Here is a 57,000-nt window from a genome sequence, read left to right on the forward strand (position 1 = left end):
CATACAACAGCGGTATGCGGCCCATTCGGCCGCACCGCCGGGAACCACCTCAGGCGCGACTCTCATCGAACGAGACTTGTGAAACAGGCGCTAGGTGGTGGTGGCGAGAAGGGTAGCGAAGCGCTCGGCTGGGGTGTCCCAGCCGAGCGTTTTGCGTGGGCGGCCGTTGAGCTCCGCCGCGACGGCGGTCAGGTGCTCGCGGTCGTGCGGTGAGAGTTCGGTCCCCTTGGGGAAGTACTGGCGCAGCAGACCGTTCGTGTTCTCGTTGCTGCCTCGCTGCCAGGGGGAACGCGGGTCGCGGAAGAACACCGGGACGTCGGTGGCCAGGGTGAACTCGTGGTGCAGGTGCATCTCCGAGCCCTGGTCCCAGGTCAGCGACCCACGCAGGTGGACGGGCAGGCCGCGCATGGTCTCGACCAGGGCGTCGCGGACCTTGTCCGGCGTGCGGCCGTGGGGCAGGTGGACCAGCAGTGTGTAGCGGGTGGCGCGTTCGACCAGGGTGCCGATCGCGGACTTGCTCTCCCCGCCGATGATCAGGTCGCCCTCCCAGTGGCCGGGGACGGCCCGGTCGGCGACCTCGGCGGGCCGCTCGCTGATCATCACCATGTTGGACGACATGCGGGGTTGTCGTGCGGCGGACTGTCGGTGGGGACGGCGCATCGCGCGCCCGGTGCGCAGCGCCCTGGTCAGCTCGCGGCGCAGTTCGCCGCGGCCCTGGACGTAGAGGGCCTGGTAGATCGTCTCGTGGGTCACGTGCATCTCCGGCCGGTCGGGGAAGTCCCGCCGCAACCGTCGCACGATCTGCTCCGGGCTCCATCTCCGATCCAGTCCGGCCTGGACGACCCGGCGCAGCTCGGGGGCTGTCGCGAGCTTGCCGGGTTTCGGGCGTCCGCGGCGTTTGTCGGCGCGGTCCTGCGCCACGTGCGGGCCGTGGTGACCGCCGGCGGAGTGGCTGTTGCGGCGCAGCTCGCGGCTGACCGTGGACGGCGCCCTGTCCAACTCGCGCGCGATGGTCCGGACGCCCGCCCCGCCGCGCACCAGGTCCGCGATCCGCAGGCGTTCGTCCTGGGACAGGAACCGACCGCGACCCCCGTCCGCCCGGTGCTGGACAACCAGCGCGGGCGGACGGGGACGGCGGTTCTTCCCGCCGAGTTCCGGCCGCCCGTTGCGCCACTCACGGCCGGTTCTCGGATGCACTCCGACACGGCGACATGCCTCGCCGTTGCCCAGCCCTTGATCCATGAGCGCAAAGTAAGCCTCACGTTCACGGGTGAGCTCCCTGCGCCCCTGCGCCGTCCTGTCGGCCCGGATCTGGAAGTCCATCGCGTCCCCGAACACTCGGGGTGTTGCGACGATCCCTAGAACTCAAGCCCCGGAGGGCGGGGCTTTCGCATCCGGCACAAGGCTTTCCGGCGAACTCGCGAGTTGTCGACCGCACTACTGCGGGCAACTTGTCGCGCGCTCGTGGTGGTGTAGCGGTCGAACGTGCGTTGTTCACCCCGGAAAAGGGAGTGGTGGCACTGCCCGGAACACAGCGGACCGGATTCGACCCCGAACCCCACTGGCCGGCGCTGGCGGGCGAGGAGCGGCACGCCGCCTGCTTGGCCGCCGCGCGCGAAGGCGACCGCCGGGCGCTGGACGCGTTGATCGCGGACCTGACGCCGTTGGTGTGGCACGTGGCCCGGGGCAACGGGCTGGACCGCGCGACGGCGGAGGACGTCGTGCAGACGGTCTGGCTCACGCTGCTGCGCGACCTCGGCCGGCCGGCCGACCCGCGTGCGCTGGCCGGGTGGCTCGTCGTCACGACGCGCCGTGAGGCCCAACGGACGTGGACACCGGCACGCCGCGAAGCGGCGGCGAGCGAAGACTCCGCGGAGCTGGTCAGCGAGCACGGCCTGCCCGAGGACGCCGCGCTGCTCGACGACCGGGACCGCCGGCTGTGGCGGGCGTTCGGCCGCCTGTCCCGGAGGTGCCAGGAACTCCTGCGGCTCACCGCGCTCGCCGGCCGGGCGGAGTACGGGGCGGTCGCCGGGGCGCTGTCCCCTCGGCGCGGGAGCGCCGGCCCGACCGGGAGCCGGTGCCTGGACGTGCTGCGCGCGCACCTCGACGCCGAGCCCGGGTGGCCGGGTCTGCCCTCGCCCGCACAGCCGCCGCACCCGCCCGGTGACCCGCGGGTGCGGTTGCGCTCGGACGCGCCGGTGGTCGCCGGAGCGCCGGCCGAGGTGGAGTTCGGCTACCCGGTGGTCCGGGACGCCATGACGACCTCCGGGCCCGACGCACCGCCCGTTCCCGGGGAGGTGCGCGTGCTGCTGCACGCCGAGGGCGCCACCGTCGAACCGCTGACCAGGGTGTTCCGGGTGCCCGACGACTTCGACGGCAGAACGGTGCGGTTCCGCGTGGTGCCCGTCGAGCAGGGCACGGTCGAGCTCGTGTTCCGGGTCTACCTCGGCGACGGCCACCTGCTCCAAGAGGTCCGCGCCGACCTGCCCGTCGGTGAGGCCTGACGCGCGAGCTGCAAAACGTCGGCGCAGTGATCGAACTACGGCCGCGGTGCGCTACCTGAATGGGTGACAGTTGCGGCCGTTTACGCACGATAACGGTGGGTTGCCTACCCAATGTGCGAAATTCCCTCTCGGTCGTTAGGCCGTTGTGCCACCATTACCCTGTTCGTGCGGTACGAGGGGTCCGCCGAACTTGACTCAGAGCAATCATGAGTCGCCAGGCACGACCAAGACAGATCCTCAGGGGAGGGAGATCGTTTTGTCGACGCCCATCGAGACCAAGACCGAGTTCGTGGACGAGAACGTCGAGACCGTGGAGGACGTCCAGCAGGGCGGGACCACGACTCCGGTCGAGCCGGGAACCACGCCGGACCAGCCAGAACAGCAGCCCGACCACACGCACCACCACCACACTCACGAGACCGACGAGTGCTCGGGTGGCGGGTGCGCGGACGCGCCGCCGGCGTAGTGACCCGTCAAGCGTGATGACGCCCGCCGATCGGGCATCCCGGTCGGCGGGCTTTATCACGCCGTGTTGTGTGATGTCATAGAAGTGTGCCTGTGACCGCTTCTCCCGATGAAGCCGCCGTCATCCGCGAAGCGCGCGAACTGCACCTCAGCGGCGTGGACGCGAACTGCGCCGGACGGCACCACGAGGCGGCGCGGTTGCTGCGACGCGGGCAGAGCCTGGCGGACACGATCGACCCGGTCGACCCGGTGGTCCGCTCCGACTGGCTCGCGACGCGGATCCGGTTGGCCTCGACCTTCGCGACCGTGATGGCCGAGACCTCGGGCCCGGCCGCGGGGCTGACCGGGCTCGCCGAGGCACGGCGGCTGATCGAGGACGTGGCCGATCCGGTCGTGAAGGCGGAACTGCGCGGCCGGGTGGAGCACAACCACGGCCTGCTGCTGCTGAACGCGGGGTTGATCGAGGACGCGATCACCGCCTTCGACTCCGCGCTCGAGCACAAGGAACGCCGCCTCGCCGCGGGCGGACCGGTGTCGTCGCTGGTCGACCTGGTCGTCAAGACGCTGCGCAGCCGGGGCACCGCGCACACCCGGCTCGGATCCGTGCGCCAGGCGCGGCTCGACCTCACCCGGGCCGTCGCGCTGGCCACCCGCCACGGGCTGCTGGACCGCGCCGCCGACGCGAACCACGCGCTCGGGCTGCTCGACCTGCGGGTCGGCGACGTGCCCGCGGCGCTGCGGCGCTACGAGATCATCGAGCGGTCCTACCGGCAGCAGGAGCTGGACGTGCCGGTGCTGCTCGGCCTGAACCGGGCGCAGGCGCTGATGTCCGCGGGCCTGGCCGACGAGGCGGGCGACCAGCTCGACGCCCTGCTGCCGGTGATGCGCGCCGAGCAGAGCGTCACGCGCGACCTGGCCGACGTCGAGCTGTACCGGGCCGTGGCCGCGTACATGACCGACGACCTCGACCTGGCGCGCGCCATGGCCTCGTCCGCGCGGCAGCGGATGCGGCGCTGGGGCTGCGAGACCTGCGTCGCGAACGCGACGCTGATCGGGCTGCGCGTGGACACCCGGCTGGCGTTGCGGTCCGGCCGCGTGTCCCGGTCACTGCCCGGGCGGGCGGTGGCGTTCGCCGACTCCTTGCCCGTGCCGCGGCTGGCCGAGCAGGCCGCTCTCGCCCGGATGCTGGCCGTGCGGCTGGAGATCCGCCGCGGTGACGTGGGCGCGGCGGAGCGCATCCTCGACCGGGTGCCCCGGCCCGGGAAGCTCGCCCCGATCGACTACCGCATGCTGCGCCGGCTGTGCCGGGCCGAGCTGGCCCTCGCCCGCGGTCGGCGGGCCGCCGCGCTCGCCGAGATCCGGGCCGGCCTGACGGACCTCGACCACGTGCGCGACCGGATGGGCGGCCTCGACCTGCTGTCCGGGACCGCGCTGCACGGCCGGGAGCTGGCCGAGCTGGCCGTCCAGCTCGTGCTCGACGGCGGCAACGCCCGCCGGCTGTTCTCCTGGTTGGAGCGCACGCGCGCCCAGACCTACCGCTACGAGGCGCTGACCCGCGTCGACAACCCCGAGCTGGCCGAGCGGATCGCCGAGGTGCGCAGCCTCACCCAGTCGATCCACCAGGCCGAGCACGACGGCCACGCGACCGCCGCGCTGCGCGCCCGCCGGGCCGAACGCCTCCGCGAGGCCAACCGGCTCGGCTGGCACACCGGCGGGTGGGGCAAGCCGCGTCCCGTCGCCGGGGTGGCCGACGTGGTGGCGCGGCTCGGCGACCGGGCGCTGGTCAGCTTCGCGGCGTCCGAGGACGACCTGGTCGCGGTGGTCGTGGTCGGCTCCGACGTGCGGCTGGCCCGGCTCGGGTCGGCCGAGCGGGCGGCCGAGAGCGCCCGGATGCTCAACGCGGACCTCAACGCGCTGGCACCCGACCACCTGCCGGAACCGTTGCTGCGGGTGATGTCGGTGTCGGCGCGCAAGCAGGCCGACCGGCTCGACGCGCAGCTGATCCAGCCGCTGGCGGAGCTGATCGGCGAGCGCGAGCTGGTGGTCGTGCCGACCGGCGCGCTGTACGCGGTGCCGTGGGGCGTGCTGCCGACGCTGCACGGGCGGCCGACCGTCGTGGCGCCGTCGGCCACCGCCTGGCTGGCCGCGGAGCGCGCCGAGAGCGGGCCCGTCGGGCGGACGGTGCTGGTGCGCGGCCCCGAGCTGCCCGCCGCCGTCGGTGAGATCGACAAGCTGGGCGCGCACTACGCCACCGCCGCGTTGATGTCGGGCCGGCAGGCGTCGGTCGCCACGGTGCTGGAGGCGTTGGACGGCGCGGGGATCGCGCACCTGGCCGCGCACGGCGTCCACGAGCCGGAGAACGCCCTGTTCTCCCGGCTGGAGCTGAGCGACGGCCCGCTCTACGCGCACGAGATGGCCGGACTCGCCCACCCGCCCCGGCAGGTCGTGCTGGCCGCGTGCGAGCTCGCGCTCAACCGGATCCGCCCTGGTGACGAGCCCCTGGGCTTCGCAAGCGCCCTGCTCGCCAGCGGCTCGCAGATGGTGGTCGCCCCGCTGAGCCGGGTCGGCGACCAGGCGTGCGCCGCCGCGATGGACGACTACCACCGCAGCCTGGCCGCCGGCGCCCGACCGGCCGTGGCGCTGGCGGACGCGATCGCGGTCGACCCGTTGCGGCGGCCGTTCGTCTGCCTCGGCAGCGGCTGAACCCGCTGCTGGGCTAACGCGCTTGCGCGGTGGCTTCCAGAGGGCACCCGCTGGTGGCCTGGCCGCGCCGGACGCGGTGTTCTTCTCCGGTCCCGTGATGTTCGCCGACGCCCTGGGCGCGGCGCTGCGCCCCGACCTCACGCGCCGACCGGCGGGTACAGTCCTCTGTGGACGGACGGCACAGCTCGACAGCCGACACGTATCGGGGACGCCGCTACCGAGCGTCCGCGAAGGCGCTCGATGAAGTCCTTTCGGGTGCCGTACTCCCAGCGCTGTGGCTCTATCGTGGGATTGTGGTCGGCCTTGGCATTCGCGTCCCGGCCCCGGGTATTCGCCTCGTGGGAATCGGCACCTCACGAGCAGGAGTGGGTTGATGACACGCTTGGGACACAGGGCACTCGTCACGCTGTGCGCGTTCGGCCTGGTGATCGGGGGCGGGGCGGCCGTGGCCGACACGCACGCACCCGCGCCCAGGCTCGACGCGGCCGAATGCGGCGGATTCGCCAGTGCGTACAACCCCGATGTCAAGGCCGCGTTGATCGCCGCCGGTCTCAACCCGGCTGAGGCGAAGGGTCCGGTCGGCGCCTATTGCACCGTGACGGGTCGCGCGGCACAGGTCGAGTACTCGTTGAAGCTCGAAGGCATCGAGGGAATTCTCTTCACGTGCGCGAAGGCGGAGAAGAAGACCGACGTGATCACGTTCTTCAACGACTGCAAGAGCTGATCCCGCGCATCACGTCCATTGTGGAGGGTCACCCACCTCCCGACCGCACCCCTTGTGGACCACCGATGCACGAGGCGACTCACGCCGACCGGGCCGGCGCGGGGCGCACCGGGATCTCCAGCACCGTGGCGGTCTCGCCGTCCGCGTCGACCAGGTGCTCCTCCACCGTCGGGCCGCCCACGGCCAGGTCGTGGCGGCGCAGCCAGTCGAACAGCTCCCGCCCGGCGCGGACGACGCCCGACGCCGGTGGGGCCACCGCGCGCACCACGGTCCGCTCGGGCAGCACCAGGGGCTCGCCGCCGCGTTCCGTCGCCACGGCCGCCGGGAAGCCGCTCGTCGGCTCGCGGTCGAGCCAGGTCAGCACCGTGGTCGAGCACCAGGCGGCGCCCAGCTCGGACGGGTGGCCGACCTCGATGCGCTCGACCCGCAGGCGACGTGCGGCCACCGTGGTCAGCTGCGGCAGGACGGCGGTCGGCACGGCGAGGCGGTCCTCGGCCGCGGCGACGGCCGCGGACAGGGCGGCGATGTCGCGGCGCAGTGCGTCCACCCGCTCGGTCAGCGCTCGGCGCAGGTCGGTGTCGGGCGCGTCGACCAGGTCGGCGATCTGCCGCAGCGGCAGCCCGAGGCGGCGCAGGCCGCGGACGCGTTCCAGCCGGGTCAGCTCCGCCACGCCGTACCAGCGGTAGCCGGTGGCGCGGTCCACGGCGGCCGGGCGCAGCAGCCCGATCCTGTCGTAGTGGCGCAGCGTGCGGTCGGAGACGCCGACCATCCGCGCCAACTGCCCGATGCGCCACATGCTTGACCTTGCCCCTGCGTCAGGTTCCTACGGTCGCCGGCCATGACCACAACTCACCGGCTCACCGGTGTCCTGCTGCTGACCGCCCTCACGGCCATGGTCGCCGGTGCGGCCGTCGTCGTGCCATCGGGGTTGACCCTGAACCCGGCCGAACCCGCCGCCGCGCTGGCCGCGATCCGCGACCGGACCGCGTTGCACCTGCTCGAACTGGGGCTCGACGTGATCGGCTGGACGGCCCTCGTCGCCGCCGCGCTCACGATGGCCGCCCGCCGGGTCGCGCCGCTGCCGGCCGGGCTGCTCGCGTGCGCGGGGCTGGCGGGCCTGCTGCACGACGCGGGCAACCTGGCGGTGACCCAGCTGGCCGCCGAGCCCGCGGCCGTCGAGGTGGCCAGGGCGGTGCTGCTCGTGGCCAAGTGGACCGTCAACCTGGCCGGTCTGCTGTGGGCGGCGGCCACCGCGGCCGCCGCGCTGTGCCTGCCCGTGACGGCTGGTCTGCGCCGTGCCGGGCTGGTCGCCGCGCTGTCCAGTCTCGGGTCCGTGCTGCTGCCCTGGACGACCGGGCTGGCCGGCCCGTCCGCGGCGTTGGAGCAGGTCGGTTACGCGCTCCACCTGCCCGTCGTGGTCTGGTACGGGGTGCTGGGGTGGCGGGAGCTCGGGACGCCGTGAGTCCCAGTGGCGGTGTCGGTCGGGCGTCGAGCGGGTAATGGTGGGTGACGGCGTCGCAGCCGGATCGGGGTGGAGGAGCGGTAGTGCACGGGGATGTCGATCAGCCGGTGACGGTCGAGGACGTGGGTGAGGACGGCGTGGTGGTCGCCGCCGTGCACGGCGACTTCGACGTCGACAGCTTCCGCGACGTGCGCGAGGCGTTGTTCACCTGCCTGAACGGCCGGGCGTCCGCGTTGGTGGTCGACCTGGGCGACGTGGGGTTCTTCGGGTCGATGGGCATCGCGGTGCTGGTGGAGGCACGGCAGCGCGCCGACGTGGTGGGCGCCGGGTTCGCCGTGGTGGCGGGCAGGCGCACGGTGGCGCGGCCGATCCGCATGACCGACACCGAGGACCTGCTGCGGCTGCACCGCACCCAGGACGAGGCGCTGGCCTCGGTGCGCGCCCGGACCGGGCACGAGGCGGACACCGGGTTCTCGTGGTGGTCGTCGTGACCCCTCGGCTCGCGCCGTCCCGGTTCACGCCTCGTCGAAGCCGATGACCAGCAGACGGTCGTCCCGCTCGACGACGGTCAGGAGGTAGTCCTCGGTGACCGGGTCGGCGTCGTCCCGGGGCGTGAGCTCGAGGGTGACGAGGACGGTGGAGGTGGACCCGTTGGCCGTGACCTCCGGCTCGCCGCTCACGGCGACCGCGCGGTAGGCGCTCCAGAACTGGTCGTCCTCCCACTCCGACGGCCGGTTCTCCGGGGCCCAGTTCTCCCGGGCCGTGGCGGCGTCGTGCGGGAGGTTGGCGAAGTGGGCGTGCACGAACCGGACGACCGTCGCGGCGTCCGGCGCGGTCTCGGTCGGCTCGGCGGCCTCCTCCGACGTGGTGTAGGGCTCCGAGGTGACGGGCGCGTCGGCGGTGGGCACGTCGGCCGGTGCGTCGGTGCCCGGTGCGTCGGTGTCGGAGGGCTCCGCCCGGGTGGTGGCCGGGTCGGACGTGGCCGGCGTGGCCGACTGCCCCGTGCTGTCGAGCAGCGACGTGATCAGCACGGTGGCCGCGACGGCGACCACCACGGCGGCCGCGAGCGCCGGCACGACCCACCTGCGGCGGCCGGGGTCCGACGCGGGCGGCGCGGTCATCGGACGTGCCGTCACGGGCGGCCCGGTCATGGGTTGCGCGGTCATGGGCGGCGCGGTCAAGGGCAGCGCGGTCATCGGCTGCGCGGTCGTCGAAGGTGCGCCGATCGCGGTCGGTGCGTACGCCGGTGGCATCGCCCTGGTGGGTGGCGCGGACACCGCCGGCACGGCACCGGGCGGTGTCGGAGCAGGCGGGGTCGGAGCAGGCCGTGTCGGAGTCGGCGGGGTCGGAGTCGGCGACGCGGCGCCGGTCAGGGCGGCCAGCTCGCGGCTCGCCCGCTCGGCGGTCGGCCGGGCGGCCGGGTCGTTGGCCAGCAACCTCGTCAGCACCGCGGTCAGCGGACCCGACCGCCTCGGCGGCACGACCCGCCCGCCGGCGATCCGGTGCAGCATCCCGAGGTCGTTGTCACCGCCGTCGAACGGCGGCCGGCCCTCCACCACGGCGTAGAGGGTCGCCCCGAGGGAGAACACGTCGGCCGCCGGCGTCGGGTCCGCGCCGCGGGCCAGTTCCGGCGCGAGGTAGGCCAACGTGCCCGCGAGCATCCCGGTCCGGGTGACGGTGACGTCGCCGACCGCGCGGGAGATGCCGAAGTCGGTGATCTTGACCGTGCCGTCGGCGCCGATCAGGACGTTGCCCGGCTTGATGTCGCGGTGCACCACGCCGGCCCGGTGCGCGGCGGCCAGCGCGGAGGCGACGTGACCGCCGATCCGCGCCGCCTCGGTGGGCGGCAGCGCGCCGCGTTCGGCGAGGACCGCCGACAGGCTGCGCGAGGGCAGGTACTCCATCACCAGGCACGGCTTGCCGTCCTCGACGACCACGTCGAACACGCCGATCGCGTTCGGGTGCTGGAGCCGGGCGGCGATGCGGGCCTCGCGCATGGCGCGGCGGCACGCCTCGTCCACCTCGGCCGCGTCCAGGCCGGGCAGCAGGAGCTGCTTGATCGCGACGTCCCGGTGCAGCAGCTCGTCGTGCGCCCGCCAGACCACGCCCATCGCGCCGCTGCCGAGACGTTCCACCGGGGTGTAGCGGTTGCCGACCTTGTCCACGCCGGCAGAGGCTAATCGAGACGCCGCGCCGGCAACGCCACTTGCCGAACTTGCCGCCCACCGGACCGAAGGTCGACCGAAGTCCTCAGTGGTCTCCGGCACCGCCGGCAGGAAGAAGCCCGCCGGGCCCCTGCTCAACTACGCTCGAGGGGTCGGAGGGAGCCGGTCATGACGGACGAGGAGCTCGTGGTCGAGTTCGCCCTGACCCGACTGGACAACCCCGGGCTCGACCTGGAGGAGATCGCCGCGCTCGTGGTCCGCCGGGTCGGCCACGACCGCATGCTGGAGTTCGCCTCGCGGAACCTGGCCACGCGCGGCGAGCTGCGGGGCGCGGCGTTCCCGTCCGCGGTCGAGCACGTGCTCCGGGTCGTGCTGACGCTGCGCGGTCCCGCCGACTGAACGCCGAGGTCAGAGCGTCTTGGCGGGCGCGCGGTCGGCGTACTCGACCAGCAGGTCGGCCAGGTGGTCCTCGATCGGCATGGCGGGCGGCACGGGGCGGTCGGGGCGGCGGCCGGCGACCAGGTCCGAGACGAACACCGTGACCGCCTCCGGCGGCGGCAGCACCGGCGGGCCGAGGTAGGTCAACGGGAGCAGGTCCGCTCCCCGGCCGACCTCGATCCCGGCGCACCACCCGGTGTGCTCGTCCCACACCAGCGCCAGGTCCTTGTCCGGGTGCCGCGGCACCCGCTGGTCGAGGGCGATGTACGCCGTGGCGTCCGGCGCGCACTCGTACCAGCACGACTCCAGGTCCACGCCCAGCCTCCGGGCGATCAGCCGCAGGTACTGCCGCAGGCCCCGGTCCTCCGGGCCGTCCGCCTCGATCCCGACCATCGACGACCTCCACCCGCGACGGGCACCGCCAGGGCAGGTGCGCCATCTCAATTGGGCCCAGTCTGCATCCACTCGACGACCGAGGGCATTAGGCCATTCGGATGAGAAGCGGTGACGTGGAGTGTCCGCCGATCGCCGTAGCGCGGGGTTTCAGACGCTGCGCAGCACCGAGACTACGACGCCGAGGACCACCGCCCGGTCGCCGTCGATGACGTCGTGGGCCGGGTTGCGCGGCTCCAGGAACACGTGGCCGTTGCGACGCCGGTAGACCTTCACGGTCGCCTCGTCGTCGATCATCGCGGCGACGATCTGGCCGGAGTGCGCCTCGTGCTGCTGCTTGACCACGACGATGTCGCCGTCGCAGATCGCCGCGTCGACCATCGAGTCGCCGCGCACCCGCAGGCCGAACACGGTGCCGCGACCGGTCAGCTCGCGCGGCAGGGTCAGCACGTCGTCCACGTGCTCCTCGGCCGCGATGGGCGTGCCGGCCGCGATGTGACCGACCAGCGGCACGGGCACCGAGTCGGCGGCCTCCCGCGTCGACGGCTCGCGCAGGAACAGGCGCACGTCCATCGGCCGGGACACGGCGGCGCCGCGCTTGAGGAAACCCTTCTCCTCCAAGGCCGACAGGTGCTTGGAGACCGAGGACGACGAGCGCAGGCCGACCGCGTCGCCGATCTCCCGCGTGCTCGGCGAGTACCCGTGCTCGACCACCCAGTCGCGGATCGCGGCGAGGATCCGCTGCTGGCGTGGCGGGAGGGTCGAGGTGTCCAGGTGCCCGAAGGCGTCAAGATCGTCGTAGGCGGTCACCTGCGGGATGATAGAGCGGGGCGCCGACGGCCGCGCCCGGGCATGTGGTTACCGACTGGTCGCCCCCTCCCCGGATGAACACCGTGCCGTCGTCGTTCCTGGCGCACGACTTCCGCGAGCTGCGCACAGACCACTGTGGACGGCCTGCTGGGTCGAACACGCCGAAGGAGTGACCTCCGACCCGGAGGCCGACCTCGGAGATCACTCCGGCCGGCGTCGCGTCACCGTGATTCGTGGGCGTCCACGGCGAGTTGCCGCAGTTCGGCCGTGCACATCATGAACCGGTCGGTCGGCAGGTGCTTGAAGTAGTAGCCCACGTCCGCCCCCAGCGCGAACACGTGGACCGGGACCCCGGCCCGCCTGCCCGCCTCCACGGACTGGCGCAGCCCGGACATGACGGCCGGGTGCCGCGTCTGGTACGAGGAGGCGACCCGGTGGTTGCCGCGGTCCGCGGCGAGGTAGAACTGGGTGAGGTCCTTGGTGCCCATGAAGATCTCGCTCGCGCCCGCCTCGCAGAACCCGGTCACCGAGTGCACCGCGGCGGGGGTCTCCACGAACACCGACAGCGGCACGTCGTCGGACAGGTCGAGCCGCTCCCGCAGGCGCAGGAACTCGTCCTCGTCGTTGATGAACGGCACGGCGAAGCTCAACCGGTCCACCTCCGGCCCGAGCCGTTCCCGCACGTACGCGCGCAAGGCCCGGAACGCGTGCGGGTAGTGCGGCTCGTGCAGCAGCCACCGCGCGCCGTGCAGGCCGAGTTCCGGGTTGGACTCGTGGTCGACGTCGACCACGTTGGTGATCTGCGCGGCGTCGTCGGACCGGAGGTCCAGCAGCCTCATCACCAGGCGTTGGCCCGGCAGGAGCTCCTTGACGATGGCGCACAGCTCCGCCCCGATCGCCGCGCCGTAGCGCTCGGCCTCGGGAATGCCCGCGCGGAGCGCGTCGAGCGGGCTCAGCCCCGAGGAGAGGCAGACGAACTCCTCGCGGATGAAGAACGAGGTCACCTGGTCGACCCGGGGTTGGATCGCATTCGTGGACTGGATGTCGGTCGCGTCGGCGATGACGACGCAGACCGAACGCAGGTCTTCCGGGGTGACGGTGGGGTATTCCACGGATTGTGCCGTGACGTCGGTCTCGCCGAGGGTGACCGACTCGCGGTCGGTCCGCACGGTCACTTCGCCGACCAACCCGGCGAGTTCGGCGTGCGGAATCCGGAGCACCGGAATTCCCCGTGATCGGCACAGGGATTCCATGTGACCGGTCCGACCGCCACCGGAACACACCACGGCGGCGGACCTGACGATCGTGTCGTACAACTCGGGGCCGAGCACGTCGACCACGAGCACGGAACCGGGCTGGGGTCTTCCCGTGTGATTGGCGATGCCGCGAACACTCGTCGACGGCGAACCGACGAGCAGAACCCCTGGGATCTCGCGCGGGCTCACAGCACCCTCCTACCGATTCCGGTCGGTTTGCGGACCTGGCGGGCGAGTCGGCTTGGCTGCCGACCTCCGGGGCCGACGTCGTGGCGCACGACGTCGGCCCCGGGTTTGCGTCGAACACGACGAACCATGACCCGAGCCTCGCAGTCGGCGGGCCGGCCCGGCATCTTCTCTCGTGCGAGGTAGTGGTCCATTCGTGCCGTGTCGGCCCCGGGTTCACGGGCAACCACGGAGTAGTCGGCGGGTGCGGAGTCGCGCAGAATTGGTGGCGCGGGTCCGAGCGGAGCCCGGTTCAGGCGACCGGCTCCACCGCCTCTTCGAGCCCGAGCAGGAAACGGAGTTCGCGCGGCGTCACGGAGAGGTCCGTCAGCTTCGTGGTGGCGGCCGAGTTCACCGCGAACCGCAAGGCCCGGTCCGTCGGCGGGCCGTCGCCGTCGCGCGGGGCGAGGTCCCGGACCCGGTGAATGGCCTCCTCCAGCAGGGCTGCCAGCGCTTGGCGGTCGTCACGGCGACGGGTCGCCATACGGCGGACGTCGAGCATGACCGAATGCGAGACGGCCTCGCGCAATTCGGGATCGGCCGTTTCGGTCAACGCGCCGACGAGCCCCTCCGCCTGCTCGTCGTAACACGATTCGATGCGGTGCAGCGTGGTGGCCGCGACTTCCACCGAGTGGTTCTTGATCGCGGCGAGGTTGAACGTGAACGCGCCGGTCCGACCGTTCCGGATGATCTCGTCGCCCTCACGCGGGCTGCCCACGACGGAAACGGGACCGGACGGCGTGCCGTCGGGACCGAGGAGTCGGCCGCACGGGTCGACTTCGACACCGCGCCCGGTGCGCCGGTGCGCGACGGCGATTTCCTTCCGCAGCAGGTTCGTCCACAGCGCGGAGTCCGCGCGCTCGTAGTTCGTCTCGCGCCCGAAATTCGAGACGACGAGATCCGCCTCGATCGTCCGCGTCGCGCCCTGCCCCGTGACGGACAGGACGAGCGTGCCCGCTCCGGTGGCCCGGATCTCGTGCACGCGGCCGGTGGTGAGCACGATCTGACCGCCTTCGCCCATGGCCGCGTCGACGATATTCGTGGTATAAGCCATTGCGCTCACCCGAAGCACGGCCAACAGGCTCCCGTAGCTGTCGAGCAACGCGCGGAGCTCGTCCGTGGGAATGCGCTCCAGGATCGCGGGCAGATAAGGCTCCCACGATTTGGCGACCCGTTCCGTCACCACGACCGGAGATACTTCGGGATGTTCACGGGTGAGGATCGCGCACGCGCGCTCCCATTCTTCCCGGAAGCGGCGGACGAATTCCTCCCGCCCTTCCCAGCGGTCGCCGAGCAGTTGCGGCGCCGGTAACTCGAGAACCTGGTGCCGATGGTTCGACGGATAGGTGCGAGGCGTCAGCCCGGAACCGGAGATCATGTGGATCCGACCTTCGTGCCCCTGGCGTAACAACAGCGTCGCGGAGTCGTAGGCGCTGAGCAACGTGCCGACGATCGCGACGACGCCGTCCTTGCGCACGTGGAGCAACCGCTCGATACCGCTCTTGGAATACGGGCTGCGCACGAACGCCGGGTGCTCCAGCACCTCGGCCGCGAACGCCGGGTACTTCGTCTCCAGCCCGGTGGCGAGCACGACGTGGTCGGCCTCGAGGACCACCGGCTCGCTCCCGGCGCCGTCGGGCAGGTCGATGAAGCCCTCCACCACGACGTGCGCGTGGTCCTCGAAGACCTCCACGTCGACCGCTTCCCCGTCGACCTCGACCAGCCTCACGCCCGCCGCCGCCTCGCGGACGGCCTCGGCGAGGCGGCTCTCCAAGTAGTCCTGGTAGATCCGGCGCGGCGCGGGACCGGACTCGGTGAACTCGAAGTCGCGCCAGTCCCCCGGCCAGTCCGACCGGTCGGCCTCGTGGTTGGCCCAGCGGATGAAGTCGTCGACGTCCTCGCGGAATGCCGACATGCGGCCCGCCTGGATGTTGAACACGTGGTGCCAGTGGTTGCTCTCGCGCTGGTAGGCCACGCCGGAGTTCCGGTAGTCCGGACGGCGTTCCACCAGCACCACCTCCAATGGCTCGCGGGCGAACCTGAGAAAGCGGATGGTGGTCGCGGTGCCGGCCAGACCCGCTCCGACGACGACAACCCGGCGGAACCGGTCCACGCTTTTCACCATGCCACCTCTGTTTCCCTCTGGAGCTACCCGCCGAAGTCGCGGACGGCGAGCCGAAGCCACGCCGTTCCGGACCGCGCATTGGTTGATCGGCCAGTAGAATACCGTCGATCATGCGAGGTGGACATGCCGCGAAGGCCGCGTGACCCAATCGTTCCTCGGAATTTCGCCCGAAGCCGGCCGGACGTTCGACGGGTTCGACGTGATGATCACCGCGGCACCCTGGGCCAGGCCGGATCCGGGGCCGATCACGAGGGATATCGATGCATTCCCGAAGCCATTACCGCACAGGTGCTTGACAATTCGCCGCACGACTGGAGGTCACCGAGTCCGCAAAAATGCGGACAAAACAGCGGAGGCCGCCGACGGCGACGCGTCGACGACCTCTCACGAGCGGGCGGGGCGGGAGTCAGGAACCGTTCGGCCGCGGCGCGGCGGACGCCAGGAGGGCTTCGGCCAGCCCTCGTCCCCGCTTGGCGGGACCGTCCGGGCCGAACGACTGGCCCGACGCGTGCAGGCCCTCGAAGACCAGCATCAGCTGGTCGGCCAGCGCGTCCGGGTCCTCGACCCCGAGCTCGTCGGTCAGCTCGCGCATCCGCGCCCTGGTCCACGACTTCGCCACGAGGGCGTTGTGGTGCGCGGGCAGGTCGGGCTCCGGGAACTCGGCCATCGAGATGAGGAACTTGCAGCCGCGGAACGCCTCGGAGGAGAGCTCGCGGAGCACGATGTCGAACACCGCCAGGATCTGGTCGCGCGGGTCCGGGCCCGCGCCCTCGACGGCGGCGGTGAACTGGGCGCGGAACTCGAGGTCGGCGCGCTCGACGTAGGCGCCGACGAGGTCGTCCTTGGACGCGAACAGGCGGTAGAGGGTGGTCGGTGCGACACCGGCCTCGGCCGCGACGAGGTCCACGCCCGTGGCGCGGATCCCCCTCAGGTAGAACAGGTCCCCGGCCACTCGCAGTACGTGGGACCGGGTCTCAGCAGCGGTTCGATGCACGGGTTCCCCTCGCCATCGCCATGCTAGGGACGGTTCCCTAAAGTCTACTCCCGCACCAATGGCCCCACTATTCCCCGCTGCACCCGCTTGCCGTGGCCGAGCGCGCGCCGGCTCACCCCTCCGCGCCGCCGGCGACCCACGTGGCCCGACGCGAGGCCTCGACCTCGAACGGCAGGCGCACCACCGCGACCGGCGGACCCGCGAGGTCGGCCGCGTCCAGCACCAGCACCTCGTCGCCCGCGACGGTCACCACCCAGCCTTGCCCCTCGTCCTTGCCGTTCGGCACGAACACCGGCTGGCTCGGCGTGGTGGCGAGCTCGCGGCGCCACGTGCAGCCCAGCGCCACGTCGTGGCGGATGATCGCGGCGCCCGCCGTGCCGAACACGAAGCGGTGGCGGCGGCCCGCCAGGCGGTCGTCGACGACGCCGACGTCCATCGCGGGCAGCTCGACCTGGCGCACGCCGCCGGTGGCGAGGTCCAGCGTGTGGCGACGCAGCACGCCCGGCGCCCAGACCGCGTCCACGACCACGCGACCGAGGTCCTCGTAGGCGTTGACCAGGGACAGCACCTCGCCCTCGGCCACCTCGAACCACAGCGGCCGGCCGTAGGCGAGCAGGCCGATGCGCGTCGGGCCGGTGGCCGGGCCGGAGTACGGGTCGCGCAGGCCGACGAGGTCGGCGGCGCGGCTGTAGTACGGCGCCGAGTCGAAGACGACCACGAAGCGGTCCGTCACGCCGACCGCGCGCATCCGGGGCGCGCCCTCCAGCGGGAACGGCTCGGCGCGCAGCACCTCGCCGTCGTCGCCGAGCGTGACGTGCTCGGCGTAACCGAGGTCCGGGTGCGACATGGCCGTGTGCCACACCCCGCCGTCGAAGACCGGGCGGGCCATCGTGGCGCCGGAGGGCAGGTCGGCCGGCACGAGGGCGGCCGGCCTCGGGCCGCGGTACCACCGCGCGCCGTCCGGCCCGAGCCGGACGCCCGACACGCCGTACTTGCCGGACCAGACGAGCGCACCGTCCAGCCCGGCGGGCAGCGCACCACGCACCACCAGCGCTTCCGCGACCTCCCGCACCGACGCGACCACGCCAACCACCCCGTCCTCACATTCCATAACACTGTCTTACTACCATTTATAGCGGCGTTATGGAACCTCGTCAAGCCGATCCGGCCCCTGGCGGCACGTGTACCCGTACGGCCTATTGCGCCAACCTCACGTCTCGCGGACAGGACGTGGTGGCCCACCCGGTGGTCACAACTGGTCACCTCGAGGGTCCGGCGCGCTCGTGGCGGACTCGATCGCGATCGTCGTGGCGCCGCCCGCGGCGAGGCTCCGGTGCCGGGTGACGTCGTGGTCGAGCTGCCGCGCCAGGCGCCCGATGGTGGTCGAGGTCAGGTAGCCGTCGGCGCCGGCGTCGAGCATGCGCCGGACGGGACCGTGGTAGCTGACCGCGAGGCCGTCGTCCTCGACCTCGGTGACGATGACGCGGGCCTTCGGGAACACAGACCGGAGCAGCCCGATCAGCTGCGGGCTGCCGGGCGGCGCCAGCAGCACGTCGGCCGTCTTCGGCGCCGCGTGCAGGTCGAGCACGATGTAGTCCTCGCCGAGGGCGGCCGACAGCGACGCCCGCGCCGACCTGGACAGCTTCATCGCGGTGGCGACCACGGTCACGTCGTGCACCGCCGGGTCCGGCCCGGCGTCCCCGCGCGGTTCGGCGGTGGCGGTGACCGTCGCGATCGGGACACCGTCCCTCGTGACGACCAGGCTCTCACCGGGGCTGAGCGCGTCGAGGAGCGCGACGACGTCCTCAGGCAGCCGTGTCGCGTCGATGTGTCCGCGTTCGTCGATCATGTCTATGGGACGGCTACGCCCCCTGCGGCGTTGGCCGGCGCACGTCGTCCGGCTGAACCGAGCCCGGACACGGCAACGGCACCTCGCTGTGGGACGAGGTGCCGTTGGGAGGTGCCGCGGGCTACAGCGGCACGTTGCCGTGCTTGCGCGCCGGCGTCGGGCGACGCTTGTCGCGCAGCATCGCCAAACCCCGCGCGACCGCGGACCGGGTGTGCGCCGGGTCGATCACGTCGTCGACCAGGCCCCTCTCGGCCGCGTAGTACGGGTGCACGAGCTGTTCGGAGTACTCCGCCAGCAGCTCGGCCCGCAGCGCGTCCGGGTCGGCCGCCGCGGCGAGCTCCTTGCGGAAGATCACGTTCACCGCGCCCTCCGCGCCCATCACCGCGATCTCGTTGGTCGGCCAGGCCAGCGCCAGGTCCGTCCCGATGGACCGGGAGTCCATCACGATGTACGCGCCGCCGTACGCCTTGCGCACGATCACCTGGATGCGCGGCACGGACGCCTCGCAGTAGGCGTAGAGCAGCTTCGCGCCGTGCCGGATCACGCCCGCGTGCTCCTGCGACGTGCCGGGCAGGAACCCCGGGACGTCCACAAGGGACACCAGCGGGATGCCGAACGCGTCGCAGAACCGCACGAACCGCGCCGCCTTCTGGGACGCCTCGATGTCCAGCACGCCCGCGAACACCAGCGGCTGGTTGCCGACCAGCCCCACGACCGCGCCGTCGATCCGGCCGAACGCCACCACCACGTTGCGCGCCCACCCCTCGTGGACTTCGAGGAACTCCCCGTCGTCCACCAGCTCCTCGATGAGCGTGCGCATGTCGTAGGGCTTGTTCGGCTCGACCGGCACGATCGAGGCGAACTCCGGCCGCACGTCGTCCACCGCGCCGACCGGCTCGCGGGCGGGCGGTGGCTCCAGGTTGTTCGACGGCAGCATCGACACCAGGTAGCGGACGTCCTCCAGGCACGACTCCTCGTCGTCGTGCACGAACGACGCCACGCCCGACAGCTCGCCGTGCACCGACGCGCCGCCCAGCTCGTCGTGCGTGACCTTCTCCCCCGACACGGCCTGCACCACGTCGGGACCGGTCAGGTACATCTGCGCCGTGCCGCGCACCATGAACGTGAAGTCGGCCAGCGCGGGCGAGTACGCCGCGCCGCCCGCGGACGGGCCGAGCACCACCGCGATCTGCGGTATGACGCCGGACGCCTCGACCTGGCGGCGGAAGATGCCGCCGTAGCCGTCGAGCGCCATCACGCCTTCTTGGATGCGCGCGCCGCCGCTGTCGTTCAGCGCGATGATGGGCGAGCCGGTGTCGATGGCCATGTCCATCACCTTGTGGATCTTCGCCGCGTGCGCCTGGCCGAGCGAACCGCCGAAGATGGTGAAGTCCTGCGCGTAGACGAACACGCGCCGCCCTTCGATGGTGCCCGAGCCCGCCACCACGCCGTCGGTGTGCGGGCGGTGCTCGGACACCTTCAAGCCGTGCGCCTGGTGCCGCCGGTAGAGCTCGATCTCGGTGAACGAACCCTTGTCCAGCAGCATGTCCAGGCGTTCACGCGCCGTGTGCTTGCCGAGCGAGCGCTGCCGGCGCACCGCTTCGGCGTTGGACACCGCGCGGTCGCGCAGGTCGTCGTTGCGCTCCCGCAACAGGTCCATCGTGCGGATGGGCAGTTCGGGTCGGAAGTCCGAGTGCCCGTTGACGTGGTCGATCCCTGAAGTGGTCATCGTCGGCCTGCCTGGCGATCGGTCACCGCACCGGTGTCGGCGAGCCACCGCACCGTGTCGGTGACCGTGTCGGCGAACGGACGGGGTTTGAGGTCGAGCGTGCTCGCGGCCGGGTCGACCCGGACCGCCGCGCCGACCGTGGCGATCGCGCCGTACTCGGCGGGGATGTGCCACGGCCAGAAGGGTTGCACCAGGTCGACGAGCCGCCCGACGGGCGTCATCATCGCGGCGGGCAGGAAGACCGCCGGCAACGCGCGACCGGTGGCCTTCCTGATGCCGTCGAGGTACTCCCTGATCGTCAGGTAGTGCCCGGGCCCGAAGTGCCGGCCCGTGACGTCCGGGGACAGCAGCGCCGCGTGCAGCGCCGCCGTGTCCCGCACGTCGCCGATCTGCAGCCCGCCCGAGGGCCACATCGGCATGATCCCGCGCAACGTGTTGCGCAGCCGCTCGACCTGGTCGCCGAGCTTCGGGTCGTGCGGCCCGAGGAGGGGCGGCGGGTAGCTGACGACCACCGGCGCCCCTTCCTCCTGGTGCCGCCGCGCGATGGCTTCCGACGCGGCCTTGGTGGCCGCGTACGGCTCCCGGGTCGCGCCGACGGGCGACTGCTCGCGGATCACCCGCACACCGGGCCCGAACAGGGCCGCGATGCTCGACACGTGGACGATGCGGCCCGCACCGGCACGGCGGGCGGCGGAGAGCACCACCTCCGTGCCGTGTGCGTTGGTCCGCAGCATCTCCGCCCGCCTGCGCCGGTCGAACGAGTACACCGACGCCGCGTGGACCACCGCGTCCACGCCGCGCACCGCCGCGTCGACCGACCGCTCGTCGGTCACGTCGCCGACGAAGACGTCGACGGCGTCGGGCGGCACCTCCAGCGGTCGCGTGGCGGCCTCCACCGCGTCCGCGTCCCGGACCAGCAGTCGGACCCGGTGTCCGGCGCGCACGAGCTCCGCCACCGTGTGCGAGCCGACGAAACCGGTACCCCCGGTGACGGTCACCAGCATGTGCACTCCCTCCCGAAGCGGGCGGACCCGCGGGTCAGACCTGGTGGAACGAGCTGCTGTAGAACAGCAGCGCCGACGCGCTCGCGCCGCGACTGGAGCCGAGAACCTGCCCCACGAAGATCGTATGGTCCCCGCCCTCGTAGAACTGCACCAGCTCGCACTCCAGCCAGGCCAGCGAACCGTTGAGCAGCGGTGCGCCGGTGTGCGGTCCCTCGATCCAGTCCACCGCGTCGAACTGCTCCGGCCCGAGCGGCCGGCGCTTGTCGGCGAAGTACTTCGCGGTGTCCCGCTGGTCCGCGCCCATGATCGACACGCCGAACCGCTTGGCGTTGGCGATCGCGTCGTGCATCACCGCCGAGTGCGAGATGCAGCAGAGCACCAGCGGCGGGTCGAGGGACACCGAGGTGAACGAGTTCGCCGTCATGCCGTGCGCGCGCTCGCCGCCGACCGTCAGCACCGTGACCCCGGTCGCGAACAGGGACATGGCCTCCCGCAGCGAGGTCTCCTCCATCGTGGGCGCCGCCTCGTACATGTCCGTCATCCCCCCAGCCCGGCACGGGCGAGTGCCGGGGCCTCGGCGTAGGGCGCGAGCGCCTTCCGCAGGTCTTCGGGCACCCGGGAAGGCACCGTGTTGGTGTTCGGGCCGCGCATGCACGCGATCCGCTGCCTGCCCTTGGCGACCAGGACCTCCTGGCCGCCGGTGACCTTGACGTAGTCGAAGCTGAACTGGACCTGCGTCTGGGTCAGCTCCTCCAGCCGCATCCGCACCGACAGGTCGTCGAAGAGAGTGATCTCGGAGAAGAACTCGCACTCCACCTTGAGGGTGAACAGCTTGAGGTCGTCCTGGAGGTCCCGCAGCACGCTCGGCGCCTTCTCCTTCAGGAACATCTCCCGGCACCGCCCCTGCCACCGCAGGTAGTTCACGTAGTACACGTTGCCGACGAGGTTGGTCTCCTCGAACCCGACGGTGTGCCGGATCTCGTAGTAGTCGGTCATGTCAGCTCTCCTTGCCCACGAGCACCGCGAACACCACCGGCTCGGCCCGGTCGATGACGGTGGTCACCCAGGTGGCGACCTTGGCGTCGCCGGTCGACAGCACGGCCCAGCCGTCCGGGTGGACCCGGTCGACGGTCAGCGCCTGCGTGGTGGAACCGGTCTTGCGCAGGCACTCCAGGGCACTCCACACGCGGGTGCCGGAGATGGCCGCCGTCTCGCCGACCTCGGAGGCGAGCAGGTCGCGCACGGCGATCAGGTCGTCGCCGAGCAGACCGGTCCAGTCCTCCTCCGACCGGGCGACGGCTTCCTCGACGTCCACGCCGAGCGTGCCGCCCGCGGCCGCCACGGCGAACGTGACGCCCGCGCTGTGCGAGGCGGACACCTCCGCGCCGTCGACCTCCGGCTTGCCGTCGGGCCGGTAGCGCACCTCGACGGGGCGGTCCAGCGCCCGGCTGAGCGCGAGCGCGGTCTGCGCGCGCCGCTCCGGCGAGGCGTCGGTCGGGTCGGGCTCGACCACGACCGCGCGGCTGCCGCCCAGGACCCGCTCCAGCGAGCGCTCCAGGTACGAGCCGAGCATGGTCGGCGTCCACGGTCCCGCGCCGTCGCGCTTGCGCACGGCCCGCAGCACCAGGCCCTCCCACCGCTCGACGAGCCGGCCCTCGGGGTCGCGCACGTCGAGGTCGTAGGTGTAGCTGTCGCCGTCCTGCGACCGCTCGCGGGCGTCCAGCACCACGTACTGGGCCAGCTGGTCCACCGGCGCGGCCAGGTAGAGCCGCTCCACGCTCTGCGGCAGCAGCGTGGCGTCGGGGACGCAGCACTGGATCGCGTGCATCATCACGTCCCGCGTGCCCGGGTCGGCCAGCATCCGGTCCTGCGGCAGGAACGGCGCGAACCAGGTGGCCACGGAGGTCGTGGCGACCTCGGCCACCGCGTGCCGGGCGCTCGCCCGCCGGTAGCCCTGCAACCGCTGGAACCGCTTGCCCTGGAACAGGACGCTGCCGTACAGCTCGGTGACCGGGTCGACCGGCACCAGCGGCAGCACGGGGGCGCCGTCCACCACGTCACCGGGGATCGCCGGCCGCGGGAACCGCAGTCGGGCCCGGAAGTGGTCGGCGGAGAACCCGGTGTCCTCGGCCCTGATCGCGACGTCCACCGTCTCGGCGTCGCGGGCGAGCGCGGCGATGCGCACCGTCAGCGAGCCTCCCGGCCGCACGACCACCGGCCGCAGGAACTCCACGTCCTCCAGCATCGGCGGCGCTTCGTGCCCGGTGAGGGCACTGGCCACCTGGGTCATGGCCTCCATGCCGATGACCGCCGGGAACAGCAGGTCGCCTTCGAGCAGGTGGTCGCCCAGGTACGGGTCGCTGCCGTCGGACAGGTCGGCCTCGGTGACCAGTTCGACCGCCGGGTAGTGGACCAGCACGCGGTCCACGAACCGGGCCAGCGGCAGCTCGGTGCTCGCCATCTCCAACGTCGGCAGGCCCGCGGCGCGGCCGGAGACCACCAGCACGGGGCCCACGGTCGGGTCGGCCAGCACCTCGCGCAGCACCGCGATGCCCGCGTCGGTGGAGATCGGCGTGATGCCGTCGCGCATCAGCGCCTCGACCACGCCCAGCCGCTCGCCCATGCCCGCGCCGGACCAGACCGACCACTCCAGGGCCAGCACCCTGGCGTGCGGGTGCTTCACGCCGAAGTCGACGGTCAGCTCGCTCATCCAGTCGTTGGCGGTGGAGTAGTGCGCCTCGCCGCGCAGGCCCGCCCGGCCGATGATGCTGCCGAACGTGACCAGGAGCTTGATCTGCTCCGGGTCGACGGCGTCGAGCACCGCGTTGAGGCCGGCGATCTTCGGCGCCAGCGTGGCGTGGAAGTCCTGTTCGGACAGTCCCGTCAACGCCTTGGGCTCGTTGCGGCCCGCGCCGTGCAGCACGGCGGTCACCTCGCCCAGCTCGGCGCGGAACTTCGCCACCGCGACGGCGATCTGCTCGGCGGAGGTCACGTCGGCCCGCTCGTAGCGGTGCTTGATCCCGGCCGCGGTCATCCGGGCGAGGTTGGCCGCCAGCTCGGGGTCGGCGGCCGGGTCGGCCCGGCCGATCAGCGCCAGGGACGCGCCCGAGTCGGTGGCCATCGCGATGGCGCACTCGGCCGTGATGCCCTTGCCGCCACCGGTGACCAGCAGCACGTCGTCCGAGTCGAGCGGGGTGCCCCCCGGCGAGTCGGGCGCCACCTGACCGGACACCGCCCGTAGCACCGGCACCGTCCGCACGCCGTCGGCGTCGTACCGGGCCTGCGAGAACTCCGTCGTGGCCGCGACCTCGGCCGCCACCCGGCGCACCGCGTCGGTGTCGTCGGCCAGGTCGACCAGCGTCACCGGGATGTGCGGCGCCTCCAGGTGCAGCGTGCGGGCCAGGCCCGACGCGCCGAGCTTGTGCTGCACGACCGCGAGCCTGCGACCGGACGCCAGCACGTCGCGCGCGGCCTCCAGGAACAGGCCGACGTGCGCGTCACCGCCCTCCGGCGGCAGCAGCAGGAGCACGCCGTCGCCGGGCAGGCCGGCCTTCAGCGGCTCGGCCAGCGGGTGGCCCTCGGGCGCGTAGACGGTCCACTCGCCCACCGGTCCGGGCGCCGCCGCCACGAGCTCGCGCTCGACGTGCTCGACCAGGAACGGCCGCACCCACGGCGCGACGCCGGGCACCTCGCCGTTGTCGCGCTCGTCGGTGTGCGCCGTGTCGGCCAGGTTGTCGATCAGCTCGGCGAGCTCGCCCATCCGCACGGTGGCGAAGTTGGTCGTGCCCTCCAGGGCCGGGCGGCCGAGGCTGCGGGTGACCTCGTTGACCAGCTGGCCGACCGTGATGGAGCTCAGGTGCAGGTCGTCCAGCGGGTGCGTGTTCGCGGTGATGGCCTCCAGCGGCAGCTCCACGCGCTCCGCGGCCAAGCGGCGCAGCAGCTCCAGCGTGGACTCGCCGTCGGAACCCGTGGCGGTCTCGGACTTCGCCGCCTTGGCCGCGGCGGAGGCGGCCTGCTCGGCCGTGCGCACGGCGGAGTCGAGGGCGGGAGCCGTCTCGCAGGGGCTCGCCAGGAACGTCATCGAGCCGTCCAGCGGCAGGTCGCGGATGACCCGGTCGCTGAACAGGACGTCCGTGCGGACCGGCGCGCCGAGCACGTGCGCGGCGGCGACGACGGTCAGCAGCGAGGTGAGCGACCCGCTGTCGGTGTCGACGGAGAGCGCCGGCTTGTCGGGGGCGATCTCCTCCAGCAGGCCGGTGAGGACGCGGCCGGGGCCGACCTCGACGACCAGGTCGGTCGTCGCGGCGGCCTTGGCGGCGGCCTCGTGGAACCGGACCGGGAGGGTGATCTGGTCGCGCAGCAGCTCGCGCAGGTCGGCGCCCGCCTCCAGCACGTCGCCGGTGACGGTGGAGTGCACCGGGCGGATCAGCCGGCCGAAGTCGAAGTCGACCAGCCGCTCCGCCATGGCCTCCGACGCCGGGGACACCAGCGGCGAGTGGAACGCGTGGGAGACGTTGATGCGGGTCGCCTGCACGCCCGCGGCCCGGGCCACCGCGCACACCCGGTCGACGGCCTCGGCCGGACCGGACAGCACGGTCTGCGCGGGGCCGTTGTAGCCGGCGATCACGACGTCCTCGCCCGCCGCCAGCTCGAGCGCGCGCTCGGCCGTCGTGCCGAGGCCCGCCATCGCGCCGCCGCCCTTGCTGGCGCTCGCCATGACGCGACCGCGTTCGGCGGCCAGCGACAGCACCCGGTTGGCGCTCAGCGCGCCGCCCCAGTGCACCGCGGTCAGCTCGCCGAGGCTGTGCCCGACGGCCGTGTGCGCCTGGATGCCCAGTTCCCGCAGCACGTTCAGCGCGGCGAGGGAGCCGGCGACGATGCGCGGCTGCGCCACCTCCGTGGCGACCTGGTCGCCGTCGGTCGGCAGGCCCGCGGCCTGGAAGACCTCCTCAGCGACGGGGAAGCGGCGGCGGATGGCGCCGACCGCGCCCCGGCCCGAGCCCTGGCCCGGGAACAGGAACGCCAGGCGCGGCTCCGCGGCCCGGTCGTCCAGGAACACGCCGTCGGCGGCGTCGAAGAGCGTGGTGTTCTCGCTCACCGCGACGATCAGCTTCTCGACCTTGCGCTCGGCCTCCTCGGGCGTGCGGGCCACGACGGCGCCGCGCAGCGACGAGCCGGTGAGCCGCGCGGCCAGCGCCGACGCCAGGTCGCCGAGCTCGGCGAAGGCCAGCTTCGGCAGCAGGGCGGCGACCTCGGCGACGCGGTCCTTCAGCGTCGTGCGGTCGGGCGCGTCGAACAGCAGCACCTCGGCGTCCTGGCGACCGGCGACCAACGCCTTCGTGCGCACGTCGAGCTGCTCGCGGCGGGGCGCGTCGGGCGCGGCCTCCAGGGCGATGTGGGTGTTGATGCCGCCGAAGCCCATGGCCGACACGCCGGCGCGCACCGGCTGGTCCTCCGGCCACAGCTCGGCCTCGAGCGGCACGTACATCACCGCGTCGTCGGCGGTCAGCTTCGGGTGCGGGTCGTAGTGGCCCGTGCCCGGCGGGATGACCTGGTGGTGCACGGCGAGGGCCGCCTTGATCAGTCCGGCGACCCCCGCCGCGGCCTTGGTGTGCCCGAAGTTGCCCTTGACGGTGCTCAGCGCGGCGGGCCGGGCGTTGGGGTCGGCGTTGCGGCGGGCCGAGGACAGCGCCTCGATCTCCGTCTCGTCGCCCAGCGCCGTGCCGGTGCCGTGGCCCTCGAAGTAGGACACCGACTCCAGGCCGTAGCCCGCGCGGCCGTAGGCGCGGTGCAGGGCCAGGCGGTGGCCGTCGGCCTCGGGGCGGGTGATGCCGCCCTTGCCGTCCGAGGAGACGCCCCAGCCGGCGATGGTCGCGTAGATGCGCGCGCCCTTGGCCAGGGCGTCCTCTTCGCGCATCAGCACGAGCGAACCGGCGCCCTCGCCCGGCCAGAAGCCGTTGGAGTCCTTGTCGTAGACCTTCATCACGCGCTTGGCCAGCGCGCCGGTCTTGGCGAACCCGATGACCTCGAACGGGTCGATCGACAGGTCGACACCGCCCGCGATGGCCACGTCCATGTCGCCCTCGACGAGCGACTTGGCGGCCGTGGCGACCGACAGCAACGACGAGGAGCACGCGCCGTCGACGGTGTAGCCGCCGCCGCGCAGGTCGAAGTAGTTGCAGATGCGGCCCGCGATCGTGTTCGCGAGGCCGCCCGCCAGGGTGTCCTCGTTGATCTCCGGGAACGGGGCCTTGTAGTCCACTTCCAGCTCGCTCAGGAAGCCCGCGATCTCGTCCTCGGGCCAGCCCTTGCCCGCCAGCGCCGCGGCGACCGTGCGGCGCACGTAAGGCCAGCGCAGCCGCATGATGTTCGCGCGGGAGAACTCACCGGTGAGGCTGTTTCCCAGCACCACGCCGGTGGACCGCTTCGGCAGGCCCTCGCCGTCGGGGAATCCCGCGTCGGCCAGCGCCTGGGCGGTCACGTCGAGCGCGAGCCAGTGCGTCAGGTCGGTGGAGCGGAACGTGCTGCCCGCCACTCGGTAGTGGACGCGGTCGAACTCGAAGTCGCGCAGCACCGCGGCCTTCGTGCTGTAGAAGCGGTCGGGCGCCTCGGGGTCGGGGGAGTAGTAGTCCGCCTGGTTCATCCGCTCGTCGGGCAGCCTGCGGAAGGCCCGACGACCGGCCAGTACGTTTTCCCACAGTTCCCCTGTGGAACCGGCATCGGGGTAGCGCAGGCCGATGCCGACGATTGCGATCCGCTCACTGCTCATGCTTTCACCGTCTTTGTGGACATCGGGGATTCGGGATAATCCGTTAAACGGCCGTGCGCATACGCGACAAAGGCTCACGGCACTTCGGAATATGTGCTCGACTTAATACTGCACGACCAACCGACGACTTGCTTCTCCTATTTTGCCCTGTGACCTGCGCTTTTCCATAACAGCGTGATTCGATTTCTCCGCGCAACGACCCGGTCACGCGGCCGCAGCGTCCGCTCCCCCGCCCGCCGCGTCGGGGACCGGTGGACCCGTCGACTCCCCCGGTCGCCGGAGCCCGACCCGGCGAGGTCGATCCGTTCGGCTCAGCAAGTGCGCACGAACGAAGAAATCCACGTTGCATCACACTGAGATGCTTCCCGGGCCCCACGAGCGCCGCTCACCACCAGGGGCTCCTGTCCCCCGCACCACCCGCTCCGGAGAGGGATCACATGGCGCGCACCGGCACCAACCAGAAGGACCAACTGGAGCTGACACCGACCGTCGGCACGTCGACGTTCGTCACCGGCAACTTCCCGCGCAGGCGCGGGCTCATCGTCCTGCTCGCCTCCATCGCGGGCTTCCTGCTGACCGTCGTGTGGTCGGCCCACTTCGTCGACTCGGTGATCGGTGACAACGTCGCCAACTCGCTCTTAGGCCACGACGCCAAGGAAACCCCGATCCAGGGCATCGCGGCGGGCATCGCGTTCGCCTTCGTCAGCGGCATCGCGGGCACGTTCACCGCGTGCAACATCGCCGCGTTCGGCGCCGTCGCCCCGATGCTCGGCTCCGCCGGGTCGCGGTGGGCGAAGCTCGCCGCCACGCTTAAGCCGATCGGGTGGTTGGCCGTCGGCATGATCCCGGTGTCCGCGCTGTACGGCGTGCTGGTCGGCATCATCGGCACGCGCATGCCGCAGTTCTCCACCGCGGCCAACGCGCCGGGCACGCTGAGCAGCCGCAGCATCCAGTCGCTGATCGTGTTCGGCGTCATCGGCCTGGTGATGTTCTACCTGGGGCTCGCCGCGCTGGGCCTGGTGCGCGACCCGTTCCGCAAGATCTCCCAGCGGTTCCCCAACGCGCCGATGGTGTTCATGGGCGTGCTGATCGGCGGATTCCTGATCGGTCGCCCGTTCGGCCTGTTCCGGAAGATGTTCCGCGACGCGGCGGAGAGCGGCAACCCCTTGTACGGCGCCGCCGCATTCACCCTCCAGTCGGTTGGCAACATCATCATCATGGCCCTACTGTTCCTCGCGCTGGCCTACTTCACGGGCGGCCGTTTGCAGCGGTGGCTCACCGCCAAACCGAGCAGGATCGCCACTGTGACCGCCGTCGCCCTGATCGTCGCCGGCGTCTTCACCTTCATGTACTGGGACATCAGGCTGCTGGCCCGGCGGGAGATCATCCCGTGGTACCCGACGGCTCCGTGGGCCTGACCACTTCGAGGGGAACAAGGACGAACATGGGCATTCCGACCGAGCCGATCGGCAGCGTTCCGCGTCCCGCGGAGCTCGTGCAGGGCTTCCGCGACCACGCGGAAGGCCGCATCGACGCCGCCGAGCTGCGCGCGCTGACCGACAAGGCGCTGGCCGACACCGTCAGCCGGTTCGAGGCCACCGGTTCGCCGGTGGTCACCGACGGCGAGCAGGACAAGCCGAGCTTCCTGACCTACCCGGTGGCGGGCATCGCCGACCTGGCGGCGGGCGGGCCGGTCGTGCCGTTCGCCGACGGGCACACCCGGCAGCTGCCCGTGCTCACGAGCGGGCCGTTCCGCTACGCCGCGCACGCCGTGGACCAGCTGCGCAACGCGCAACGGCTCACGTCGCTGCCGGTGAAGCAGCCGGTGATCGCGCCGTCCGCGCTGAGCCTGCTCTACCCGGCCGACGGGATCGACGGCTACTCGCGCGAGGAGTTCACCGCCGACCTCGTCAACGAGACCGAGGCCGACATCCGCGCGTGCCTGGAGGCGGGTGCGTCCGTGGTGCAGCTCGACTTCACCGAGGGACGGCTGTCGCTCAAGCTCGACCCGTCGGGCGGGTTGCTGCGGGACTTCGTAGCGCTCAACAACGCGGTGCTGGAGCGGTTCTCCGAGGCGGACCGGGCCAGGATCGGCGTGCACACGTGCCCCGGCGGCGACTGGGACTCCACCCACAGCGCGGACGTCGACTACGCCGAGCTGCTGCCGGAGCTGTTCCGGATCAAGGCCGGCCGGTTCTACGTGCAGCTGGCGAGCGAACCCGACCGCCGGCGGGTGCTCGCGGTGATCAAGGAGCACCTGCCCGCCGACGCGCGGATCTTCATCGGCGTGACCGACTCCATCGACCCCCGGGTGGAGACGGCCGAGGAGGTGCGGGACCGGGTGCTGGAGGCGGCCGAGTTCATCCCCGTGGAGCGGCTCGGCACGTGCGACGACTGCGGGTTCGCCCCGTTCGCCGACGACACCTCCACCTCGCGTGACACGGCGTTCGCCAAGATCTCGGCGCGCGTCGAGGGCACGAGGCTGGCCGCGGAGGCGCTCGGAGCCTGATCGGCGCCGCGCGATGTCGGCACGGTCTTGCGGCCGTGCCGACGTCCTCGCCCGGACGGCCCGCGCCGCACCGTCCACACCGGACGTTCGGCGCGGCGGGTGACCGGGGTGGCGGCGGAGGGCGTCGGGCATCGGCGTGCTAGCCCGGTGACGGCACGGCCAGTTCGGCGTCGGGCGCGTTGCGGGTGTCGAGCTCGGGCAGCGCGAGCAGGATCGGCAGGTCCAGCGGGCACGCCGCCCTGGTCTCGATGTCCGCTTCCGCGGTCCGACCCGTCGACACGGTGACGGCGTCGGTGCCGCCGACGAACAGCGGCCGTCTCTTCGACGGGTTCGGGTCGAGGTCGTCGACCGCGACCACGGCGGCCCGGAGGTGGAACTTGCCCTCGGGCATCGCCTCCAGCCGGTACGGCCCCGCGCCGTCCCGGATGTCGCACGCGACCGGGATGCCCTGAGCGATCGGGTCCTTGAACGCCCCCACGTACACCCGCACCGGCGTCCCGGTCTCCGGCACGCCGACCCACCCCGCCACCGCGCCGGCCCGGGTCCCGCTCGCGGGTCCGGAGAACGACGACAGCGAGAGCATGCCGCCGAAGGACAGCGCGCGGTAGCGGGCGGGCGGCACGCCGACGCTGCGGGTGAAGCGGCTGGTGAACGTGCCGAGGCTGTTGTACCCCACCATGTACGAGATCTCGGTGACGCTCAACGACGTCTCCAGCAGCAGCTGCTTGGCCTTCGTGAGGCGGACCGCGGTGAGGAACCGGCCCGGCGACGTGCCGGTCAGCGTCCGGAAGACCCTGGAGAAGTAGAACTTGCTCAAGATCGCGGTGTCCGCCATGTCGTCCAGTGAAAGCGGCTCGTGGTAACGGTTCCACATCGTGTCGATCGCGCGCTCTACCGCACTCTGCACAACACTCCTCCATCCCCCTCGCTCACGCGGTACCGGCGAGCGCCCCGAACGGCAGCGGTCTCCCGCTCGCGGTGGCCCGCCGTCAGTCCAAGTCGGACCCCCGCCGACCGACCGCACGCCGCGGCCGGATCCGCGTGATCCCCCACCAGGTCCGGCCGGCGCCGCCCGACGCCGTCCCCCTCGACCCGTGCCCACCCGGTGCGGCCGCGCACCGGGGACCCCGTTCCCGACCCGAACGGCGCCAGGACACGACGCCGCGGCGACCGGTGCAGGTTGGCCAACGTGTCCTCCCGTCGCTGTCCGGCCGCCGCGGCCGGCGGTCCGCTCGAGGATGCTCCCCGGGTCCGGACCGGTCTACTTCACCCTTGCGGTGCGGGGCGCCGGCGATGACGCCTACCGCCACCCCGCGCCGACCGCCGCGGGCTCCTGGGCCCGATCGCGCAACCGGACGTTGACCCGCAGGTGCTCCCCCGCGCCGACGGCGATCGTGTGCCCCATCCCACCGGCGAGCCCCACCCCGGGACGGGGGTTCGCACCGCGCAACGCGACCGCGATGCAGCGGGTGGCCGCGGCGCCGACCACGAGCTCGCGGTCGAGCGGACCTTCGACCAGCGTGCTCGGCGCCGGCCCGAAGGCCGGGATCAGGTCGTCGATGATCCCCACGGTCACCTCCGACGCGTCGGCCTGCGCGGGCACCTCCAGCGTGCCGACCACCGAACCGCTGCCGCCGTACCGGGGCGTCGGCATCGCGCTGAACACGCGGGAGCCGGTCTCCAGCGGGTTGTCGAAGTCCGGCAGCGCGACAGCCGCCAGCAGACCGCTGACCTCGGGGTTGCGGTACTGCGTCGGCGAGAGGCCGACCGCACGGGTGAACCTGGTGGTGAACGTGCCGACGCTGCTGTACCCGATCGTGGAGACGATGTCGGCGACCGTCATCCACGTGGTCAACAACAGCCGTTTGCCTTCGAATAATCGGACGGCCGCGAGGTACCGGCCCGGCGGCATGCCCACGGTCGCGTGGAACAAACGCGAGAAGTGGAACGGACTGACCAGCGCGGCTGCTGCGACATCGCGCAGCGTAAGTGGTTCGTAGTAGTTCGAGCGCATCAGTTTGATGGCGCGACGGACGGCATCGTGCACGGTATTTACCTTTCGGCCTGAATTGCGATCGGATCATTCGCGGCACGGCGCCGACAAGCCGGATCAACACGAACCGGCTGATGGGAGCCGTTGGGAAAGCCGCGACGGTGCGGCGCGAACCTATCCGTACCCACCCATTTTCGTGAATACGGCGGCACTTCTCGCTGGCCCGATCTTCACCACCCCAGATGGCCTTTGTGCGAAGCCCCCATAACTCCGCACCGTGAAGGACGCTAGCAGGGCCGGGTGCCGCTGGTAATTACCCCGGAACCAGAACCGCAATCTGCGAGACGACTGTGGGCCGTTGTGCCCAACCGACAGGGCCGCACGGGGGTACGCGGACGCATCCGAGCACCGAAGCGCCCCGTCCTCGGTCACGAAGAGTGACCACTCGAGCGGTCACCGCGAAGGCCCCACCCGATCCCGACGGGAACCACGCCCGTCGACGTCCACCCGTGCCCGCCGGCGGCGGGACCGATCGCCTGACAGGCGTCGAAACGGTCGCCGCACGGCGTCGGGCCGTCACCCGGCGGCCACCCGGTCGGCCCCGACGGCCACCGCTCCCCTGCCCCTGATGAACGATGCCACGTCGGCCGGCATCACGGGCAGTGATCGCCGCCGGGAAATTCCACCCGACGATTCCCTCCATTAGCCTACCAGCGCTCCGGACCCTGTCGCGGCTCCACGAGCGAAAGTCGGCGCACTCCCCCGAAGCTCCCGGATCGTGGACCCACATCGGGATCCCGCAGGCCGGCACAGCCGTCCACACAGCCGTCCACACCGCCGGCCCGGCCGGGGAACCAGGCCGTCGATCACGCTCGAAAGCCGACTGCCCGGCGTTATGCCCGACAGCTTCGCGACCGATTCCTCCCATTCCCCCGCGAACCCGCGAACGCCCGCAAGAACACCACTTGCTTGACCGATGCGACCTGCGTTAGCGTTGCCCGGACCAGATGCTAGGGATGGTTCCCTTACATGAACTGAACCGTCGACCGAAGCCACGGGCGAACGTCCGACAGCCGGGCGCCCCGACGCCGATCACCGGGGCCGGAAACGGGAAGTGGGAATGAGCGCAGAACCGCGGACAGGTGGCCCGCGGGCCACCGGCGGCTCCGCCGATCCCCCGCACCCGTCGTCGATCGCCGTGGTCGCCAGGGCGACCAGCTTCCTCAAGCCCATCGCGGACTCGGCACCCCAGGCCGGCTCCGCGGTGGCGCCCGCGGTGGTGGAGGAGAGGTCGGCGCACCGAGTCGCCCGCTCCACCACGGGCGGGGCAGCGGCAATCCCCCGACCGCTGCCTCGCCCCACCCCGCCGCCGACGGCGCGGCGGTGGAACGCTCCACTGTAGACGGCTGTCGGCCGTTCTCCTTCCCGGGCTTGGGTTTTGCGCCGTGATGGAGCCGCGCTCCGCAAGAGCGCGACGGATGTCGGTTCGGCTTGCCGAACGGTCCGGCGAGGGACGAGTCCGGTGTCGACGCACGGCCACCACGCCGCGTCACCGCCGTGCCGGGCGTCGGCGCGGCCTCGCCGCCGCGACACACCCGGCGCGACCCGTGCGAGCGCCCGGTCGCGCGACCGATCAGCGCGAACACGCTCCGAGACCTTTGACCACGCGCCGCGACGATCCGACCGTTCCGGGGCGGACCTGGGGGTGTCCGACCGCGGTGCCGGGCTCGTCCGGGTGCCGTCCACCCTCGTTCGGGGCGTGGAAAAGTCACACGGATGCCGCAAGTTAGCATAACAACGTTACACAAAGAATAACGGCGTTGTGCAACACTGTCAAGGTGAGTCCACGCAAGCTGGATCCCGGAACCCGTGCCGCCCTCGTCGACATCGCGGCGAGGCTCCTCGCCGAGCACGGCGCCGAGGCGCTGTCCACCAGGAAGATCGCCGCCGAGGCCAGCACGTCGACCATGGCCGTCTACACGCACTTCGGCAGCATGAGCGGCCTCGTGCGGGAGATGGTGCACGAGGGCTTCACGCGCCTGGAGCGCCAGTTCGCCCAGGTGCGGCGGACCGACGACCCGGTGGCCGACATGATCCTGCTGGGGTACGCCTACCGGCAGAACGCCAAGGCGAACTCCCACCTGTACGCGGTGATGTTCGGCGGGCAGTCGCTGGCCGGCTTCTCCCTCACCGAGGACGACCGCCAGTACGGCCGGTACACGCTGGTCACGGTCGTCGACTGCGCCACGAGGTGCATCGAGTCGGGCCGGTTCAGCCAGAACGACCCGCTGCTGATCGCCCACCAGATGTGGATCGCGACGCACGGCCTGGTCAACCTGGAGCTCGGCGGCTACCTGATCGACCCGGTCGACGCCGACCGCTGCTACGACTCGATCCTCAACGGCCTGCTCATCGGCGTCGGCGACGATCCCGCCCTGGTGGCCGCCTCGATGGCGGCGTCGACCAAGCGCCGGCGACGCGAGGCGGGGGCCGACTCGGAGCCCGCGGGAGCCGTCACCGGCACCCGCCGCTGACCGCCTCCACGGCCCAGCGGACCGCACCACCCGCCTCCACGGGTCAGCGGACCGCACCGCCCGCCTCCACGGGCAGGTGACGGCGGACCCGGCGAACAGACCTGCGGACCACCCGGCACCCGGCCCGAACGGACCGGGCAACCGCCCCCTCGCGAACGCGTGCACCCGACGGCCTGGCCCCGGCAGATCAGGCGAACCGGCCTCGCACGAACGCCGGCAGCGACCGGGCCGCCCATCACCGGTACTGCGGGGCTGTTTCCACCGCCGTCGATCCGCGCGTCGACATCCGAGCCCAGGCCCAGCTCCAACGTCCGCCAGGCGTCGACCAACCCGGGTGCGTCACGAGGTCGTGCATCGTCCACTTCGGACACGACGGGATGCGGATGGTGGCGGGCGGATTCATATTGATTTGCAACGATGCGAAAGTTACCTGCGCGGTGCGGCGCGGGAGGTCGTCTTGCATCCGCGCCAGGCCCGGTCCTGGTAGCGGTCCTGGTAGCGGATCGGGCGCTCCTGGACCGCGTGTGGCGGGGTTGGCGGGGGTTGGCGGGGTCACGCGTTGTGTCGCGCGTTGGCGCGACTCGCAATCGGGTGAACGCCGTGGTGGGTTCGGGCCCTCACGGTCCGGAGTGATTCCTGCTCCCCCCGGCTGGTCCTGGGACATTCCACGCGGCGGCCGATGGCTACGGCGCTCCGAAGGGGCATTGGGCCATTCGCGAATTACTGGGCCATTCGCCCGCCCCGGGTGTGCCGCGGAGTCCGAGCTCGGCTCCGGGGAAGTGACCCGACTCAGCGCGCGGCGACAGCCCGGGGCGACGGCTCGACGCGCGACGAGGACCCGCTGCCCCGACTCGGCGCGCGACGACGACCCGCCGTCCCGGTTGGGGCGGCGGGTAATCCGGGAAGCGCCGTCAGCTCGCGGCGGCCGCGTCCACCGCCACCGTGCGGATGTACTGCAGCGCGAGCAGCACCGACGGGTCGAGCGCGTCGATCGGGCGCAGGTTCAGGTCGACGTTCTCGACCCGCGCACCCGGCCTGACCACCACCGGACCGCACGACCCCACGTTCAGCACCCGGTTCCGCCCCAACGCCCCCCGGTCCGGCACGGCGCCGCCCCGGCCCAGCGCCACGGAATGGGCCTGTAAGTGCCAAGTCCCCGGCGGCACGTTGGTGAGCACGAACGGTCCCGGCCGTTGCAGCATCGAGCAGTGGACCGGCTTCCCGCGCGGCACCCGTTCGGGGAACAGGTTCAGGAAGATGATCGCGGGCGGACAACCCAGAGGCGCGCGCACCTCACCCTGCACGGTGGACGTGCGGTTGTCGGGACTGCGCCTGGGCAGCGGCGTCGGCTCGGTCAGCCCGCCCAGCTGGCGGTACGTCGTCGGCGGAACGCCGACACTGGCGCGGAACTTCGAGCTGAACGTCCCGACGCTCGTGTAACCCACCCGATGGCTGATGTCGGTCACGGTCAACGAGGTGCACACGAGCAGCCGTTTGGCCTCTTGCACCCGGATCGCGGCCAAAAATCGGCCGGGCGAGACGCCGGTAACGCGTTGGAACGTTCGCGAGAAGTGGAACTTGCTGTACATGGCGGTGCGGGCCATGTCGTCTATCGTGAACTGCTCACCCAGGTTCTCGTGCATGAAGTCGATGACCCGACCCACGGCACGTTCAATTACACCTTCCACTACGACCCCCAATTCGTAGTCAATGACCGGTGAATGCATCACCCCGACCGGCCGGCCGACTCATCGAACGGCGATGAATCGGCGTACCAGCCTGTCGCGGTCCCCCAGTGAACCGCCAGTAAATCCCCAGTGAAACCCCAGTGCCCCCTGTGCTGACGATTTCCGGCAAGCTACCAGGGGCGCGACAGCGCGCACAAGCAGCAAGGATGCGGTTGACGAGCACGTCCGGTGATGAGCCCTTGCCCCATCCGATGGAATCGTGAACGCCGCTCGCCTCCATTTACCGCCGACCCCGGACTCACATTCCGTCATCAACTGGACTCGGATACTGCGCCTTTCGGGTGACGCCGGCGACCGCGGCCCCAGTCGCCCGGTCGGACCCCGGACCACCCGATCGGCCGCCGGAGGTCGTCCCGATGGATATATCGGCGATCAGCCGCCGCGCGCTTCAGCCTGAATGCCGCAATCCCGAAGATGCGCCGACCACCACCCGGATGAACGCCCGCACGACGCCCGATCGCCGCACAACGGCCATTCCGGCCATCACCGGCCATTCACGCGGACGACGGCCGCCCAACGCGACCCTCCGTCGACCCGGCGACCAAGGCCCGACCACACCGATCCCGTTGCGCGACAGGGCGAACCCGGGACAGCACAGCACGGCGCACCCGGCGGGTTGGGGCCCGCGGGGTACGCGCGTGCGGCCGCGCGGATGGGCCGGTACCAGCCCATCCGCGCCAGCGGCGGTCACTCAGCGGACCGCCCGTGCGCTCCGCTCGGACGAGCTGGGGGTCCCGTCGCGGAGTCGGAGCACGGCATCGGCACGGAATCCGGCCATCGCGGTGCCCGGCAACACGACCTGAAAGGTCGCGGCCACCGGCACCCCCGAAGCTTCGGTCCGCAGTCGACGTCGTGAACCACACGCTACCGATCTTGGTCCTAAAAAGCAACTTGCTGGTATGAAGTTCCTACTAGAACCGGGTCGGACGCTCGCCACACCCCGCCGGCCATAGCACGCGCCGCGCAATCCCGCGTCCGGCGAAAGTGTGCATTCCTGCCACCGGCGAGGGCCGTGAGAGCTGATACCACAACCGCAAACCAGAAGAGGAGCAGCGCATAGGAACGCTATACAGTCGACGTGCGGTTGCCGCGCGGTCATCGGGGACGACCACCGTACCGGCGCGTGGACCAATGACCTTCTCCACGATTGCGCACTCCGCACAACGGCGTTCTTGGCGCGTCCCGAACCCGGTATCGTCGCTGGTCAGGGCAATCGGCCCGACCGAGGCCGGCGCAGCAGGAGGAAATCCATGGTCGACACTCAAGCCCATACCCATTCCACGGGTGGTCCGCTCAACACGCTCCGGCACAAGCCCGCGCTCTACGCCTTCACGCTGATCGTGGTCGCGCACTGGGTGGAGCACATCACCCAGGCCGTGCAGATCTACGCCTTAGGCTGGCCCGTGCCACAGGCCAAGGGCGCGCTGGGCCTGTGGTTCCCGTGGCTGGTCACGTCCGAGGTCATGCACTACGGCTACGCGCTGGTCATGCTCGTGTTCCTCTTCGCGCTGCGCAAGGGGTTCGTCGGCCGCTCGAAGACGTGGTGGACGGTCGCGCTCGGCCTGCAGTTCTGGCACCACATCGAGCACCTGCTGCTGATCATCCAGGCGTCCGCGTCGACGAACCTGCTCGGCAAGCCGGCGCCGACGAGCATCATCCAGCTGATCATCCCGCGGGTGGAGCTGCACCTGTTCTACAACACCGTGGTGTTCATCCCGATGGTCATCGCGATGGTGCTGCACATGCGGCCGACGCGCGAGGAGCGCGCGGAGATGCAGTGCACCTGCGCGGTCGGCGCAGCGGCCTGATCGCATGCACAACCACGGCGCCGTCGGCCTGCCGCTCGGCTTCACCCTCCTGCGGCTGATCCTGCTCGGCGCGGTGACCGTGGTCGCCGGTTGGGCCCTGGCCCGACCGTTCGTGCCCGCCGCGTCGGGGTTGTCGACCCGACGCGCGGTCACCGGGTTCGCGGGCATCGGCGGCGTCGTGGTGCTGCTCATCGCGGAAGCGTCGTGGATGCCGCCGTTGGCCGCGGTGGCGTTGATCGGCCTGCTCGCCGTGCCTCCCGCGTTGCGCGTCGAGCGGCCGGTGATCGGCCGGCTCGTGGTGATGGCCGCCGTCCTCGCGACGGTGGCCGCCGGCACGTGGTTCGCCGGACCGCCGTCGTCGTTCGCCTACATCACGTTGATGGCCGCGTTCGTCGCGGTGTCCTGGCTCGCGCTGTGCCCGCCGACCGCGGTGGTGCGCGTCGTCGGCGCGGCCGTGGGCGTGACCCTGCTGGCGGGCCTCGGCCAGGTCACGATCGCCGGGCAGCTCGCCACCCCGGCCGCCGGCGACCCGCTGCTGACCCGGGTGGCCCTCGGCGAGAGCCCGGTGGACGTGCTCGTCGTGCCGCACATGCCCGGCTGGAACATCGTGCACACCACCGACGCACCGCTCTCGGTCGGCAACGCGCCGAACGCCTTGGTGCCCGCGCAGACGCGGGACGGGACCACGGGCCGGTGGGCGTTGGTGTGGCTGCCGGAGGGGCGCAGCGACCTCTGGCTGGACCGGGAGGGCACCCGGACCACCGTCCCGGTGGACACCGGCCGCGTGGCGTGGACCGGCCCGGACATCCGCGGCCCGGAGGGCCCGGAGTACGCGTCGGCGGTGTTGGCGGCGAAGTTGACCGGCAAGCGCGGCGACCTGCCGTGGCCGGGGCTGACCGGCGCCGACTCGGTGGCGTTGCGCGCGGAGGTCGCGTCGATCGGCGGGCCGTTCTCCGTCGTGGCGGACGACTCGCGGCGCGCGGCCGAGGCGGAGGCCGTCGTGCGCGAAGAGGCCGCACGCCTGGGCTACGCCATCACGCCAGGCTCTTCGGAAGTCCTGGTGCTCGGCGGCACACCGCCACCGGGCACGCGGCACCACCTCGCGCCGTGGCTGGCGCCGCCGGACCTGACGACGCCCGAGGCACGCCGGTACGCGCAGACGCTGTCGGCCGCCTTCCCCGGCGCCACGCCGTCCCGTTCGGGCCTCGCGGCCTGGTCCGGCTGACGGCCCTTACCGCGGCTTGTCGCCACCGCCGAGCTCGACCGCCCCGAACACCTCGTGCAGGCTCGCGTAGTCGGTCTCCGGTATCGCCCGCAGCGCCTGGACCGCGGTCGGGTCGCCCTTGCGGATCGCCGCGTCGAGCAGGTCGTCCTTGCTCGCCGGGAAGTCGACGTCGGTCAGGCAGTCCTTCAGGTGGTCGCGGGTCAGCGTCCCGGCCATGACTCCTCCAGCTCTTTCGCGCCTGCCGGTGCGATACCCCCGACCCCGTCCGCGAAACGCCTACCTGGTCGGCACCCGCACGACGACCATCCCGTCGAGCAGCCACGCGTCGATCCGCTCCACGTCCACCTCGGCCGGCACGGTCGCGCAGTAGTAGTAGCTGCGCGGGGAATCGGCCGGGCGCACCGTGATGCCCACCCGGTCACGCCGGATCGGCGTGCCGTCGGACCGCAGGTCCTGGTCGCGGATCTCGACCCGGACGTCGCGCGGTCGCACGTCGTGCAGCAGGGTGGCGAAGAAGTAGGCCTGCTCGGTCACCGCGACGTCGACGAGGAGGGGCCGCTCGTCGGCCGTGGCCAGGTCCCAGTCCCGGCCGAGGTTGCGGCCGATCCGATCCCACCACACGTCCATCTCCACCACCGGATCCGGCCCGCAGCAGGGGCCCGTGCCGGGGTCTCGGCGTCGGACTGTCAGCCGCTCGACCACGACGCCACCTCCCGTTTACCTGGTCGTCTCAGTGGGAAGTACCCCGGTCGGGCACCGCCCATGCTGAGTCGATCGGGTGAATCGACACCGTCCGTGGCGAGGCCGACGGGTGAGCGCGGTTCGGCCGAACGCGCCGGGGTATTCCACCCGGGCAAGCACCCATCCCCAGGAGCATGGAGGAGGACGCGCCCATGCACCGCGAGAGCAGCAAGCACGGCCCGGTCAAGGACGACGAGCTCAAGCACGAGCTGGAGGGCACGTTGCGCGGCAACCGCCCGAGCCGGGCCGAGGAGTGGCGCGATCCCGAGCCGCCCGCGGACGACGACGTGACCGTGCCCGGCATCGACGAACCGCGGTAGCCGATCCTCCACTTCGGACGGTTCCGGCACGGACCGTCCGAAGTGCCTTGTTCATTGTTGCTCGATCCGCCGCCGGGGCGTTGACCGCGTTGTGCGGCGTCATTAACGTCGATCACGTGACCGCTGAACGCATCGCCCCCGTTGTCCCGACCGACGACCTCGCCGGCGCGGTCGAGCGGTGGTCGGCCTTGCTCGGCGTCGCGCCGACGTTCGTGGACGGCGACCGCTGGGCGCAGTTCGACGTGGCGGGCGGGCGGTTCGCCCTGTCCGGCGCGGACCGCGTCCACGACGGCCCGGCGATGCTGGTGAAGGTGCCCGACCTGGACGAGGCGCGGACCCGCGCGCAGGCCCTCGGGTTCCAGGTCGGCGAGATCACCACCGGCCCGCACGAGCGGCGTTGCGTGGCCGTGGGCCCCGACGGGTACGCGGCGATCCTGCACAGCCCGTTGGGCTGAACTCTCCCGTCGCCTCAGCGCAGCGGCCTGACGACCGCGCGGGCCAGGGCTTCGGCGTGCGCACGTGGTGCGGCGGCGGCATCCGGACCTCCGGCGTAGTAGCGCAGGAACGCCTCCTGGAAGCACGCGCCGACGAGCAGTGACGCCGCCGCGTCCGGATCGGCGTCCGACGCGATCCGGCCGAGCGCCCGTTCGGCCCGCAGGTACTCGGCGAACGGCGTGGCGGCCTGCTCCGGACCGCCGCCGTGCCTGCTCATCGCCACCCGGTGGGCGGCCATCCGCTGCGGGTCCGAGAGCAGCGCGGCGAGCATCGGGATCGACCGCTGGTAGAAGTCGAGCACCGCGTGCGCGAGCTCGGCGAGGTTGTCCTCGACGTCGCCCTCCCCCGGCCGGACCGACACCCGGGACGGGCCGGGCAGCCGTTCCTCCAGCACGGCGAGGAGCAGCCGTTCCTTGTCGCCGAAGTACTTGTAGAGCGTGGGTTCGGAGACCTCCGAGGCGTGCGCGATCTCCTTGGTGGTGGCCTGCGCGACGCCGCGCGTGCGCAGGATCTCCGCCGCCGCGTCGAGGATCCGCTCCCGTGTGCCCATGCCGTCCCACCTCGCCGTTTGACAGGTTAGTGAATACTAGCTCACGATAGGGGCTAGTGTTCACTAACCTCTCTGGGGGACGGCATGTGGAGCAGGAAGCGGGCGGTCATCGCCCTGTGCGCGGTGCTGGTGGGAGTGCTCGGCGTCGCGGGCGCCGTGGGATACCTGACGTTCGTGCGGTCGCCGGTGAACCCGCCGGCCGAGGCGTGCGGCGGGGACGGCGTGCCGGGGTCCGGGCCGGTCGTCGTCGCGGCCGGCGCGAGCATGACCAGGGGGACGCTCGGCGCGGACTGGGTGGGCGCCCTGCGGGAGCGCGGCCACCGGCTGGTCAACGCGGGCGTCAACGGCAACACCACTGCCGACCTGCTGGCGAGAGTCGACGCGGACGTGGTGGCGTGCCGACCGGACGCGGTCACGCTGCTGATCGGCACCAACGACGTGCGCGGCGACGTCCCGCTCGACGAGTACCGGGCCAACCTGCGCGCGATCGTGGCGCGGGTGCAGGCCGGGACGACCGCGCGGATCGCGCTGCTGTCGTTGCCGCCGCTGGGCGAGGACCTGGACAGCGAGCTCAACGTGGAGCTGCGCGGCTACAACGCGGCGATCGAGGAGGTCGCCGCCGAGGCCGGGCTGTCCTACCTGCCCGTGCACGAGCGGATGGTGGAGGCGCTGCGCGAGCGGACCGACGAGCCGACGCCGTTCGGGTTCGACTTCGGGGTGGCCTACCTGGCCGCGGCCGAGCACTACCTGCTCGGGCGGGAGTGGGACGAGGTGGCGCGGGGCAACGGGCTGCGCCTGCTGGTGGACCACGTCCACCTGGGCGACCGCGGCGGCGCGATCGTCACCGACCTGGTCGACGGGTGGCTGTCCACACCGGACCCCGGCCGGTAGGTCCGGTCCCCCGACCCGCGCGCACGCCGGCGCACGCGGGTCGGGGGACCGGGGATCAGGAGATGGCGCCGACCGTCAGCAGCACGTTCGCGTAGTGCCGGCCGTCACCGGTCGCCACGCACACCGCCAGCTCCGGCGCGCGGCAGGCCGCGTAGAAGTCCTGCCGCGCCAACGGTTGCAGCGGCAGGTCGGGGCCGAGCACCCGCTGGTAGTCGGTCCACGCCTCCGGCGTGCCCAGGTCGTCGGGCCGCATGGTGTGCACGGCCTCCACCGGGATCGCCGACAGCACCGGCTCCAGCACCTCGTCGACCGTGACGAGGCCGGGGCGCAGGTTGAGGTGGATCACCTCGGCCCGGTGGTGAACGTTGGTCCGGTGCGCGTAGTTGGCGTCCGCGAGCAGGACCTTGGACCCGTGGCCCGCCGTGGCCAGGGCGTGCAGCAGCGGCGGGTGGATCAACGGGAAGCGCAGCACTTTTCGGTCACTCCAGGATGAACGTGGCGTCGGCGCGTGCGACGGCGTCGGGTGCGGTGGTCAGGTTGACGGTCGTGCCGTTGTGGCGGATGTACTGGCCGGGGAAGTTGGTCGACTCGAAGGACACCGCGGAGCCCGAGGCCAGGCCCGCGCGGCGGTGGAAGGAGGCGTCGGCGCGGAAGACGGCGCTGCCGTCGTTGCGCTCGACCCACATCTCGTGGTTGCGGTGCCGCAGGTAGTAGCCGGGGAAGTTGGTCGACTCCAGCGACACCGTGCCGGAGCCGTTCAGGCCCGTCACGACGCGGAACTGCGAGTCGGCCAGCGGGTTGACGTCCGCCTCGACCCGCGCCCGGTACTCCCAGTGCCGGACGAAGCGGTCCGGGTAGTTGTAGGACTTGAGCCGCACGGGCGTGACGCCGTCGGCGACCGGGATGCCGAAGTTCGGCGTGCCGTCGGAGTTCCAGTAGACCTTCTGCACGCGGGTGCGGCGGTTCGGGTCGCGCAGCGGGTCGCCGGAGATGTCGCGGTAGCTGCGGTCGTGGTAGACGAGGATGTCGCTCTGCCCGTCCTCGGAGACGGTGAACGAGTTGTGCCCCGGACCGTACTGACTGGTCGACGCGTTGGACGCGAACACCGGGTTCGCGCCCTTGGTCCACGACGACGGGTTGAGCAGGTCGGCGGACGCCGACGCGGTCAGCATGCCGAGGCAGTAGTTCGCGTCCGTGGCGCTGGCGGAGTAGGTCAGGAAGACCCGGCCGCCGCGCTGGATCACCGACGGCCCCTCGGCGACCTTCACCCCGCCGCGGGTCTCCCAAGCCAGCGTCGGCACGGTCAGCCTGGCCACCGACCCCGTGATGGACCACGGGGTGGAGCCCATGCGGGCGAGGTAGAGGTTGGAGTTCGTGGAGATGCCCGGCTCGGCCTGCGCCCAGGTCAAATACCGCACGCCGTTGACCACGAAGGTCGACATGTCCAGGGAGAAGGTGTCCCACGGGACGTTGACCTTGCCGCGCTCGGTCCAAGTGCCGGTCAGCGGGTTGGCGCTGGAGTTCTCCAGCACGTACGGGCGGATCCGCCAGACGTCGTCGGTCCGGCCGGCGGCGAAGTAGACGTACCACTTGCCGTTGATGAAGTGGATCTCCGGCGCCCAGATGTGCGCGCCCATCTCACCCGACGAGTGCTTGCGCCAGATCACCGACTCCGGGGCACTGGCCAGGCCCTGGATCGTGGTCGCGCGGCGCAGGACGATCCGGTCGTACTCCGGCGCGGTCGCGGTGAAGTAGTAGTAGCCGTCGGTGTGCTTGAAGATGTGCGGGTCGGCCCGTTGGTTCGCCAGCGGGTTCGTGTACTGCACGGCCGGCGAGGCGTGCGCGGCGGGCGTGACGACCAGCCCCGCCAGAGCGGTCACGGCCACCACCGCGACCACCGCCAGCCTGCGGGCCCTCCACCGGAGAACGGCACTGTTCATCGGTTCCACTCCATCGTGGCGCGTCGGGATGCGAATGCGGCGCTGTTAACGCTAACAGCGCAGGTCCTCGCGCCTCAATACCTCTTTACGAGACGATTGAGGTCCCGGAACCGGCGAGCCGCGTCCGCTCCACCTTCGCGCGCCAAAGCGGCTGGTTACCGACGTGTTCTGCCGCCAGGGCTGGTGTTAGCGATAACATTGCGCTACCTTCGCCGACAACGCGAGCACCGACTTGCCGGGTGGGCGGACGCGACTCTCCCCCGTCCGCCCACCCGGCCCCCACTTGAAGATCCACTGTGGACTCGCCGGTCACGCCGCCAGCTCGGCCACGATCCGCCGCAGTTGGACGGCGCGCGCGGCCGGCGTCCTGGCCTTCATCAGCCGCAGGAACAACGCGTACTGCCGCGTCCGGTCGAGCCGCTCGAACCCCTCGCGCGCGCGTTCGTCGCCGGCCAGCGCCTCGGCCAGGTCGGGCGGCACGGTGGCGTCGCGCTGCCGCTCGTAGGCCGCGTCCCACCGGCCGTCGGCCTTGGCCGCCTCGATCGCGGCGAAGCCGGGCTCGCGCACCCGCCCGGCGGCGATGAGCGCCTCGACCTTCTCGACGTTGACCCGCGACCAGGAGCTGCCCGGTCGGCGCGGCGAGTAGCGCTGGAGGTAGTGCTCGGCGTCGAGGCCCTTGCGGTGGCTGTCGATCCACCCGAAGCACAGGGCGACGTCGAGCGCCTCGGCGATGGTGACCGACGTCCGGCCCGACCCCTTCTTGGCGATCTTGAGCCAGACACCGTCACTCGTGCCGTGGTGCCGGGCCAGCCACGACTCCCACTCGGCGGCGTCGGCGAAGTCGAGGGCCCGGGTGTCGGTGAGCGCGTTCATGGACCCATCGTGCGGGGTGAAAGTGCTCACCGAGTGAGCACTTTCAGGCATCGGACTCGCGCCGTTCCGCCATCGTGTCGGGCGCGGACTCGGGGATCTCGGTGCGCACGTCGGAGTCGCGCAGCACCTCGCGGGCCTGGGCCTCCGGGTCGGCGCTGCCGGTCCGCTCCTCCTCGGGCAGCAGGTTCGCCCTGGTCCGGGACCTGCGGTCGACGTCGTTGCGCCGGTCGAACACCTCCGGCCGGTCGAGGTCGTGCGCACGCCTGACGCGCGCCTCCTCGGCCTCCGGGAGTTCCGTCGCGCCGAGGTCCAGCGGTTCCTGGTCCGTCATGGCCTTGCCATACCCCAACGGCCGCCGGTTGACGCACGGGCGTCAGGCGTGGCGGTCACGCCACGCCGCCGACCTGACAGCGGTCACGGCGTGGCGCGCACCCGGCTGTGGTGGCGGCGGGCCTTGAGCCGGTTGCCGCAGCCCGTCATCGAGCACCAAAGCCGCCTGCCGGTGCGTGAGACGTCCTGGAAGTGCAGCACGCACTCCGGGTTCGCGCACTTGCGGACGCGGTCCGGCGCCGCCTCGCGCACCACGACGAAGTCGCGCAGGCACGCCCAGGCCGCACGCCACCGCGGGTCGGGCACGTCGTCCCGCTCGACCCGGCCGCGCTCGTCGACCGCCAACCGCACCCGGCCGTGGTCCAGCAGGGCGTTGAGGGCGGCGTGGTCGGCCGGGTCCGCGATCACGGCGGCCACCGCGGCACGGGCCTCGCGCAGCGGTCGCCGCGGCACGGGCCGGGCGGAGGGGAGCTCCCGGTCCGCGAGCCAAGCGACCGTGAGGTCGTCGTGGTCGAGCAGGTCGTAGGCGACACCGCCGACCACCCACCGGGTGTTCAGCAGGTCGATGCCCAGGGGTTGGTCCGCCAGCGGGCGCGCGGGCCAGCCCTTGGCCAGCAACGCGCCGGTCACGGCGTCATCGGCACCGAGCACCGGCCCCCCTTCCCTGGTCTAACCGTTCTGAGTCGCTTGACAGGTTAACACGGACCTGGTTGCCTGAGCGCCGTACCTAACCGTTCAAATGACTTAGAACGGTTAGATCCCTCGAGTCAGGAGCAGCCGATGACCTCGTACCGGTACGCCGACATCAGCGGGCAGCGCGTGTTCTACCGGGAGGCGGGCCACGCCGACGCCCCCGTCCTGGTGCTGCTGCACGGTTTCCCCACCAGCTCGCACATGTTCCGCGGGCTGATCGGGGAACTCGCCGACCGCTACCGCGTGATCGCGCCGGACCACGTCGGCTTCGGCCACAGCGCCGCGCCGTCGGTCGACGAGTTCGACTACACGTTCGACGCGCTCACCGACATCACCCTCGGCCTGCTGGAGCACCTCGGCGTGCGGCGGTTCGCGCTGTACGTCCAGGACTACGGCGCACCCATCGGCCTCAAGATCGCCTCACGCCACCCCGACCGCGTCACCGCCGTCATCACGCAGTCCGGCAACGCCTACACCGAGGGCTTCACCCCGTTCTGGGAGCCGCTGTTCGCCTACGCCACGAACCCCGGCCCCGACACCGAACCGGCGGTGCGGGCCCTGCTCACGCTCGACGCCACCCGCTGGCAGTACACCCACGGCGTCAAGGACCCGAGCCGGATCGACCCCGACACCTGGGCGCACGACCAGGCCCTGCTCGACCGGCCCGGCAACGCCGAGGTGCAACTGGCCCTGTTCCGGGACTACCGCAACAACCTCGACGCGTACCCGGCGTTCCAGCGGTACTTCCGCGAGACGCAGGTCCCGCTGCTCGCGGTGTGGGGGCGCCACGACGAGATCTTCGGCCCGGACGGCGCGCTGGCCTTCCGGCGCGACCTGCCCGAGGCCGAGATCCACCTGCTCGACACCGGCCACTTCGCGTTGGAGGACCAGTTGGACACCATCGCCGGGTACGTCCGCGGCTTCCTCGGGCGGGTCCTGGGCTGATCAGGCGGCCTGTGAGCGCTAACAGTCACAGCCGTCCCAGGTGCACAGCCTGCCTGTTATCGCTAACAGGCAGGCTTGCCCGCCTCAACCGGCCTGCGCTACGGTGCCCAGGAAGCGCTCCCAGTCCGGCCGACCCGGCAGGCGACCGGAGGCGCGTCACGATTCTGCTCGCAAGGAGGCGAAGCATGAGTCCGCGCAGGCCGTTCGCTGCCGGGTCGAGACGCCGAGCCTCCCCGCTCCCAGCACCGCTGTAGTCCATTCAGGACACCAACGCCGCCGCGTCCAGTCCACCCCGAGAGCATCGAGGAAACCCGTGGCTGCACTGAGAAAACGCGCTTTCGCCACCTTCGTCACCGCGCTCGCCGTCACCGGCGTGACCGTCGTGGCCGCGCCGCCCGCGTCGGCCTACCCCGGACCAGGCGTGGTCACCGGCGACATCCGGGTGCACGACCCCAGCGTCGTCAAGAGGCCCGACGGCAGCTACCTCGTCGCGCACACCGCCGACGGCATCGGCCTGAAGACCTCGACCGACCGCACCGCCTTCCGCAACGCGGGCGCCGCCTTCCCCAACGGCGCCTCCTGGACCACCACCTACACCAACGGCAGCCGCAACCTCTGGGCGCCGGACATCTCCTACCGCAACGGGCAGTACTACCTGTACTACTCGGCCTCGTCGTTCGGCTCGAACCGGTCGGCGATCTTCCTGGCCACCAGCCCCAGCGGCAACGCGGGCACGTGGACCCACCGCGGCCTGGTCATCGAGACGCGCACCAGCGACAACTTCAACGCCATCGACCCCGACCTCGTCGTGGACGACCAGGGTCGCTGGTGGCTGAGCTTCGGCTCGTTCTGGTCGGGCCTGAAGATGATCGCGCTGAACCCGTCCACGGGCCTGCGCTCCGACTCCACGATCCGCGCCATCGCCGGGCGCAACGGCGGCGCGATCGAGGCGCCGAACATCGTCAAGCGCGGCAGCTACTACTACCTGTTCGTGTCGTTCGACTACTGCTGCCGCGGCGCGCAGAGCACCTACCGGATCATGGTCGGCCGGTCGACCAGCGTCACCGGCCCCTACGTCGCCCGCAACGGCACGGCCATGACCTCCGGCGGCGGCACGGAGATCCTCGCCGGCCAGGGCAGCGTCCACGGCACCGGGCACCAGGACGTGTTCTCGGACGTGGACAGCGACATCCTCGTCTACCACTACTACGGTGACGACGGCGCGTCCCGACTGGGCATCAACCTGCTGGCCTTCGATTCCGCAGGGTGGCCGTACGTCCGATGATCGCCGACCGGCCGTCCGCCACCGTCCGCCGCGGCTCGCGGTGGGCGGTGGCGACGGCCGCGGTCCGCGACGCCCGTTCGGCGGCCGCACGGCTTCCAAAGTGGGCATTGACGTTCGCGCAACCTGCTCGTAGCCTCCCGGAAAGCGCTTTCCCTGCTGCGCCGCGCGTCACGTCGGGAAGCGGTCGAGACCGGAGGGTTATCCGAATGGGTGCACTGAAACGTTTCAGAGGCCGAGTCCTGGCGACGTCGATGGTCGCGTTGTTGGCAGTCGCCTGCGGCGGCAGCGGCGACGGCGGCGGCGACGAGACCAAGGCCGGTCCCGCCACGCTGCGGTTCTCGTGGTGGGGGAACGCCGAGCGCGCCGAGTTGATGCAGAAGGCGATCGACCTCTTCCAGAGCAAGAACCCGGAGATCAAGGTCACGCCGAGCTTCCAGGAGTTCGAGGCGTACTGGCAGAAGATGGCCACCGAGACCGCGGGCGGCAACGCGCCCGACGTGATGCAGATGGACTTCGCCTACATCCGCGAGTACTCCGACCGCAACGCGCTCTACGACCTGAAGAAGCAGGACGGCAAGAACCTCGAGCTCGGTGACCTGCTCGAAGGGCTCAAGGGCGCCGGCGAGATCGACGGCAAGCTGTACGGCGTGCCGACGGGCGGCAACACGTGGGGCTACATCTACAACCCCGCGCTGTACGCCCAGGCGGGCGTCGAGGAGCCGAAGGAAGGCTGGACCTGGGACGACTACCGGGCCGCCGTGAAGACGATCGCGGAGAAGACCGGCGTGCCCGGCGGCGGCAACTACATCGGCAGCTACTACAACCTGGAGCTGCAGCTGCGCCAGGAGGGCAAGCAGCTCTACACCGAGGACGGCAAGCTCGGCTTCGACAAGCCGCGGTTGGCCGAGTTCCTCGAGGAGGGCAAGGCGCTGGCCGAGGCCAAGGTCACCCTGCCGATCGAGAAGGGCGTCCAGATCAAGCCCTCGCACGCGCTGGAGATGGACCTGATCGCCGGTGACCTCGGCTGGGACAACTTCATGGCCCGCTACGACAAGGGCGCCAAGGCGGAGTTGAAGCTGGGGCCGGTGCCGTCCGACAAGCCGGACGCCGGGGGGCAGTACCTGAAGCCGTCGATGCTGCTGAGCGTGTCGCAGAAGAGCGAGCACCCGGCGGCGGCGGCCAAGCTGGTGTCGTTCATGGTCAACGACCCGGAGGTCGGCAAGATCTTCGGCGCGAACCGCGGCCTGCCGCCGACGAACGCGCAGCGCGCGGCGGCGCAGCTCGAAGGCCCGCTGGCCGCCGTGGCGGCGTACGAGGACGGGTTGAAGGACAAGTTCGGCAAGACGCCTCCCGCGCCGCCCAAGGGCGCCGGCACGTTGGAGCAGGCGTTCATCCGGATCACCGAAGAGCTCCAGTACGGCCGCATCTCCGTGGACCAGGCGGTCGACCAGTTCTTCACCGAGGCGGAAGAGACCCTCGGGTCGTGAGCCGGGCGACGATCGCGCCGGAACGCGGCGCCGAGGTCGCCACGTCGCGGCAGGCGGGTGCGCGCAAGCGGACCCGCCTGCCGGGCGACGGCCTGGCGGGTTACCTGTTCCTGTCGCCGTGGATCATCGGGATCGTCCTGCTGACCCTCGGGCCGATGGTGACCTCGCTGTACCTCTCGTTCACCGACTACGACCTGTTCAACACCCCGACCTGGATCGGGTTGGAGAACTACCAGCGGATGTTCTCCGACGCGCGGTGGCTGCGGTCGGTCGAGGTCACCGCGATCTACGTGGCGCTGGCCGTGCCGATCAAGCTGGCCGCCGCGCTGGGCGTCGCCGTGCTGCTCAACGGCAAGCGCGCGGGTCAGGGCTTCTACCGGGCGGCGTTCTACGGGCCGTCGCTCATCGGCGGCAGCGTCGGCGTCGCGATCGTGTGGAAGATGATGTTCAGCGACGACTCGGTGGTCGACCAGCTGCTGCTGCGGTTCGGCATCGACACCGGCGGCTGGGCGGGCAACCCCGACTTCTCGCTGATGATGCTGGTGCTGCTGGCGACGTGGCAGCTCGGCGCGCCGATGGTGATCTTCCTGGCGGGGCTCAAGCAGGTGCCGCGGGAGCTGTACGAGGCGGCGGAGGTCGACGGGGCGGGCCGCGCGCGGCGGTTCTGGTCGATCACGCTGCCGATGATCTCGCCGGTGCTGTTCTTCAACCTGCTGCTGGAGACGATCAACGCCTTCCAGGTGTTCACGTCGGCGTACGTGGTCGGCGGGCCGAACGGGCAGCCGGCCGGCAGCACGCTGTTCTACACGATCTACCTGTTCGACCGCGGTTTCGGCGACTACCGCATGGGTTACGCGTCGGCGATGGCGTGGATGCTGCTGCTCGGGGTCGGCCTGGTCACCGTGTTCCTGTTCCGCACCGCACGGGGTTGGGTCTTCTACTCCGGGGACTCGGGGGACAAGCGATGAGGCAGACGTTGACCAGGGTGGCGTGGCACGTCGGCGCGCTGGCCCTGCTGGCCGTCGTGCTGTACCCGATCGCGTGGGTGGCGGCGGCGACGTTCAAGCCGTCCGAGGCGATCGTCGGCAGCCTGCAGCTGTTGCCGACGGATCCGACGTTCGCGAACTACGAGCGGGTGTTCGAGGGCGTGGTCGGGATCGGCGTGGGCCGGTTCTTCTGGAACTCCGCCGTGCTGGCGGTGCTGTCGGTGGTGGGCACGGTCGCGTCGTCGGCGTTGGCGGCGTACGCGTTCGCCCGGTTGCGGTTCCGCGGTCGGACGGTGCTGTTCGGGATCATGATCGCGACGCTGCTGCTGCCGTTCCACGTGTTGATCATCCCGCAGTACGTGGTGTTCCAGAACCTCGACCTGGTGGACACGTACGTGCCGCTGCTGGCGGGCAAGTTCCTCGCGTCGGAGGCGTTCTTCGTGTTCTTGATCGTGCAGTTCATCCGGCAGCTGCCGCGTGAGCTGGACGAGTCGGCGAAGATCGACGGGGCGGGGCACTGGATCGTGTTCTGGCACATCATCCTGCCGCTGTGCAGGCCGGCGCTGATCACCACGGCGATCTTCACGTTCATCTGGAGCTGGAACGACTTCTTCGGGCCGTTGATCTACCTGAGCACGCCGGACAAGTACCCCCTGCCGCTGGCGTTGCAGCTGTTCATCGACGAGTCGACGGGTTCGGACTTCGGGGCCTTGATGGCGATGTCGATGCTGGCGCTGGTGCCGGTGATCCTGTTCTTCTTGTTCTTCCAGCGGTTCCTGGTGGAGGGTGTGTCGACGTCGGGGTTGAAGGGGTGAGCCGGTGAGGCGGTTCTCGTTGTTCGGCGAGTGCCTGATGGCGGGGTTGCTCGTGCTGCTGGCCGCCCTGCCGGTGGTGACGCTGGTGCCGGCGCTCGCGGCCGGGTGCGCGCACATCAAGGCTCACGTCGACGGGGAGACCACGTCGGTCCGGTCGTTCTTCGAGCGGGTGCGGTCGGCGTTGCCCGGTGGGTGGGTGGTGTCGGTCGGGGTGGTCGGCGGCTTCGCCGTGCTGGTGGTGGACGTGGTGTTCTTGCGGACGCGGGTCGCCGGTGGCGGTGTCGTGGCCGTGGTGTGCGGGGTGGTGGCGGTCGGTCTGGCGGTGGTCGTGCTGCGTGCCGCGGCGTTGTGGGCGGTGGGTGCCCGGTGGCCGTCCGTGATGCGTGAGGCGGGGCGTCGTGCGGCGTCGGATTTCGGCGGCTCGCTGCTCTTGGTGATGTCACTGGCCGTGATGCTGATCGTGACGTGGCAACTGCCGCCACTCCTGCTCCCGATGGCCGGCTGCGTGCTGATGGCGGCCGTCGCCGTCGACCGCAGGCACAGCTCAGTCGCCAAACATCCACTTTCCCGCTAGACTGCCTCTGACCAGCGGTAACGCATCGACCTCCCGTCCACTATCGAGTGAATCTGAACTCGACCAACAATCGAAACGCCGTTATCGAAGCCCTGGAACGTCGGTTGGAACAACGAGGCCGGCAACCAACCCCCGCCCCGCCGAACCCGCAGCGGGCACCACCACCTACCCAACCCCGCGACCGAACGTAGCCGCCGGCCACCAACACAGACAGCCACCCCAAGCCGCCACACCCCCGAGCCGCCACCCGGCCGGCGGGCCGGCTGGCTGGCTGGCTGGCTGGCCGGACACCTGACGCCTGACGCGCCTGTCATGTGACGCCTGACGCGTGACGCCTGACGCGTGACGCCTGACGCCTGACGCCTGACGCCTGACGCGTGATGCCTGACGCGTGATGCCTGACGCGTGATGCCTGACGCGTGATGCCTGACGCGTGATGCCTGACGCGTGATGCCTGACCGCCTGACGTCAGCCGGCAGCGGTCAGCGGCTCAGCGGGTCAGGTGCTGGCGCGGAGGATCAGGGTGGTCGGGTAGAAGGTTTGTGGTGGTGCGGGTTGGTGGTTGAGGACGGCGGTGGCGGCGGCGGTGGTGATGGCTTCGACCGGGTGCGTGGTGGTGGTGAGGCCGGGGTGGCTCAGGGCGGCGTAGGGGAGGTCGTCGAAGCCGGCGACGGCGATGTCGCCCGGCACGTCGACGCCCTTGCGGCGCAGGGCGGTCAGCGCGCCGAGGGCGGACAGGTCGCCGAGGGCGAAGATCGCGTCCGTGTCCGGCCAGCGGGTCAGGATTTCGGTGGTGGCGGATTCGCCCGTGGCTGCGGTGAAGTTGCCCGCGGCCAGGCGGGGTGGGGCTCCGGCGTCGGCGAGGGCGCGGTGGTAGGCGGTGAGGGCGCGTTCGGTGCACGGGAGCCACCGGGGGCCGGTGATCATGGCGATTCGCCGGCGGCCCGTGGTGAGCAGGTGTTCGATCACCTTCGTGGTGCCGGTGGAGTTGTCCACGTCGAAGGACGGCACGTGGCGGGTGCCGATGCCGATCGACGCGATCCGGCCCCGGGCGGACTTGGGGATCGTGGCCAGCGCCGGGGTGGTGGGGTTGACGACGATCACGCCGCCGATGTCGCGGTCGTCGGCCAACCTGCCCAGTTCGCCGGGATCGTGCAGTGGGAGCCAGTGGAGGGATACGCCGACCCCGCGTGCGGCGGCCGCGCCGGCGGTGGCGGCGGTTACGCGGGCTACGTAGGGGTCGTTCAGCACGTGCGAGGTTTGGCCGCCGACGGCTATCGCGACGCGGGTGCCGCTGCGGGTGGCCAGGGCGCGGGCAACGGGGTTGGGGGTGTAGCCCAGTTCGCGTGCGGCGGTGGCGACTCGGTGGCGGGCGGACGCTGAGGCCGGGCCGCGGACGCTCAGGGCGCGGGACGCGGTCGCCGGCGACACGCCGGCTCGGCGGGCCACGTCCGACAAGGTCGGCTCCTGCCCGTTCGGCGAGGTCGAATTCCGCCCGTTCGGCGAGATCGGCTCCTGCCCGTTCGGCCAGGTCGGCTCCCGCCCATCCGGTGAGATCGGCTCCCGTCCCTGCTCGGCCTTGGCCACGGGGGAAGTCTGCCAGGCCCCGCCCTTGTGGTGGAAGCGCTTCCACGTATGAGGTCACGGAAGCCGGGTCAGGGCTGGGTTCGGGGTCATGGCTGGGTCAGGGCTGGGGGCGGGGCGGTGGGTTGGCAGGGCGCGAGGATCGGGACGGTAGGGGAAGGAAGTTGCATGTCGAGAGTCGAGGTGACGTCGGGTGGCGTCGGAGGGGCCGCTGCAGGGGTCGCGGTGACGTTCGGGCTCAACGGGGTCGCGGTGGCGTCCTGGTTCGCACGCGTCCCCGCCGCCCGCGACGCGTTGGGCCTCGGCGCGGGCGCGCTCGGGCTCCTCCTGCTGGCCATGTCGGCCGGCGCGACGCTGGCGATGCTCACCGCCGGCGAGGTGACCCACCGCCTCGGAGCCCGGCGAACGGTGTGCGCGTCGACCGTCGGAGTCGCCGCCGGGCTGGTGGTGGCGGGTGCGGCCATCGGCATCTGGCCCTCGGCGGCGGCGACGGCGGTCGGGTTGTTCCTCCTGGGGTACGGATCTGGCACGTGCAACGTGGCGATGAACGTCGAAGCGGCGGCGGTGGAGCGGGTGGTCGGGCGCACGGTCATGCCGCGGTTCCACGCGGTCTGGAGCCTGGGCACAGTGGTGGCCGCCGGGTTGGCCGCGGCGGCGGCCTCGCTGCGCCTGCCGGTGACGGCGCACCTGACGGGCGTCGCGGTCGTCACGTTGGCCGGCACGGTCGCGGCCGCGCGGTCGTTCCGGCACAGCACGAGCGACGCGATCGGCGAGAAGAGCGGTGTGCTGGCGGCCTGGTGTGAACCGCGCACGTTGCGGATCGGGTTGCTGGTGCTGGTGCTGGCCTTCACCGAGGGCACCGCGAACGACTGGGTAGCGGTGGCGTTCGTGGACGGCTACGCGTTCGGGCCGGCGGCGGGCGCGATCGTGTTCGGCGTGTTCGTGACCACGATGACGTTCGGCCGGGTGGTCGGCACGGTGGCGCTCGACCGGTGGGGACGGGTGCCGGTGCTGGTGGGCACGATGCTGCTGGCGATCACGGGGACGACCCTGGCGGTGCTGGGCGGCTCGCCGGCGGTGGCGGTGGCCGGGGTGGCGTTGTGGGGCCTGGGCACGTCACTCGGCTTCCCGGTCGGCATGAGCGCCGCCGCCGACGAGGAGGACCGGGCGGCCGCACGGGTCAGCGTGGTCGCGGTGATCGGCTACACCGCGTTCCTGGCCGGGCCGCCGGTCGTCGGCCTGCTCGGGGACCAGGTCGGCGTCCTCCGGGCGCTGCTGGTCGTGCCGCTGCTGCTGCTACCGGCGCTCGCCCTGGTCCCCGTCCTCCGCCCTATTCGGTCCGCAAAGCCCTTGCCGTAGACGTCTTCGCCGCCCACGTGGCCGGCGGCACGGCACCCACGACCGCGATCAGCGAGCCGCCGATGGCCAGCAGGAGCAGCGTCAGCGGGTCGTGCACGGGGAAGACCGACGCGGGCAGGCCGATCCCGGCGCTCTCCCCCATCGCCGGCAGCACGGCCCGGTGCAGCGCGACCCCGGCGGGCACGCCGACCGCACCGCCGACCACCCCGATCAGCACGACGGAGGCGATCACCATCGCGATGGTCTGCCGGGGCGTCATGCCGAGCGCCTTGTGGACGCCCAGGTCCCGGATCCGTTCCCGGGTGTCGAGCACGACGGCGTTCAGCACGCCCATGGCGGCCACCGCGACGAGCATCAGCGTGAGGATCGTGGTCAGGCTGTTGATCAGGATGACGGTGTCGCTGGCCTGGTTGGACCGACCGGGCCGCGCGGTGGCGCCGAGCGGCTTCAGCGCCGTGTTCAGCCCTTCGACGTAGGAGGTGACGTCGGTGCCGGGCCGGACCGCGATGTAGTGGCTGGTGTCCGTCGACCCGGACGTGAACGTGGCCGCGTCGGTCAGCACCACCATGCCGTCGTTGCCCATCTCGAAGACGTCGCCGACGATCCGCACGGTGACCGACTTCTCGCCGTCGTTCAGCGTCACGGTGTCGCCGACGCGGGTGCCGGTGGCGGTGAGGAACGGCGTCGGCGCGACGGCTTCGCCCGGCCCCGTGAACCACCGGCCGGACACCAGCTGGTAGCCGTCCCAGGTGGCGTCACCGGTGAACGACACGAGCTCGGTCGCGTCGGCCACGCCGCTGACGGTCACCCGCGTCCGGCTGGTGCGGTAGTGCGCGCGCGTCCCGGCCTGGGCGCTGATGGCGTCCGAGACCGCGGCCGGGTCGGCCTCCGGCTTCCTCGGATGGACACCAGGACCAGGGCCAGGACCGGAACCACCCGGCCCGTCCACGCCGATCGTCACGTCGGCCGAGTTGTGGTTGCGGGCGATCTGGAGCTGGTTGAGCGAGGACGCCAACCCGACCGCGAACGTGACCGCGGTGGCGCCGAACAGCACCGCCGCCACCATCGCCAGCGCACGGGCGGGCCGCGCGAACGGGCGGGCCAGGCCGAGGCCGACGGGTCGCGGCACGGCCAGTCGGGCGGTCAGCCTGGCGGCCCACCGGCCGCGGCCGGGGCGCGGGGTGCGGCCGACGGCGATCGCGTCCACCGTGCGCAACCGACCGGCGCGCAACGCGCTCGCCCACGCCGTCACCGACACCAGTGCCAACGCGGCGACGACCACCACGACGTCCACCCACGGGGCCACGGTCAACCGCACCGCGCCGTAGACGTCCTCGGTCTCGGCCAGCACGGGGATCGCGAGCAGGTTGCCCGCCACGACACCGATCGCGGTGCCGACCGCCGCCGGGATCAGGGCCTGCGCCAGGTACGCCCACACGACCTGCGCCGGGGTGAAGCCGAGCGCTTTGAGGATGCCGATCCGCCGCGTCCCCGCGCCGACCGCGCCCGCGACCACGTTGCCGACCACGAGCAGCGACATGACCAGCCCCAGCACGCCGAAGGCGACCAGGAACGGCACGAACACCGCGATGCTGCGGTCGGCCGCCCGCTTGAGCACCAGCCACGACTGCGAGCCGGTCATCGCGCCCTCGGGCAACGCCGCCGCCACCGCCGCACGGCCCGCGTCGACCTGCTCGGCG

Annotated in this window: 50 protein-coding genes and 2 pseudogenes (1 of these 52 only partly in view); 23 read left to right on the forward strand and 29 right to left on the reverse strand. The window is 71.7% G+C overall.

Annotation, left to right across the window (positions count from 1 at the left end):
• Positions 1–90: 90 nt before the first annotated feature.
• Positions 91–1,323: an IS30 family transposase gene (locus AB0I91_RS30205; protein ID WP_499640001.1), complete on the reverse strand. Its 1,233-nt coding sequence runs from the start codon at positions 1,321–1,323 to the stop codon at positions 91–93.
• A 197-nt stretch (positions 1,324–1,520) separates the two neighbouring features.
• Here AB0I91_RS30205 and AB0I91_RS30210 point away from each other — a divergent pair.
• The 4 genes and pseudogenes from AB0I91_RS30210 to AB0I91_RS30225 form a co-directional block, all read left to right on the forward strand.
• A pseudogene (locus AB0I91_RS30210) lies at positions 1,521–2,120 on the forward strand (RNA polymerase sigma factor); the annotation flags it as partial.
• A 640-nt stretch (positions 2,121–2,760) separates the two neighbouring features.
• Positions 2,761–2,970, forward strand: a complete 210-nt coding sequence (locus AB0I91_RS30215; RefSeq protein ID WP_498775460.1) for a hypothetical protein — start codon at positions 2,761–2,763, stop codon at positions 2,968–2,970.
• Positions 2,971–3,062: 92 nt separating this feature from the next.
• The gene (locus AB0I91_RS30220; RefSeq protein WP_499617024.1) at positions 3,063–5,672 is read left to right on the forward strand and encodes a CHAT domain-containing protein; all 2,610 of its coding nucleotides are present in this window, start codon (positions 3,063–3,065) and stop codon (positions 5,670–5,672) included.
• A 373-nt stretch (positions 5,673–6,045) separates the two neighbouring features.
• On the forward strand, positions 6,046–6,396 hold the full coding sequence (locus tag AB0I91_RS30225) for a hypothetical protein (protein ID WP_499640002.1): 351 nt from the start codon (positions 6,046–6,048) through the stop codon (positions 6,394–6,396).
• A gap of 79 nt (positions 6,397–6,475) precedes the next feature.
• Here the strand turns inward: AB0I91_RS30225 and AB0I91_RS30230 are convergent, their stop codons facing one another.
• Positions 6,476–7,192: a MerR family transcriptional regulator gene (locus AB0I91_RS30230; RefSeq protein ID WP_498775466.1), complete on the reverse strand. Its 717-nt coding sequence runs from the start codon at positions 7,190–7,192 to the stop codon at positions 6,476–6,478.
• 42 nt (positions 7,193–7,234) lie between these two features.
• Between AB0I91_RS30230 and AB0I91_RS30235 the strand changes: the two genes are divergently transcribed.
• Entirely contained in the window at positions 7,235–7,858 is a 624-nt protein-coding gene (locus AB0I91_RS30235; protein ID WP_499640003.1) for a hypothetical protein, read from the forward strand.
• Between the two features lie 83 nt (positions 7,859–7,941).
• Positions 7,942–8,349 carry an STAS domain-containing protein gene (locus tag AB0I91_RS30240; protein WP_498775470.1) on the forward strand — a complete coding sequence of 136 codons (408 nt, stop codon included), beginning with the start codon at positions 7,942–7,944 and terminating at the stop codon, positions 8,347–8,349.
• A gap of 24 nt (positions 8,350–8,373) precedes the next feature.
• Here the strand turns inward: AB0I91_RS30240 and AB0I91_RS30245 are convergent, their stop codons facing one another.
• A complete protein-coding gene (locus AB0I91_RS30245) occupies positions 8,374–10,023 on the reverse strand; it encodes a serine/threonine-protein kinase (RefSeq protein WP_499640004.1) in 1,650 nt (549 codons plus the stop codon).
• Positions 10,024–10,191: 168 nt separating this feature from the next.
• Here AB0I91_RS30245 and AB0I91_RS30250 point away from each other — a divergent pair, with 168 nt between their 5' ends.
• On the forward strand, positions 10,192–10,422 hold the full coding sequence (locus tag AB0I91_RS30250; RefSeq protein WP_230568999.1) for a hypothetical protein: 231 nt from the start codon (positions 10,192–10,194) through the stop codon (positions 10,420–10,422).
• 9 nt (positions 10,423–10,431) lie between these two features.
• Here the strand turns inward: AB0I91_RS30250 and AB0I91_RS30255 are convergent, their stop codons facing one another.
• The 13 genes and pseudogenes from AB0I91_RS30255 to AB0I91_RS30315 all read right to left on the reverse strand — a co-directional run bounded on the left by AB0I91_RS30255 (position 10,432) and on the right by AB0I91_RS30315 (position 27,615).
• Positions 10,432–10,854, reverse strand: coding sequence for a DUF6292 family protein (locus AB0I91_RS30255; protein WP_498775474.1), 423 nt, complete (start codon positions 10,852–10,854; stop codon positions 10,432–10,434).
• 150 nt (positions 10,855–11,004) lie between these two features.
• A complete protein-coding gene (gene lexA, locus AB0I91_RS30260; RefSeq protein ID WP_498775475.1) occupies positions 11,005–11,664 on the reverse strand; it encodes a transcriptional repressor LexA in 660 nt (219 codons plus the stop codon).
• A gap of 221 nt (positions 11,665–11,885) precedes the next feature.
• Positions 11,886–12,884 carry a putative PEP-binding protein gene (locus AB0I91_RS30265; RefSeq protein ID WP_498775691.1) on the reverse strand — a complete coding sequence of 333 codons (999 nt, stop codon included), beginning with the start codon at positions 12,882–12,884 and terminating at the stop codon, positions 11,886–11,888.
• 6 nt (positions 12,885–12,890) lie between these two features.
• Positions 12,891–13,109: pseudogene (locus AB0I91_RS30270) on the reverse strand (PEP-utilizing enzyme); the annotation flags it as partial.
• 289 nt (positions 13,110–13,398) lie between these two features.
• Positions 13,399–15,330 (reverse strand): FAD/NAD(P)-binding protein, encoded by a 1,932-nt coding sequence (locus AB0I91_RS30275; protein WP_499640005.1) that lies wholly within the window; start codon positions 15,328–15,330, stop codon positions 13,399–13,401.
• A gap of 346 nt (positions 15,331–15,676) precedes the next feature.
• Complete coding sequence (locus AB0I91_RS30280; protein WP_498775478.1) at positions 15,677–16,222, reverse strand: TetR/AcrR family transcriptional regulator; 546 nt, start codon at positions 16,220–16,222, stop codon at positions 15,677–15,679.
• A 154-nt stretch (positions 16,223–16,376) separates the two neighbouring features.
• Positions 16,377–17,348: a carotenoid oxygenase family protein gene (locus AB0I91_RS30285; protein ID WP_499640006.1), complete on the reverse strand. Its 972-nt coding sequence runs from the start codon at positions 17,346–17,348 to the stop codon at positions 16,377–16,379.
• 165 nt (positions 17,349–17,513) lie between these two features.
• Positions 17,514–18,113: a hypothetical protein gene (locus tag AB0I91_RS30290; RefSeq protein ID WP_499640007.1), complete on the reverse strand. Its 600-nt coding sequence runs from the start codon at positions 18,111–18,113 to the stop codon at positions 17,514–17,516.
• Between the two features lie 121 nt (positions 18,114–18,234).
• Positions 18,235–19,773: an acyl-CoA carboxylase subunit beta gene (locus tag AB0I91_RS30295; RefSeq protein ID WP_498775693.1), complete on the reverse strand. Its 1,539-nt coding sequence runs from the start codon at positions 19,771–19,773 to the stop codon at positions 18,235–18,237.
• 65 nt (positions 19,774–19,838) lie between these two features.
• On the reverse strand, positions 19,839–20,846 hold the full coding sequence (locus AB0I91_RS30300) for an SDR family NAD(P)-dependent oxidoreductase (RefSeq protein WP_499640009.1): 1,008 nt from the start codon (positions 20,844–20,846) through the stop codon (positions 19,839–19,841).
• 34 nt (positions 20,847–20,880) lie between these two features.
• The gene (locus tag AB0I91_RS30305) at positions 20,881–21,387 is read right to left on the reverse strand and encodes a flavin reductase family protein (protein WP_498775486.1); all 507 of its coding nucleotides are present in this window, start codon (positions 21,385–21,387) and stop codon (positions 20,881–20,883) included.
• Positions 21,384–21,842, reverse strand: coding sequence for an acyl-CoA thioesterase (locus tag AB0I91_RS30310; RefSeq protein ID WP_498775488.1), 459 nt, complete (start codon positions 21,840–21,842; stop codon positions 21,384–21,386). The genes AB0I91_RS30305 and AB0I91_RS30310 overlap by 4 nt, the downstream gene beginning before the upstream one ends.
• Position 21,843: 1 nt before the next feature.
• Positions 21,844–27,615 (reverse strand): SDR family NAD(P)-dependent oxidoreductase, encoded by a 5,772-nt coding sequence (locus tag AB0I91_RS30315; RefSeq protein ID WP_499640011.1) that lies wholly within the window; start codon positions 27,613–27,615, stop codon positions 21,844–21,846.
• Between the two features lie 437 nt (positions 27,616–28,052).
• Here AB0I91_RS30315 and AB0I91_RS30320 point away from each other — a divergent pair, with 437 nt between their 5' ends.
• Positions 28,053–29,033, forward strand: a complete 981-nt coding sequence (locus AB0I91_RS30320; protein ID WP_498775492.1) for a hypothetical protein — start codon at positions 28,053–28,055, stop codon at positions 29,031–29,033.
• A 26-nt stretch (positions 29,034–29,059) separates the two neighbouring features.
• Positions 29,060–30,124 (forward strand): cobalamin-independent methionine synthase II family protein, encoded by a 1,065-nt coding sequence (locus AB0I91_RS30325; RefSeq protein ID WP_498775494.1) that lies wholly within the window; start codon positions 29,060–29,062, stop codon positions 30,122–30,124.
• Between the two features lie 139 nt (positions 30,125–30,263).
• Here AB0I91_RS30325 and AB0I91_RS30330 read toward each other — a convergent pair whose 3' ends face one another.
• Entirely contained in the window at positions 30,264–31,031 is a 768-nt protein-coding gene (locus tag AB0I91_RS30330) for a helix-turn-helix domain-containing protein (RefSeq protein ID WP_498775496.1), read from the reverse strand.
• A 393-nt stretch (positions 31,032–31,424) separates the two neighbouring features.
• A complete protein-coding gene (locus AB0I91_RS30335; RefSeq protein WP_498775498.1) occupies positions 31,425–32,171 on the reverse strand; it encodes a helix-turn-helix domain-containing protein in 747 nt (248 codons plus the stop codon).
• 1,066 nt (positions 32,172–33,237) lie between these two features.
• Here AB0I91_RS30335 and AB0I91_RS30340 point away from each other — a divergent pair.
• Both AB0I91_RS30340 and AB0I91_RS30345 read left to right on the forward strand, forming a co-directional pair.
• A complete protein-coding gene (locus AB0I91_RS30340; RefSeq protein ID WP_499640013.1) occupies positions 33,238–33,519 on the forward strand; it encodes a hypothetical protein in 282 nt (93 codons plus the stop codon).
• Between the two features lie 436 nt (positions 33,520–33,955).
• On the forward strand, positions 33,956–34,651 hold the full coding sequence (locus tag AB0I91_RS30345; protein ID WP_498775500.1) for a TetR/AcrR family transcriptional regulator: 696 nt from the start codon (positions 33,956–33,958) through the stop codon (positions 34,649–34,651).
• A gap of 911 nt (positions 34,652–35,562) precedes the next feature.
• Here the strand turns inward: AB0I91_RS30345 and AB0I91_RS30350 are convergent.
• Positions 35,563–36,315, reverse strand: a complete 753-nt coding sequence (locus AB0I91_RS30350) for a helix-turn-helix domain-containing protein (RefSeq protein WP_499640015.1) — start codon at positions 36,313–36,315, stop codon at positions 35,563–35,565.
• A 1,334-nt stretch (positions 36,316–37,649) separates the two neighbouring features.
• On the opposite strand from AB0I91_RS30350, the gene AB0I91_RS30355 reads away from it, so the two are divergent.
• Entirely contained in the window at positions 37,650–38,207 is a 558-nt protein-coding gene (locus AB0I91_RS30355) for a hypothetical protein (RefSeq protein WP_498775504.1), read from the forward strand.
• Between the two features lie 4 nt (positions 38,208–38,211).
• Positions 38,212–39,432: a DUF6239 family natural product biosynthesis protein gene (locus AB0I91_RS30360; protein WP_499640017.1), complete on the forward strand. Its 1,221-nt coding sequence runs from the start codon at positions 38,212–38,214 to the stop codon at positions 39,430–39,432.
• A 6-nt stretch (positions 39,433–39,438) separates the two neighbouring features.
• On the opposite strand, the gene AB0I91_RS30365 is transcribed toward AB0I91_RS30360, so the two are convergent.
• Positions 39,439–39,648 (reverse strand): DUF2795 domain-containing protein, encoded by a 210-nt coding sequence (locus AB0I91_RS30365; protein ID WP_499616982.1) that lies wholly within the window; start codon positions 39,646–39,648, stop codon positions 39,439–39,441.
• 60 nt (positions 39,649–39,708) lie between these two features.
• Positions 39,709–40,059, reverse strand: a complete 351-nt coding sequence (locus AB0I91_RS30370; protein ID WP_499640019.1) for an Hsp20/alpha crystallin family protein — start codon at positions 40,057–40,059, stop codon at positions 39,709–39,711.
• Positions 40,060–40,307: 248 nt separating this feature from the next.
• Here AB0I91_RS30370 and AB0I91_RS30375 point away from each other — a divergent pair, with 248 nt between their 5' ends.
• Entirely contained in the window at positions 40,308–40,493 is a 186-nt protein-coding gene (locus tag AB0I91_RS30375) for a hypothetical protein (protein ID WP_498775699.1), read from the forward strand.
• 116 nt (positions 40,494–40,609) lie between these two features.
• Positions 40,610–40,948, forward strand: coding sequence for a VOC family protein (locus AB0I91_RS30380; RefSeq protein WP_498775512.1), 339 nt, complete (start codon positions 40,610–40,612; stop codon positions 40,946–40,948).
• 14 nt (positions 40,949–40,962) lie between these two features.
• On the opposite strand, the gene AB0I91_RS30385 is transcribed toward AB0I91_RS30380, so the two are convergent.
• Positions 40,963–41,538 (reverse strand): TetR/AcrR family transcriptional regulator, encoded by a 576-nt coding sequence (locus AB0I91_RS30385; RefSeq protein WP_498775514.1) that lies wholly within the window; start codon positions 41,536–41,538, stop codon positions 40,963–40,965.
• An 84-nt stretch (positions 41,539–41,622) separates the two neighbouring features.
• Here AB0I91_RS30385 and AB0I91_RS30390 point away from each other — a divergent pair, with 84 nt between their 5' ends.
• Positions 41,623–42,429, forward strand: coding sequence for an SGNH/GDSL hydrolase family protein (locus AB0I91_RS30390; RefSeq protein WP_499640021.1), 807 nt, complete (start codon positions 41,623–41,625; stop codon positions 42,427–42,429).
• 55 nt (positions 42,430–42,484) lie between these two features.
• Here the strand turns inward: AB0I91_RS30390 and AB0I91_RS30395 are convergent, their stop codons facing one another.
• The 5 genes from AB0I91_RS30395 to AB0I91_RS30415 form a co-directional block, all read right to left on the reverse strand.
• Positions 42,485–42,901, reverse strand: a complete 417-nt coding sequence (locus tag AB0I91_RS30395; RefSeq protein ID WP_498775518.1) for an RbsD/FucU family protein — start codon at positions 42,899–42,901, stop codon at positions 42,485–42,487.
• A gap of 7 nt (positions 42,902–42,908) precedes the next feature.
• Entirely contained in the window at positions 42,909–44,369 is a 1,461-nt protein-coding gene (locus AB0I91_RS30400) for a family 43 glycosylhydrolase (RefSeq protein WP_498775520.1), read from the reverse strand.
• Between the two features lie 309 nt (positions 44,370–44,678).
• Entirely contained in the window at positions 44,679–45,242 is a 564-nt protein-coding gene (locus AB0I91_RS30405) for a YdeI/OmpD-associated family protein (RefSeq protein WP_499640023.1), read from the reverse strand.
• 43 nt (positions 45,243–45,285) lie between these two features.
• Positions 45,286–45,573, reverse strand: a complete 288-nt coding sequence (locus AB0I91_RS30410) for a hypothetical protein (protein ID WP_498775524.1) — start codon at positions 45,571–45,573, stop codon at positions 45,286–45,288.
• 83 nt (positions 45,574–45,656) lie between these two features.
• Positions 45,657–46,223, reverse strand: a complete 567-nt coding sequence (locus AB0I91_RS30415; RefSeq protein ID WP_499640025.1) for a CGNR zinc finger domain-containing protein — start codon at positions 46,221–46,223, stop codon at positions 45,657–45,659.
• A gap of 129 nt (positions 46,224–46,352) precedes the next feature.
• Here AB0I91_RS30415 and AB0I91_RS30420 point away from each other — a divergent pair, with 129 nt between their 5' ends.
• From AB0I91_RS30420 to AB0I91_RS30445, 6 genes are all read left to right on the forward strand, one after another.
• A complete protein-coding gene (locus AB0I91_RS30420) occupies positions 46,353–47,210 on the forward strand; it encodes an alpha/beta fold hydrolase (RefSeq protein WP_498775528.1) in 858 nt (285 codons plus the stop codon).
• Between the two features lie 313 nt (positions 47,211–47,523).
• Entirely contained in the window at positions 47,524–48,495 is a 972-nt protein-coding gene (locus tag AB0I91_RS30425; protein ID WP_499640027.1) for an arabinan endo-1,5-alpha-L-arabinosidase, read from the forward strand.
• A 263-nt stretch (positions 48,496–48,758) separates the two neighbouring features.
• Positions 48,759–49,982 carry an ABC transporter substrate-binding protein gene (locus AB0I91_RS30430; RefSeq protein ID WP_499616969.1) on the forward strand — a complete coding sequence of 408 codons (1,224 nt, stop codon included), beginning with the start codon at positions 48,759–48,761 and terminating at the stop codon, positions 49,980–49,982.
• Complete coding sequence (locus tag AB0I91_RS30435; RefSeq protein ID WP_498775534.1) at positions 49,979–50,950, forward strand: carbohydrate ABC transporter permease; 972 nt, start codon at positions 49,979–49,981, stop codon at positions 50,948–50,950. Before AB0I91_RS30430 ends, AB0I91_RS30435 begins: the two co-directional genes overlap by 4 nt.
• Entirely contained in the window at positions 50,947–51,783 is an 837-nt protein-coding gene (locus tag AB0I91_RS30440; RefSeq protein WP_499640029.1) for a carbohydrate ABC transporter permease, read from the forward strand. Before AB0I91_RS30435 ends, AB0I91_RS30440 begins: the two co-directional genes overlap by 4 nt.
• A gap of 4 nt (positions 51,784–51,787) precedes the next feature.
• Positions 51,788–52,357, forward strand: coding sequence for a hypothetical protein (locus AB0I91_RS30445; protein ID WP_498775539.1), 570 nt, complete (start codon positions 51,788–51,790; stop codon positions 52,355–52,357).
• 498 nt (positions 52,358–52,855) lie between these two features.
• Here the strand turns inward: AB0I91_RS30445 and AB0I91_RS30450 are convergent, their stop codons facing one another.
• A complete protein-coding gene (locus AB0I91_RS30450; RefSeq protein ID WP_498775541.1) occupies positions 52,856–53,944 on the reverse strand; it encodes a LacI family DNA-binding transcriptional regulator in 1,089 nt (362 codons plus the stop codon).
• A gap of 165 nt (positions 53,945–54,109) precedes the next feature.
• On the opposite strand from AB0I91_RS30450, the gene AB0I91_RS30455 reads away from it, so the two are divergent.
• On the forward strand, positions 54,110–55,300 hold the full coding sequence (locus AB0I91_RS30455; RefSeq protein ID WP_499640032.1) for an MFS transporter: 1,191 nt from the start codon (positions 54,110–54,112) through the stop codon (positions 55,298–55,300).
• Here the strand turns inward: AB0I91_RS30455 and AB0I91_RS30460 are convergent.
• A protein-coding gene (locus tag AB0I91_RS30460) for an ABC transporter permease (protein ID WP_499640033.1) crosses the window boundary here: on the reverse strand, positions 55,272–57,000 show its 3' portion. The gene runs 608 nt beyond the window's last position; 1,729 of the gene's 2,337 nt are visible here — the last part of the coding sequence; its start codon lies off the right edge, out of view; it ends in the stop codon at positions 55,272–55,274. The genes AB0I91_RS30455 and AB0I91_RS30460 overlap by 29 nt on opposite strands.

Source organism: Actinosynnema sp. NPDC049800 (assembly GCF_040656635.1).
In the GTDB taxonomy this organism is placed as follows: domain Bacteria; phylum Actinomycetota; class Actinomycetes; order Mycobacteriales; family Pseudonocardiaceae; genus Actinosynnema.

What these genes read in the sequence shown, in the direction of transcription:
- AB0I91_RS30315 (WP_499640011.1), bottom strand. Translation starts at nt 27,615, where the DNA reads ATGAGCAGTGAGCGGATCGCAATCGTCGGCATCGGCCTGCGCTACCCC.
- AB0I91_RS30455 (WP_499640032.1), top strand. Translation starts at nt 54,110, where the DNA reads ATGTCGAGAGTCGAGGTGACGTCGGGTGGCGTCGGAGGGGCCGCTGCA.
- AB0I91_RS30340 (WP_499640013.1), top strand. Translation starts at nt 33,238, where the DNA reads ATGAGCGCAGAACCGCGGACAGGTGGCCCGCGGGCCACCGGCGGCTCC.
- AB0I91_RS30225 (WP_499640002.1), top strand. Translation starts at nt 6,046, where the DNA reads ATGACACGCTTGGGACACAGGGCACTCGTCACGCTGTGCGCGTTCGGC.
- AB0I91_RS30205 (WP_499640001.1), bottom strand. Translation starts at nt 1,323, where the DNA reads ATGGACTTCCAGATCCGGGCCGACAGGACGGCGCAGGGGCGCAGGGAG.
- AB0I91_RS30325 (WP_498775494.1), top strand. Translation starts at nt 29,060, where the DNA reads ATGGGCATTCCGACCGAGCCGATCGGCAGCGTTCCGCGTCCCGCGGAG.
- AB0I91_RS30255 (WP_498775474.1), bottom strand. Translation starts at nt 10,854, where the DNA reads ATGGTCGGGATCGAGGCGGACGGCCCGGAGGACCGGGGCCTGCGGCAG.
- AB0I91_RS30390 (WP_499640021.1), top strand. Translation starts at nt 41,623, where the DNA reads ATGTGGAGCAGGAAGCGGGCGGTCATCGCCCTGTGCGCGGTGCTGGTG.
- AB0I91_RS30385 (WP_498775514.1), bottom strand. Translation starts at nt 41,538, where the DNA reads ATGGGCACACGGGAGCGGATCCTCGACGCGGCGGCGGAGATCCTGCGC.
- AB0I91_RS30320 (WP_498775492.1), top strand. Translation starts at nt 28,053, where the DNA reads ATGGCGCGCACCGGCACCAACCAGAAGGACCAACTGGAGCTGACACCG.
- AB0I91_RS30405 (WP_499640023.1), bottom strand. Translation starts at nt 45,242, where the DNA reads ATGAACGCGCTCACCGACACCCGGGCCCTCGACTTCGCCGACGCCGCC.
- AB0I91_RS30400 (WP_498775520.1), bottom strand. Translation starts at nt 44,369, where the DNA reads ATGAACAGTGCCGTTCTCCGGTGGAGGGCCCGCAGGCTGGCGGTGGTC.
- AB0I91_RS30250 (WP_230568999.1), top strand. Translation starts at nt 10,192, where the DNA reads ATGACGGACGAGGAGCTCGTGGTCGAGTTCGCCCTGACCCGACTGGAC.
- AB0I91_RS30365 (WP_499616982.1), bottom strand. Translation starts at nt 39,648, where the DNA reads ATGGCCGGGACGCTGACCCGCGACCACCTGAAGGACTGCCTGACCGAC.
- AB0I91_RS30375 (WP_498775699.1), top strand. Translation starts at nt 40,308, where the DNA reads ATGGAGGAGGACGCGCCCATGCACCGCGAGAGCAGCAAGCACGGCCCG.
- AB0I91_RS30230 (WP_498775466.1), bottom strand. Translation starts at nt 7,192, where the DNA reads ATGTGGCGCATCGGGCAGTTGGCGCGGATGGTCGGCGTCTCCGACCGC.
- AB0I91_RS30440 (WP_499640029.1), top strand. Translation starts at nt 50,947, where the DNA reads ATGAGGCAGACGTTGACCAGGGTGGCGTGGCACGTCGGCGCGCTGGCC.
- AB0I91_RS30235 (WP_499640003.1), top strand. Translation starts at nt 7,235, where the DNA reads ATGACCACAACTCACCGGCTCACCGGTGTCCTGCTGCTGACCGCCCTC.
- AB0I91_RS30305 (WP_498775486.1), bottom strand. Translation starts at nt 21,387, where the DNA reads ATGACGGACATGTACGAGGCGGCGCCCACGATGGAGGAGACCTCGCTG.
- AB0I91_RS30360 (WP_499640017.1), top strand. Translation starts at nt 38,212, where the DNA reads ATGCACAACCACGGCGCCGTCGGCCTGCCGCTCGGCTTCACCCTCCTG.
- AB0I91_RS30310 (WP_498775488.1), bottom strand. Translation starts at nt 21,842, where the DNA reads ATGACCGACTACTACGAGATCCGGCACACCGTCGGGTTCGAGGAGACC.
- AB0I91_RS30410 (WP_498775524.1), bottom strand. Translation starts at nt 45,573, where the DNA reads ATGACGGACCAGGAACCGCTGGACCTCGGCGCGACGGAACTCCCGGAG.
- AB0I91_RS30295 (WP_498775693.1), bottom strand. Translation starts at nt 19,773, where the DNA reads ATGGACCTGTTGCGGGAGCGCAACGACGACCTGCGCGACCGCGCGGTG.
- AB0I91_RS30300 (WP_499640009.1), bottom strand. Translation starts at nt 20,846, where the DNA reads ATGCTGGTGACCGTCACCGGGGGTACCGGTTTCGTCGGCTCGCACACG.
- AB0I91_RS30420 (WP_498775528.1), top strand. Translation starts at nt 46,353, where the DNA reads ATGACCTCGTACCGGTACGCCGACATCAGCGGGCAGCGCGTGTTCTAC.
- AB0I91_RS30370 (WP_499640019.1), bottom strand. Translation starts at nt 40,059, where the DNA reads ATGGACGTGTGGTGGGATCGGATCGGCCGCAACCTCGGCCGGGACTGG.
- AB0I91_RS30355 (WP_498775504.1), top strand. Translation starts at nt 37,650, where the DNA reads ATGGTCGACACTCAAGCCCATACCCATTCCACGGGTGGTCCGCTCAAC.
- AB0I91_RS30290 (WP_499640007.1), bottom strand. Translation starts at nt 18,113, where the DNA reads ATGATCGACGAACGCGGACACATCGACGCGACACGGCTGCCTGAGGAC.